This window comes from Neobacillus niacini, from assembly GCF_019749295.1.
GTDB lineage: Bacteria > Bacillota > Bacilli > Bacillales > Cytobacillaceae > Neobacillus > Neobacillus niacini_D.
Genome location: NZ_JACWFG010000003.1, coordinates 4,890 through 57,700 on the forward strand (window position 1 = coordinate 4,890; position 52,811 = coordinate 57,700).

The following is a 52,811-nucleotide window of genomic DNA, read 5'->3' on the forward strand; positions in this document are numbered from 1 at the left end:
CTCACGCCAAGCTTCGGTCACTCCAGCACCTTTCCATTGACCCAAACCTCTTCTCACGCCAAGCTTCGGTCACTCCAGCACCTCTCCATTGACCCAAACCTCTTCTCACGCCAAGCTTCGGTCACTCCAGCACCTTCGCACTGGTAAATTATGGCTGTAGGGACTTTATCGACAAACTAAAAAGCCGCGAATGCGGCTTTTTAGTTTTCGTCAAATAGTTTTTTATAAGCTCCGTATCCTTGCTCTTCTAGGTCCTCTTTCGGAATAAAGCGTAAGGCTGCAGAGTTTATACAGTAGCGTAACCCGTTTGGACCTGGTCCGTCATCGAAGACATGACCCAAATGGGAGTCAGAATTTTTACTTCTAACCTCTGTCCGAACCATAAAATGACTGTTATCTTCTTTTTCAATTACTTCTTCTTCAACAATTGGCTTAGTGAAACTCGGCCATCCGCATCCTGCATCGTATTTATCAAGAGAGCTAAATAATGGTTTGCCAGAAACGATATCTACATAAATTCCGTCTCTCGTCTCGTTCCAATATTCATTTCGAAATGGAGGCTCCGTCCCATTATTTTGGGTTACTTCATATTGCATCGGTGATAATTCTTTCTTTAATTGATCTTTATTTTTCACTTTTTCTCCCCCCAATGTTCCTTGATATAACCTGCTCTCCCTGAACCGACATGATAACCTTCATAATGTGCTTTATTTTTCTTGTAGTAATGCTGATGATACTCTTCTGCTGGATAGAAGGTTTTGGCGGGGATTATCGGTGTTACAATTGGTTTTGTGAAACGCCCGCTTTCTTGTAAGTTCTGCTTAGATTGTTCAGCAAGCTCCTTTTGTTTTTCATTATGGTAAAAAATCGCGGTTTGATAGGACTGACCACGGTCATGGAATTGACCGCCAGGATCGGTTGGATCGATTTGCTGCCAATATAGCTCAAGCAGTTTTTCATATGGAAAGATTTCAGGATTAAAGGTAATTTGAACAGCTTCATAATGACCCGTTGTCTCCGAACAAACCTGTTCATATGTAGGGTTCTCGACGTGGCCGCCAGTATAACCAGAAATGACACTAATAATCCCGGGCTGCTCATCAAACGGCTTCACCATACACCAAAAACAGCCTCCAGCAAATGTAGCCAGTTGTTTAGTTTCTTCCATGCTTCCCACCCCTTAGGTAATAATATTGCTTTGACTATGAGTATACCGAAACTTCAAGCAGAAATACAATTTGACGATTTAAGCATTTTAATATATCCGCGTTTAATTTGATATTTCCGCGACAATCCTAATATATCCGCGTTAAATCAATAATATCAGCGTTAATCTCAATATATCCGCGATGTGCACCCACTCCATTAAAAAGCCGAACCATGGATTGCGGTTCGGCAAAAATAACTATTTAATTTTCTTTTTTTGCCGCGTTTGTTTGGTAATGTTCTTCCACTTTTTCTGTTCTTCTGTTTGTGCGCGTTTGTCGGCTTTTCTCTCGATATAGGCAAGTTCTTTTTGAAGCTTATTGTAGCTGGTTAAGCGGGCTGCAGCTAATGTCCCTTCTTCAATCGCCTCTAAGACGGCGCAGCCAGGCTCATCCTTATGCTTACAATCCCGGAACCGGCACATTTCACCCAATTCATCGATATCAGAAAACGTTTCATTTAATCCATCTGCACTTTCCCAAAGCTGGATTTCGCGCATTCCTGGGGTGTCAATCAAGACACTGCCATTTGGCAATAAAACCATTTCACGGTGTGTCGTCGTGTGGCGGCCCTTATCATCCCCTTCACGAATCTCCTTCACTGCCTGCTTCTCTGCACCCAGTAACACATTCGTTAGAGTTGATTTTCCTACCCCTGATGATCCTAGTAGTGCGATCGTTTTTCCAGGCTGTAAGTAAGGCGCAAGCTTTTCAATTCCGCGATTCATTTCAGCACTAATCGCGATTACAGGTACACTGCCAAAAGCGATGGATTCAACTTCTGCAAGCTTCTCATCAACATTTTCGCATAAATCTGCCTTGCTCAAAATAATAACCGGATTCGCACCGCTTTCCCAGGTAAGCAACAAATACCGTTCAATTCTTCTTAGGTTAAGGTCGTCATTCAATGAATTTACAAGGAAAACTGTATCGACATTTGCCGCAACAATTTGCTCTTCAGCCGTTCTCCCAGCAGATTTACGAGAAAATTTACTGAACCGCGGCATCACTGAATAAATCGTACCTTTTCCTTCCTCAACACGGGCTTTGAGCATCACCCAGTCTCCAACCGCTGGGTAATCTTCACGGTTTAATGCTTCAAAGTTGAATTTTCCAGAAACCTCACAAAGTAGTTCACCATGCTCCGTCCATACACGATATAGATGCTTATGTTCTAATGCCACGCGGCCAATAATCATTTCATCGCTTTGTTTTAGCACTAGAAAATCGTTGTTTATTTTTTCAGTTAAACCAATATTTATTAAATTCATCCATATTCCTCCAAAAATTTGCATAATAAAAAACCATAGGCAACACAGCCCATGGTTTTATTCGCAAAAGGAATAATGGGTATAGATTCCCCTAACTGGTGAATCTGCGGGCTGTGCAAGTAATATTAAAATCAACGGCAATTAACGTATTTTCAATTAACATTACACTTCACCCGCCTTCCGACTTATTTGTAATAAGTATATGTTATCTTTATCCATTTGTAAACAAAAAATCCAATATTAGACACCCACCTAAACATGCTTGAATAAATTAATTTGTAAAGAAAGCAAGAAAGGAGCGAAGGGTATGTCTGGAAACAGAGATCATTCTGATTATCTTCAAAGAGCAGCGATGTATGATTTACTGGCTCATAATGTTAAATATACAAATCCAAACTTACACATGCAGTACTATCTGAAACATCTAAAATATATGAACAAAGCTATGCAGATGCGTAACATCCAACAAACCCAAGGCGAAGGAAGGGTCCGGTTCCTTCACACCTCACCTGATGCCCCCGATATTGACATATATATTAATGGGCAGATGCATGTAAAACGTCTTCCATTCAGGGTTGCAAGCAATTACCTGCCATTAAAGCCTGGAAAGTATCATATTGATATTTATCCTACGGGAAATTCGGTTGATAGTGTCCTCAATAAAAAGATTACCGTTGAACCTGGAAAATTCTATACATTTGCAGCCGTCAACCCTGTAAAAAAAATGCGGCTTCTTCCTTATCTTAATCAACCTGAAGTGCCGGCAAATGAATCAAAAATTCGTTTTCTGCATTTATCACATGACACGGGTGCATTAGATTTTGCCGTTAAGGATAGAGATGTTGTCTTCCCCAATGTTTCCTACAAGCAGGCAAGTGAATATTTAGGAATAATGCCGATGACCGTGGACTTAGAGATAAGGGAAGCGGGTACGAAAAACATTATTCTCCCCATGCCAAAAGCACAATTTCGTCCAAATGAAACCTATACCATTTTATTGATCGGGCTCTCAAAAGAAGAGCCTGCATTACAAGCAATGATTTTGAAGGATTAATAAATAAGGTGACTCACAATGTGTGAGCCACCTTATCCTTATTCAACAGGTACAACGATGGTAAAAGCAATATCATCTTTTACTAGATCAAACTTATTCGCCTTTATTTTCACATCACTCTTTAATTTTAATTGTTCCATGTGAACATGAATCATTTTATCATTTGGCAGAATGTCTACACCTTTTGGGAGCTTATAGTTATCTTTGATAAATTTCAGCACATAGGAAACGGGCAGGGGCAGACTGCCGACCGATATCGACCTCTGCTTTAAAACTAGATCACCATTATCTAATGCCTCAGGTACGAAGGTGAGTTTCAAGTCCACTTCTTGACTAAAGAATTGTAAAGTTCCATATAACTCCACTTCATCCCGAAGCTGCACACTGTAGTCAATCGGTGAATCAGCTGCTTCCTTGTGAATATACTGGTTAATTAATACATTTAAGTCAGCCTTATTCGATTTAACTTGGAAAGAAACACTCTTGTTTTCTGGTATCGTATTTTGAAGTTTTTCTTTCTTATCGGCCGGAATAAAAATTAAAAATAAAAGAAGGATGGCAATGAATAGATTTAACCCTGCTAAAAGAAAGAATCCCGTTTTCCATTTATTTTTCATAGAAAGCTAATTCTCCTCTTTACTGACCATATACGCTTTCTTAACGAGATCAGGTAATGTTCGTTCTTCTAATGTTTCATTTAATCGTTCTGCTATCAATTCATACCCCTTATTATTTGGATGAAAGTTATCTGTATGCAATAGACTCTCTGCAGGGTTTTTAAATAAATCCTCAATTCCGACAAAGTAAGCATTCTGATAGTTGGCGATCACTCTTTGACTGGCTACGTTATAATCTGAAACAATTTGGTCGAGTTCCTTAATATCAGAAAACCATTGAGAAAAAGGATTGTATACTCCAACTAACACAATATAGGCATCAGGATTTACGCGAATAATGGTATTCATGATTTGGTACAAATTATTAATATATTCTTCTCTTTCCTTGTCAAAAACGGAGAGCTGAAGATTTGAGATATTATCCTTGACCACCTTCATAATGTCATTGCCGCCAATTGTCAAAATCACTAAGTCCGCAGATGAAAGTTTGTCTTGAATCTCATCTTTTTGCAGCCTTTTTAATAATTGCGGGGTACGATTCCCTTTTACACCGAAGTTATAAAAATCAACTTCCTTAATCCCCTTTTCTTCCTCGAGCAAAGTTCTTAAGTAAGGCAGATATCCACCAGTATTGGTACTATCGCCAACACCCTCTGTTAATGAATCACCAGCAGAAATAATGCTAATTTCCTTTGGTACAAAATCGGCAGGAATCTCTTCATAAACGACAGCCGAAGCAGTTCGTTCTTTATGTAATTCCCAGCGATCGGATTGACTGCAAGAACTTAAGAAAAAAGTCGATAGAAGGAGAAGGGTGAAAACTCTCTTCATACACTTCACCACCCTCTTACTAATGATATTATAACATGACGTAAATAATTCAAAACATGCTCGTACGATATCCTATTCTTTACCAAAAAAATAGACCTGTTAGAGAGGTCTATTGTAACAATTTAATATCACTAATCATTTCATCGTAAGGTACTTCCTGATAACCATCGTAAATCTTCTTAACCTTTTGATCTGGACCCACTAAGAAAAAATATGTCTGGTGAATAACCTGATCACCTTCTTGTGGCTTCTTTACTAACGTTTTGAAGGTTTCCTTCGCATAGGTCTCTATAAATTCTTGTGAGTAGCCCGTTAAGAAGGTCCAATTCTCATCCATCAGCCCGAAGTTTTTCGCATATTCTGTTAGTTTTTCAGTTGTATCCACAGTCGGGTCGACACTAAATGAAACAAACTCAACATTTTCTAACTTTTCGTCTTCGACCATTTTCTGCAGCTTGGTCATATTAGCAGTCATTGGCGGACACACATCAGCACAATTGGTGAAAATAAAGTCAGCTACCCAAATTTTCCCGTCCAAATTTTTCTTTTCAAATGGTTGATTGTCTTGTGTCACAGCATTAAAATCTTTAACTGGATAATCGAGCGGATTCTCAATCCCCTTCTGCCCACAAGCTGATAGGAGTACAATAATAACCAAAACTAGAAACGATAACCGGTAACTCATATAAATCCTCCGTAAGCATTTTCTTTTTGTGATTAGTTTAACAAAGAATCGCAATAGAAGAAAGACAATAGCTCACTAATCCATCGTACCTGTTTTCGTTAGTGTATTTTTTACTTGAACATCAAATTTAGCATTCTTATATAATTTCTTCCAATCCTCTTGTGATATAGGCTTACCGCGGACATGTGCCATATACTCATTTCCTATTCCGACCGGATCAACCTGCTTTTTTTGGAAGAACACAAGGAGTTTTTTAATTTGACTTTCCATCTCTTTATTGATTTTTTTCTCTATGAACTTCATATTGGCCGGTTTGCCTAAGTCTAAATAATTCGTGGTTTCCAGCAATCTAGAATCCATTTTTACCTGGATGTCAAAAACTAGATTCTTTTTATCCACTAAATCAATTTTCGTATTACTGCGCAAATTATCGATACTTATAAATAACTTATTATAAATCTCACCATATGATTGACCACCTTGAACGTTGATTATATTCGCAAATTCGTCGCGATTAAATTCTAATTCCTTTGATCCGGTTCGATATTGATCTGTTAATAATTTTAAATAGAAGAGCTTATCATTACTTAGTTTTGCTACCATTTTATCATCATTGAATAAAGCAACTCCTGAAATCGCGACCTTGTCTTTTGCTACTTTTAGTATTGGCAGAACCGGATCCTGTCCGTAATCAAAAAATTGGTGATTAAATTCATGAAGTGTCGGAGAGATTAGGAGTTCCCTTTCCACATTTTGTCTGATTAAATTATATAAATAGGTGCCAATATTCACCTTTATTTTTTTCTCGTCCATATTTATAATGGACAAAGCATCTTTCTCAGCAATCGTTAAATAAACCATATTCCCAACCGCCGGATCACGATTGAGAGCATTTACAAGCTGAATAATTCCTTTTTCAGCCAACTCCTTACTATAAATGACACACCGGAGCTGGCCCATTTCCAGTCTTTGGTCGGTTGCAAGATTTTCCTCTGATCTTAATGTTTGGAGTGTATTAGCATCGGCAGAAATTAAGTTGGTCATAACTTTGGCCATTGGATCAAATTTCGATACTGCAACGGTCCCCGTAATTTCATTTTCCTTCTTTAAGTCAAATCCTATTGCCGTAATGAGCCCCAATCTTTCTAGCTGCTTCGGTTCGACTCCGCAGCTAGTAAGTAAAATGAAAGAACTCATCCCAATCACTAACTTCAGCCATTTACGAAGTTTCTGCATGCTTACTCTCCTTTCTTTTAAATCTTTTTTTTATAAGGACGATACTAGCAAGAATCACAGGATAGCAAAATGCTAAGTAAAACCCTGCTTTCGCTACCAAATCTGTCATCGTATTCATTTGGTATCTTGACTTTATAAAAAAGGAAGCTGCAAATGCGGCCATGGCAATCACCCAAATACCCCACTTTTGTTTTTTCCTTAAGATTCTAGAAAATCCCTTTGAAGCTGCCCAAAGATATAAGCACATATTGGGTAAGATAATTAGCATCCAAAAGGAAACTGCGATAAATTCAAATCTTTCTAAGTTAGGAAGTCGAACAATCTTAAACATTGATAAAACCGGCCAGATCGTTTTTTCCAGGCTATTCGACGCAAAAAATACAATGGAAATGAGGGTAGCTAGAGTAAATGTAATCGTTGTAATTAAATTCCCAATTTGCAAAAAGAACAATGCCTTTTGCTTTTCTTTCACAAATGGATAAACAAACATTATAATTTCAAAACCCAGCATAGAAAGTGTTGTACTTTGAGCGCCCTTAAATAATTGTTTCGCGTTCACATTTAAAATTGGAAACAAATGAGTAAAATCTCCGAATTGTAAAGGTACAAATAAGACCACAGCCAGCCATACTGTTCCGACAACAGAAAGAAACGCCACTCCTACAACTACCCTTATTCCACCATAAACTGCATAGATCACTAACAGAATGAGTACGAGGGAAAGCTGCCAAGTGGGCAAAGTTGGGAATATCCACACTTGAACAATTTCAACATAGTTCATTAAGATAATAAAAAAGGTGGATGCCATATAAATCATGTAGATAAAACTTAAAGAATTTCCTGCCCATTTACCAAATACATCAACATGGATTCCATATAAATCTGCACTGTCATATTGCTTGAGCATTTGTATCATAAACACTAAAACAAAAGATGTGATTACCCCTGCTAAGAAAACAGAAATCCAAGCATCATGCTTTGCTTCTAAATAAACAACTCTGGGAAGGCCCGCTAACCCAACTCCTACCTGTATCGAGTGGATGATAAAAACGAGCATAAATGCATTAAACAATAATCCTTCTTTCGGATGTAAATTCACCTTCATTTTTGTTCGCTCCTATTCATCTACATCCCTTTTTTGCTTTGCCTTCTTACTAGGAAAGCGCTCCTTATCATCTGTTCGATTTGTTAAGGGGCGGAATGAAAGATATTGAGGCGGCAGCTTGAAGAAACTATAGCCAATATCCTTTAACCTAATAGGGTAAACAGGTGTAAGATATGGGGCCCCTATTGTCTCCAATTTGAGCAGGTGGATAATGAAGTAGCAAAATGCAAGCATGATACCGATGCCCCCCCATAAGCCTGCCAAAAGGATGATTGGGAATCGGATGATACGAATCGCAGTCCCCATTAAGTAACTTGGTGTTGTAAATGATCCAAGGGCACTTAACGCGATGATGATAATCAAGATATTACTTGTAAATCCTGCCTCAACTGCCGCCTGCCCAATTACGATACCTCCTACGATACCCATTGTCTGACCCACTTTTGTCGGCAGCCTGGCCCCTGCCTCCCGTAATAATTCGATAACGAATTCGAGTAATAGTGCTTCCATGACGGGCGGGAAGGGAACTCTTGCCCTTGATTCCCCCAGTGATAGCAGCAAAGGGGAAGGAATCACTTCATAGTGATACGTTAAAACCGCCACATAGGCAGGCGTAAGTAATACAGATAAAAACGTAGCTACAAGCCGAAGCATCCGTAAAAACAAGCCCATGTTCCAGCGCATATAAACATCTTCTGTCGATTCAAAAAAGGCGAAAAAAGATGTAGGACCATAAAGGCAGTCAGGACTCCTGTCCATTAATACGGCCACTTTCCCCCTATATAACGCTATTGATACACGATCAGGAAGCTCTGTTGTCATCAACTGTGGAAAAACGGACCAGCTGTCGCTCTCAATATACTGACCAAGTACAGTCGCCCCGGGAACATAATCCAGTGTCAGATCCTGGACCCTCTGTTTAAAGGTTTTGACAATTTCTTCATCAGCAATACCTTTAATATAGACAAGCTTGGCTTTTGTTTTTGAACGATTGCCAACAGTAAGGTCCTCCGCACATAAACCTTCATCTTTGACGTTGTTTCTCAAAATATTCATGTTACCCTGCAGTGATTCCGTAAAAGAGATTTTTGGACCGTAGACGAGTGATTCTGTTTCAGCTTTTTCAAGACCTCTTTCAATGGTCTTATTGATGTCTGCTAGAATTCCACAGGGCTGGTCTTCTGCGTAAATATATACTTTTCCTTGGTTAATTCCCGCAACTACTTCATTTAATTGATTAACTGCAGTAATAGAGACCATGGGTAAGACTTTTGCAATAGATTCACAAGTCCATTCAGTTTCTTTATTGTTGAGAATGGATTTTATTACGACTTCCTCTAGTTTGGTTGAATCAATTAATGTGTTCATCAGGCAGAGAATTAGTTTCTCCCCGTCTCTTTTCATTGTCCTAAAGACAAGGTCAGAACCCACATTTAATTCTGTTTTAATCTGCTCCTTTAATTCTTCCAAGACTAAACTATGAGCTTTTGGTGGTTCTTCCGCTTTTTTCCCTGATAACCATTTGAACATAAGCAGCAGCCCTTTATTTTTCAATTTTTTTTATTATTACCAGATGAGCTATTTTTACCCAAAAAATAAGGGTGTGCTATACAAGATTCTATGTCTAGTTTACTTATAAAAGGAAAAAAGAAGGTTTATGGAATAAAGAATATATGATATTATGAATGGGCATTCATTCAACAAACAGAAAATTTCGAAAAAGAGCGCAATAAAGTAGAGGTGTGTAGGATGAGACGAATTGGTCCCATTATGATTATTGAAGGAGCGAATAATAGTAAAGTTCCTTTTTCAAGAACCTTGTATATTAATAGTAAAGATAAGGTACTCATTGATACGGGAGCAGACCCGACGGAACTGCGTGCACTGGATGATCAATATGGAGTTGAATTAGTTGTCAATACCCATTACCACCCCGATCATACCTTGCACAACCATTTGTTTGGTGACGCAGAAAAATGGATCAATCCCATCGAATTTGAAACGATCCAATCCGTCGAAGGAATAGCGAGAGGAAACGGCGTGTTCCAGGAATGGGGGCATGCGGGTGTAGAGGCAATGCGAAAGCAGTTTCCTAAGGAATGGGTGCAAAGCCTCGGTGAAATTTCCGGAACGTATCAATATGAAGAAGAATACAATTTTAGCGGTGTGAAAGTAAACTTTCTACATACACCAGGGCACACAAAAGGATACAGTAGTCCCTACTTTCCGGAGTTAGGTGTTGTCTACGTGGGAGATTTCGATATGACCTCTTTTGGACCATGGTACTTTGGAAGCGATGGGGATATTGAAGAATTTATTGCTTCTAGTAAGCTTCTATTAGAATTGGACGCTGATATCTACATTACCGGTCATCAAAAAGGTGTTTTCTCGAAACAGGAATTTGAGCTAGCAATGAATAAATTTATTGGAATTATCGATCAGCGTGACGAAACTATAGATAAGTATGTGCGTCAGGGGATGAACTTCGAAGAGTTAACAAACATCGGGATCTTTTACCCTAAAAAAATGCTTGAGGTAATGATTTTGAAGACCTGGGAACGAAGTGGGATTCGTAAGCATTTGCAGCGACTTGGGTATAGTGTAGAGGGATCTGAAATCCAATTGTTAAATAAATAAGGATGGTGCATTGGGCACCATCCCCTTACTATTCATAGTAATACATTAAGGCAATTGCACCTGGTCCTGTGTGGGTACTAATTGTTGGTCCAGTATAATCAACAGAAATATCCTGGTAACCGGTTACTGCTATACAAGAATCTTTTACTTTCATGGCTAATTCGTGTGCCTCGGCATGAACAATTCCTACACCTTTAATTGTTCTTCCTTTTACATCCTCAGCAAATTGTTTTGCCAGCCATTTAACGACTTGAGAATGACTTCGTACCTTTGCGACCGGATTATATTCGGCACCTTCTAAGGAAGCAATCGGCTTAATATTGAGCAAAGAACCAATAAATGCTTTTCCTTTCCCAATCCGTCCGCCCTTTACCATATTCTCTAATGTGTCAATCATGATATAAAGTTTGGAATTCTTGCGGACTTTATCGAGATGCTCGAGGATTTCCTCTACATTCTTACCCTGCTTCGCCATTTCAGCAGCTTCTCGAACCTGGAACTGCAGGGCAATTGAAATAAACTCCGAGTCCACCACCGATACCTTTGTTTTGGTCATTTGTGCTGCGCTTTCAGCAGAACGAACGGTTCCACTCATTTTACCTGTCATATGTATAGAGATCACTTCATAGCCTTCTTCACCAAGTGTGTCATACACTTCAAGGAAGGTTCCAGCGGAAGGCTGCGAGCTTTTCGGCAATTCTTTTAAGCCCTTCATTGTTTCCATAAATTCAGCAGGTTGAATTTCTACACGGTCTAGATACGTTTCTCCATTTATCGTTACGGATAAAGGCACGACTACAACACCTATTTGGTCAGCCTGTTCTTTTGTCATATCCATCGTCGAATCCGTGACAATTTTAATCTTGCTCATTTACTCACATCCCTAGGATTACTCCATTGTATTATACATGTTCCCTATTTCTATTGATATAAATTCCCCTATTTTCATGAAAATTATTGTGAACAAAAAAGCGGAAGCGCCTTGATAGGTGCGACAGGCATAAGGCGAGCCGGCTAGAAGGTTGTTTTTTAACCTTCTTGACGGATTGACTTATGACCCGAGCTCCTAGGCGCTGCAGCTGGATTCAAAAATAAAAGAACACCGGATATCCGATGTTCGAAAGGTATTAAGCGTTATTCTTTAATTCATCTACTTTAAACAGAGCTTCATAATCAGGCCATTTCATAACCTTTTTCAAATACTCTTTAAACGAATAGCATTTTTTCGGTTTTGTTTCCTGATAAATCGCGGAAATAAATTTTTGTAAACGGACTTGGATCATAAATTTATAAGTGCTGCCTTCCTCCAATACAGGAATATCCACGACTTTAACCTTCTGTCCAACAACATTTTTGAACTCTAGGCTTTTGAATAACAAAATATCAATCCTCTTTTTCACCCGTTTGTATATATTATACACCTATGAGAGATCGAAATGTGTCTAAATCTGCTTGTATTGAAAAATATTTATGAATAGCAAATAGTTATTCGCCTGGATAAACTAGCAGGAGTTAGTTAATAAGATTACACTCGGTTAGATGCAGCTTTCACTCTCAACTAAGCTTGTGATAAGTAACATAAATAAAAAAAGGCTTTCGGAGAAAAAATCTCTGAAAGCCTTAAGTACTATTTATTATGCTTCTGCAAATTCTTCTTCTTGTTCTTCAAGCTTTTTCAATCGTTTCTTGTAGACAACTTTCGATAAGTTAATCGAGATTTCATATAGTAATAACAATGGCAGTGTTACCACAAAATCCGACATAAAATCCGGAGGTGTAATCACTATTGCAATTAGGATTAGAACAAAATAAGCGTACTTACGTATTTTTGATAACACGAATGGATTAATAATTCCTAATGCAGTTAAGAACATAACGACTGCTGGAAGCTCGAACAAAACTCCAAACGGCAGGGTCATATTCATTAAAAAGCGGAAATATTTTTCAGCTGTAAAGTTGGTTACAAACATGTCTGCTCCCATTTTAACTAAGAACTCGAGTACCATTGGGAATATAACGAAGTAACCAAACGCAAGTCCAACGATAAATAATATAAACAATGCTGGAATATAGGATAAGGTAATTCTTTTCTCGATAGGTTTAAGTGCCGGCTTTACAAACATCCATAATTGGCTGGCCAACACAGGGATCGTACCCGCTATCGCAATAACTGTTGCAATCATAAAATAAACCCAGATAATATCACTTGGTCCGAGTACAATCAATTTGACATCAAGATCTCGAACAATCCAATCGTAGATATCAGTCACATAAATGAACCCAACAATGAAAAAAATAACAAACGCGACTGCAGAAATAATAATCCGTTTACGCAATTCATCTAAATGATCAACTAATTGTAATTCTTTATCTTCCATGTATTTCCCCTGCCAATTTCAAAGGTTAAAATGAATCCTTCTTTTTAAAACGTTATATGCACCATCTTTATAGTTTTAAAGAAAATTGAAGAAAAAAAGGTGCAAGAAAAATTCTTACACCTTATTTAGTCGATTTTTGTTTTTCCTCTTCAACATCCTTCATTACATCGTCCGTTAGTTCACGAGTTGACTTCTTGAATTCCTTCAACGTTTGTCCAAAGGCACGACCGATTTCCGGTAATTTCTTAGGTCCAAAGATGATGAGAGCTAGAGTTAAGATAAGGATTAGTCCTGGTATTCCAATATTTGAGAACATTGATTTACATCCCCTTTAGTTAATTATCTTTCTACTACGATTATAGTATTGATAGACCGTTTTGAGTTAAATATACGTAATAATTCATATTAAATTCACATTATTTATGAAGAATTACCTAGTTGTGATATTTAGCATTTAAATATGAACCTTTTCCTCTTAACAATTTACCAAGAACAACACTTGAAGTCAATGTAAAATGGTATACCGAATTGTATAAATATTTTGACAATTGTACGTTTGTTCGTTTATAATTTTATCAATAGGAACATATACTATTGGAAACATAAAAGAATGGATGTGATGAAGATGGAATTTTCACTCAGTAGTTTTGATGGAGCCCTGCCAGTAGAAGTAACCATCGATGAAGAGAATGGAAGGTATATGATTCGAAAGAGTGACTCAAGCGGGGAATACTTCAATAGCCCTACCGAATTAATTCAATGGGTGAAAGCACATTTCCATGAGGAAGACTTCTGCCATCCAGATGAATTCAAGGGAATGCTTGATAAACTAACTGATTATGAATTAAATGGCGCATATTTTTAAAGAGGAAGAAGCATCGATTGCAGATGCTTCTTTTTTATGAAGCTATTCCCCTGCCTCCCCGTATAGTAATAATAATTTGACGAACTTCTTCTGTAAGCTCCCTGTAATTCTTATGGTAATTAACTTTAGGATCTATTGGATGCCCGATTGTTACTTTGATTGCTGCTGGTTTAATGAGGCGGCCATTTCGTTCAAAAACATCCGCAGTACCTTTAATTGAAATCGGAACAATCGGTACCCCAGCATCCTGAGCAAGACGAATGCCTCCTACTTTAAAGGGTCGGACATCGCCTCCTTTGCTTCTCGTTCCCTCTGGAAAGATAACCAGTGAATGTCCTTTTTTAAGTAACTTAACGCCTTCTTGTAAGCTGTGAACTGCTTGCTTGGTATTATTACGATCTATGAGCACGCAATTTATGGCGTCCAGCCATGATGAGATAATTGGAACCTTTTTCATTTCCACTTTTGAAACAAAGCCAAATGGCTTATCTATTGCTCCCAATAATACAGGAATATCAATATCACTCTCGTGATTCGCAATAAGTACTACAGGTCCCTCTGGAATCAAGTCCAATCCGGCTACACTAATTTTTGAACCGGTCAGCTTCATAAACGTTTTTGAAAATTGCTTTGGGAATTTATGCACAATCCTATTCCGTTCTTCAACAGATAACTCCTTACTCAGCTTCTTAATTTTTGTAAGCTCGGGGATGCTGTAAATTAAAAAACCACTCATGTACAAAAAACATGTAATAAGCCTAAACATAGATGCCTCCAATTTACGTCATAAGATAGTATAAAGCAGAATAGGAAAATTGGTTATGAATTTTAATATAGAGGCCAGTTTTTACTCCCATTGAATTACAGTATTAAATTAAAAAAAGACAGCACAATTAGTGGCTGCCTTTCGTTTTACGATTATAGATTCTAAACTCGTACTTATAAGGATTTTTCTCGTCTTTAATCCCTTTTTCACTGGAGACCAGCTCCCACTCACGTTCCTTAAACTCAGGGAAGTAGGTGTCCCCTTCAAACTCTTCTTCTATATGTGTAATATAGAGACGGTCTGCGTATTCAAACGTTTCTTTGAAAATTTCAGCGCCCCCAATGACGAAGATTTCATCGTCTTGGTTTCTGCAGGATTCAACAAATTCCTCGACTGAGTAGAAAACTGTCACATCGTGGCTCTTATAGTCTTGTTGACGAGTGATCACAATGTTCTCTCTGCCTGGAAGAGCCCGTCCAATGGATTCGTGTGTTTTCCTGCCCATTGCAATAGGATGCCCCATTGTCGTTCGTTTGAAGAACTTTAAATCCTCCGGTAAATGCCAAGGCAATTGATTGTCTTTTCCAATAACTCTGTTTTCAGCCATTGCAACAATAAAGGAAATCATACGGAAACCGCTCCTTTTATATGAGGATGTGGGTCATAGCCTTCCAACACGAAATCATCAAAGGAAAAAGAGAAGATATCCTTAACGTTTGGATTTATTTTCATAGTTGGTAATGTCCGCAGTTCACGGCCCATTTGCATTTTGACTTGTTCGATATGATTTTGATAGATATGTACATCGCCAAACGAGTGAACAAATTCACCCGGCTTCAAATCACATACCTGAGCAATCATCATAGTCAGTAACGCGTAAGATGCAATATTAAATGGTACTCCAAGAAACACGTCTGCAGAGCGTTGATACAACTGACAAGATAATTTACCATCTGATACGTAAAATTGGAATAAGCAATGACATGGTGCTAACGCCATTTTATCAATTTCTGCGACATTCCACGCATTCACAATCAGTCTTCGTGAATTAGGATTATTTTTAATTTGATCAATTAGCTCACTTATTTGGTCAACTGTTGTTCCATCAGCACCAGACCAGGAACGCCATTGGTGTCCATAAACAGGACCCAGCTCCCCATTTTCATCCGCCCATTCATTCCAAATCCGCACACCATTTTCCTGCAAATAACGGACATTGGTATCACCATTTAAGAACCAAAGCAATTCATGAATAATGGACTTCAAATGAAGCTTTTTGGTTGTTAGTAAAGGAAAACCTTCCGCTAAATCAAATCTCATCTGATAGCCGAATGTACTAATCGTCCCTGTTCCCGTACGATCTCCCTTTGCCTGGCCATTTTTTAACACATGCTCACATAGCTCTAGATATTGCTTCAAAACCGACACTCCCTTGTTTTGCATATGTTTTTCATTTTACCATAAAAACCTTTCAATTTAACATGAAAGGCTAGTGAAGTTCTCTAATAAATTGATACGTAAGAGGAGCTATGGATTTTAATTGTTTATTTGTATCTTTATTTAAATGGTACATGGCAAACGTTTCAGCAAAGTATTCCTCCACATGAAGAATGAAATAAGAGTTTCCAGGAAACAAAATTCCTCTCTCCTCTTCCCAAATCAATTGAAATTCTTTATTTTTACTAATATTCTCGAAAACTAGTTTATCGACCGAATGCGCCATTTCATGTAACTCTAAATTTACAGATCCATGTCCTTTTCCTTTTTCACTGTGCCCTATTTTCACCAGAACAACCTGTGAACCGCCTATCCCCGGGACTGTATCCCACGTTGTTTGTGAGTGATAGCCTCTTGGAATCTGCCCGGCTAAATATCGTGCCGTTTTGTTATCCGTTAATTTTCCTGTAAAAAGCTTGAGAGTAATGTCATTTTGATTAATTTTTTCTAGTAATGTTTCAGGTAAATTTGCCACTCTATTAATAATAGCTGCAGCTGCTTTTTCATCAAAAAGGCTGTTTGGTAATATAATCATTTGGTTTAGATGCTGGAGGGCTGTTTCGTTATTTATGAATTGGTATAGTTCAGAGTTTCTTGGATAGTCACCAAGTGGAATACTATCAAATGAGGCTTTAGAGGTGGTAATCATCGACATAAATAATCCGGCAATGACGGAGGAAACGACCCATTTACGCATATTATGTCCTCCTAGTAGTTTGATTACATACTAGAATTATAACATGGGAGAAGAGCAGGTTGATTTGGTAATTTTTGATGCTTCAATAGTTAGTAAAAAGGGCATCGCCGATATATCCGGATTAACGCTGATATCTTCGATTTAACGCGGATATAATGAGTTTATCGTGGATATATTCTGTTTTTCGCTGATATAATTTTCATTTAGTTGAAAAGATACCTATTTTAATAGCACCAACTTAATACTTCCTCCGTTAATGTAAAAAAGCTGCCCAACTGGGCAGCTTTTTCACTAAAATCTAAACTTCTAGTCCATAGTTACGGCAAAGTGCAGCTAAGCCGCCGGAAAAACCGCTTCCGATTGCGTTGAACTTCCATTCTCCATTGTGACGATATAACTCACAGATTACAACCGCAGTTTCAACTGAAAAATCCTCCCCAAGGTCAAAACGGAGAATTTCACGATTGGTTTCTTCGTCAAACAATCTTGCAAAGGCATTGGAAACTTGTCCAAAGTTTTGGTTCCGAGCGTCCGCATCGTGAATTGTAACTGCAATTGCAATGCGGTGAACGTGTGAAGGAACCTTGCTGAAATCAATTCGAATTTGTTCGTCGTCCCCATCACCTTCACCAGTACGGTTATCACCTGTATGCTCAACCCCGCCAGAAGTGTGAACTAAGTTATTATAGAAAATAAAATCCAAGTCCTGTGTAACACGGCCGTTTGCATCTGTTAAAAACGCAGAAGCATCAAGGTCGAAGTCGTGCCCGCCGCTATACCGGTTTGTATCCCAGCCCAGGCCAATAACCGCCTTTGTTAAGCCAGGATTCGTTTTGGTAAGATCAATTCTTTGTCCTTTAGATAGATTGATGCCCAACTAAATCACCTCTTAGAACGATATATTGGAAGGAACAAGCAAGGCTTGTTCCTATAGATTAGCTGTAAGAACGAACCACTTCACTTAAGCTTGCTGCGGTTGTACCAGTTCCTACTGCAGCGAACTTCCATTCAGTGTTGTGACGATAGATTTCGCCGACTACTAATGATGTTTGACCGCTATAATCATCGGATAAGTTATAACGGATTAATTCGTTATTATTTGTAGGGTTTACTACTCGAATGAATGCATTACGGATCATGCCAAAGTGCTGCTTTCTTTTTACACAATCATAAATATTAACAACAAAAACAAGCTTCTGTACGCTTTGTGGAACGCGGCTTAAGTCAACCATAACTTGTTCATCGTCACCGTCTCCGTCACCTGTTAAGTTGTCGCCAGAGTGCTGTACGCTGCCGTCTTTACTCTTAAGGTTACCGAAGTAAATAACGTCATTGTTGTTTTGGATTTTATCGTTTGCACCAAGCATGATAACTGAAGCGTCACAGTCGACATTGGCACCGCCGCCAGCTCCGCCTCCGCCAAACAATCCGCCGAAGAGACCGCCGCCTCCGCTTTTACCGCTTTGAACTGGGTCCCAGCCTAAACCTACCATAATTTTAGATAATCCGGGATTTCCTTTTGTTAAATCTACTCTTTGACCTTTTTGTAAGCTAATAGCCAATTTCATTCACCTCATCATAAAATTTTGTTTTATATAACAATTAATATTGTTGTTTCAATTTTTTAAAGTTGTCCTGGAGCTGTTCTAAACGTTTTGTGCCTTCTACACGCAAGCGTTTGTTTTCTTCTTCAATGGCTCGTGTTTCCTGCATACCTTTTATGATAATGTTCCAGGATTCCTCAATGGTCTCGATTTTAATGCTTGGACCACCGGCGAGTCTAGCAATATCTGTGCTTTGCTTAGAAATGTTCTGCGCATTTTTCAACAGCATTTCGTTGGTACGACGGTCAAGCTCACTCATCGAATCAGCAACAAGCTTCTGTCTTTTTGCTGCAACTGCCTGAATAAGACCATTCTTAAAGATTGGAATCGTCGTTACGAAGGCGGAATTAATTTTTCCAATCAGCTTCGTATTACCTCGCTGCAGTAAGCGAATTTGTGGAGCTGTCTGTAACGAGACCATTTTTGCCATTTCAAGGTCATAAATACGCTGCTCTAGGGCCTCAATCGAATTTTTTAATGTATCCAATTGCATGGACGCTATTTGGTCACCTGCGGCAACACGTGCCTCCAGCTGTGGTAATTGATTGTTTTTAAGTTCTTCAACTTTCATTTCACCAGCAACCACGTATTTTTCCAGCGTCATATAGTATTGATAATTTTGCTCATACATTTGCTCGAGCATTTTCGTGGAATCCACCATCTCATGCTGATACTTGGAAATTTCCACATAAACTTTATCAATTTCTGAGCCCATAGTTTGGTATTTGCCAAATACCTTTTCAATCATCTTTTCGCCCTTTTTAAAGAGCTTTCCGAAAAAGCCAGTTGAGGTCTTTTGAAAGTCCTTTGGATCGAACTTATCCATGATTTTGGTTAACTGCTTTAGAAGCTCACCAGAATCTTCAACCTTTGTGGTACGCATATTACCTAGAATTTGATCAGAAAAGCGAGATATTTGAACAGCAGGCTCTTTACCAAATTCTAATATTTTTATTTGGTCTCGTTCATCAATCGACCTTGCCAGATTTTGAACCTCGGTTTCCTTCCGAAGGGCAAGCTTAATGTCTGAAATCTTCGCTTCACTAAGTGTATCATCTGTGGTTGCCGTCATTAAGTCGGCAGATTGCTTCTGTAGATTCATTCTTTAATCTCCCCTTAAATTTTTTAAGATTCCTTGAAAGAATTTACTTTTCAACTTAAAAGGTTCTTTATATTCTAAATCAAAAACAACATCCTCAAGCCAGTGAGTGTCAAATAGACTTTCCTGAAGGAAATTTTCAATATCGTTGTGTCCAGGCGGATTATATACGATAATATCAATTCCAAATTGATTTAAAAGTAAAATAAGAGCTGCATCCGATCGTGAAAGGACTCCGCGGCTTTCATTGTTATAGATAATTAACTTCGGTACATGCTGAGAGTAATCAAATTTCTCCATTAGTTGGATAATTTCTTTTGGTGTAAACATCGCCTGACTAAATAGATAAATGCTTACCTCTTCCATGTTTTCCCCTGGCAACGACTTTAAACCCGGCTTCTCACAAATTCGCCGAATCGCATTCGCGATCCCCTTTTGCAAGCCGGTTGGTAAAAAGGAATATGGCCAGTAATGCGCCTGCATCATCACGTCAGGATTTAATAATCCATCCCTGCCAAGTGCATTTCGGTAATGAAAGCGAAAATCGTTAGAGCTTGACCAAGTAAATGGCAGTTGTCGTATCAACATGCTATGTTCAAATTCAGTAAGGTTCTGAATTCGCTCCCAGTACTCTTTTCGATTTTTACTAACTCCTTGGATTTTTGCAAACAACGAAGGAATCTTCACCTGATTGTTCTCTACCTCAAAACCCGGCCGCACCATGGCTATTTCTCTTCCAAGAATAAATAATTCATCATAAGTTGTTTTTAAGGTAATAGAAGACGGCGTGTAATCACGTAACTGCCAAGGTTTATATAACCCCGAGCCTTCCTGATTGAGAATAGTCTCAATTTCCCTTGAAGCACGATAGGCGACAGTGGTTTGTCGATTTCTTCTCTCTCTTGGAAAGGGTTCAGCCTGCTGTTTATTGGGAAAATGGTGGGTAAAGATTTCATCAACGAGAAATCCTGCCATCACATCCTTGCCCTCAGGATGAAAAATAACTACATCACAGCCCAGCTTCATTAAGTAATAAATGAAATAATGCTGGCTTCTTTTCATATCTCCATACCATAAGAATTTGGGCATTTCTTTTTCCAGATCAACACTATCTAATAAAGGATTTAAATGGTTCATCGACCACTTAATGACGTCGACTAGCACCCTTCTCAGTTCATGATTTTTTAATCCTTCCTTTTCACGCTGAGTAAAAAGTTCGAGTGTTGAAATCATGGCTTCCCTTATTTTCCGATGAATTGCTGGAATCTTAGATTTATACAGCAGCTGCTCACCATCAAGAAACGCAGTGAACCGATTAATGGAGAGCTTCTGTTCTTGACTGATATTTAACACCTTTTGAATCGATTGAAAGTGCAGATTATCAATATGCTTATCTAGTGACTCCTCACTTAATAAACGCAAACAAGGTTCTGCAGATGAGACATAATCGAAAAGCTGATTATAATACTCATCACTGTCAATCGGAATTCCAAGGAATTTTCCCAGTACTTGCCCAATCTGAATAGTTCCCTTGTCTAAAAAAAATTCTGGCCGTTCTGATAGGGGCGTTTTCAGCATATCAAGCCAATTTTCATATGAAAGGGATACAGGTCGGACATTCATTTGATTGTATGGTGAATTCATTCATAATCCCTTCCCTCAAAAAAGCGAAAGATTTTTGGTTCTTTACAGTAAAATTATGTAAGGGTATTCTTTACCATCATATCACAGTTAAATACTTGGTTCATTGTTTATACGAAAGTAATCATAAAATGTTTCATCAATGACAAAAACAGTTCATTTTTGCCTATTAGGCATTCACTCATTTTTTCACCTTTTCACTTGTACCTACATATTAATGAGTACTCACATATAAGTAGGTGACTTCATGAGGTTTATCTATAAGCGGCCAAGAATGGAAGATGTCAGCGAGGAATTAAGTATCATTATGGAATTAATGGTCTCAAAAACCTTCGTTATGATCGATTTATTCTGGTTATGCTTACTATTTACCCTGTTACTTTTTCCCGTTCTTGCCACTGTTAGTATGTCAATTCTATTTTTTTGCGGGTCATTTGCTCTTTTCAATGGGATCTATTTTTATTTCTTTTATCCTTACATTAAAAAGAGTTAGACATTTAGTGATAATGCCTTAAGAAAATGCTGTAGTATTTCTTCACCTGCAGCAACACCGAGCTGGTCTGTCAGCGTAATATCAGCTGGTCCCCTCACTTTTAGCAGTTCTCCATGGCTTGGGACGAATCGATAGCGGCAGTTCTTTAGAAAATCCCAATCTAAAACAGAATCACCTGCGCCCGCCATTGCTTCCATTCCTTCTCGGTTACAAATAAATTCAAGCGCCTTCCCCTTGCTAATAGCTCTTGGAATAAAGTAAAGTTTCCGTCCTTGAAGGCTCATCTTCCATCCATATTTTTCTGCAAGCTCACGAATCTCTGTGAGCTCAGATGGGGTTGGAAGACCATTTAGCAGGTAATAAAAAAATAGCTTCTCAGCCTGTTTTCTTTCCCCATCTATTGTAATTCCAGATTTATTTAATGCAGAAAGTATCTCTTCCTCAAGAGCACATTCGCACTTTAAATTAAGGATTAATTGCTGTGACCAATCCTTTAAAACTTCCCCTTTATACAATATATGTGCCCCATTTGTTGTAATCGCATAGGTTAAAGGTATCTCTTTTTCAAAAATCACAAATCTCTTAAATTGCTCTGTCGTTCTGGTTGTTACAGGTATAAACATGCTATGATCGTTGACTTCCTTTAGCATTGAAAACGCAGCTTCTGTCATATATCCCGTCCAGTTCCCCTTATTCCATTCCACTTGCTTTAACACTTTATCCTCCGGAATACCGAATTCCTTAAGCGCTCGATCGGAATACATAAGTGTTCGATCAAGATCTGATGCTGTAATCATTTATTAGTCCCCTTAACCGATTTAATTAAGCCCATACACAAATAATTCATCTCCGAATAGTGAACCACCTCTACCCCTTTTTCTTCTGCCAGCATAAGGATATGCTTCACATAAGGACTAGATGAATCACGCATAAGGATTTTCCATGGAACTCTTCTTAGCAATACACGTGTGGTCTCGCCGACTCCTGGTTTAATATAATTGGCACTTTCAATATCAAATTGTTCTTGAATAATTTTAACATCCTGCATTCCTAGAAATTCCGTTTTAATCTCCTCGTTTGCTCTTTGTAACGTGATCTCCTCAGTCTCCTGAACAATTGCAGGAAACTCTGCACTAATTAAATCAATATATTCATTGGAGACATCACTTGGCAGAAGCTCCTTATAGTATTTAGCACCGTGAAAATCGTTTTTTCCAATATAGTGAGTATTTAATACCGTCCTGCTTACTAATCCAGATACAGTTGAATTTAAACATGCACTCGGAATCAGAAAATCTTCTCTCGTGCCAAAAAGCGTCGTGCAATAACCTGGGTCTGCTATGACTGCCAGTTTATCATCTAACTTGATTTGATACTTTTCTTCAAACTCCTGGCATGCTTTTGTAAGTTCAATCGAAATAGCACCTTTTCCTGTCCAGCCATCTACAAATTGAATACTGCCCTGAGGATGTTTAGAGAGGATATAATGAAGAGCATTTTCATCAATCCCTCGGTCACGAATAATTGAGACACTATAATGTGGTAAAGAAATGCCATAACGAAATTGAATATATCTTTTAATCAGAATTCCAACAGGTGTTCCCGCTCGGGCAAGTGATACGAGAATGGCTTGTTTCCCCTTCAACCGATAAATCTGCTCTGCAACAATCCCAACGCACAAAGCCACTTTCGTTTTATATTCATGGATGGTCGTCCAGAACAAATCTACATATTCCTTCGGTGGCTGGTATTCAATTGGAAGTGATTCACTGTAATGCTGACCAGATTGAACTCTCAATTCACGGTTAAGTGTAGAATCCTCGAGTTCAATATCACTTAAATCTTTTAATAGAAAAAGAACATCATCCTCTGAATAGCTTCCCATTTTAGCAGGCTGATTGGTTATAGTAGACATTCTTTCACCCCTTTATTAATGCGAGAAAAAGACGATTTTTATCGACTTGATCTTTAGTTTTTTTACTTGGTTTAATAATGGCTGAAGGTTTTCAACAGATACTTCTCTCTCAAAAAAAACAAAGAGTTCATCATATTCATCAGGTGGAATATTGTAAACAAAATGCGCTACATTTGGATCCTCTGGATTAGGGAAACTTAATCCATGTCTTGCACCGTAACCATCGATATCTTGAATATAAATGGGACTTCTTGTAGTTGATTGATAGAAGACATTTCCTCCCATTTCCACGGCCAATTTCATCGGGATATACATAAATTCTCCCGTCCCTAAACAAAGAGTTTTAGCACCGGTCCTATGTTGTCTTATCACTTTTGATGCTTCACTAATTTTAGTGTGAAGTTCTTTATTATTGATGCTGTCTGTTCCGAAGCGGCCGGTTTCTTTGATAAGTGGAGCTTTATTATTGATTGAGGGACAATCACCTTCAAAAAATGCAGATAATGATACTATCTCAATGGATGGGTTAATTTCTTGGTATGTATTCAGACGTTCTTGTTCTTGAAGCTTACCATTCTCGTTCACTTGGACACAGCCACTCATCAAACTGACAATATTTATCGTAATCCCAAGAGTTTTTTCTAACTCTGCAAACTGTTGCTTATTCTCCTCTGAACGCCAGTCCAAAATTGATACTACGGTGTATTCTTTCCTTGGAAACTGCGCTTGGATGGATTGAATAATGTTGACTGCAGTTTTCCCCGTGGTCATTTCATCATCTACTAAAATGATTTCACGCTCATTATCAATCATGTTTAACGGAATATAGCAGCGATGCGAGGTAGCATGAGAGTGTTCTTCTTCAAAAGTAATACTCGGTGTTAAACTAGTAATCTCTTCCCTTGTGGTGTGAAAATACTCACCACTTTCAAAGCAGTCAAAAAAAGCGTGTCCGAGAGCCGTTGCGGTCTCAGCAAAACCAATAATAACCGGGTTAATAGACTTTTGAATAAAAGCTATGCTCTTAAACTGCGGGTCTTTTTGACTAAAGGTACGAATGAATTCATTTGTAAACTGGCAGTTCGAGCCTTTTATACTTTCTGCATATCTAGCAGCAAGTAATGCTGCTGTAAGCAGACCTTTTTGTGGGTAGATGGGCAAATGCTTCCCAAGTACTTTACTAACAAATAAAAAAGACCTTTTTTTATTGATTCTTGCAGCCATTGTAAACAGTTCTTCTATAGGTAACTGATAGGGATTAGCAGTTACTTCAATGTCTACAGCAATGGTATCAAGAATTGTATACGTAAACGTCTTTTTTGATAAGGTCGATATTTGTGTATCCTTCATGCAGCACCCCGTAAAGCTGAGATTTTAATAATATCTTTTTTGCCCAAAATAAATGGGGCTTAATTTCATTCATCTTATTGGAAAAATTACTTTTCTTGACTCCATTTTCGCCGTTTTCTGCTTCAACGATTGAACAAGCATCAATGTATTCCTCATATGTGACCACGTTGAGCGCTTGAACGGCTTTAATATGAGTAGGATGGATGATAGTTTTTCCTGTTAGACCATTAGCAATATCCATTAATACTTCCCTGATCAAACCATCCATATTTTGATCGATTAATTCAGCACGCCATCGCAATCCTTCATCACCATAACGTTCGCGAAAAGGCGTTTGTCTGAGCTGTGGCTTCAACATTCTCGGTTTGGATGAAAAATACTCCCAAACCGGCCCTGAAATCACATACGGACTATCAGACCGTTGAAAAACATTGATAATATCGGCAATACAATCTTGTAAAACAGCAATCTCGTAGACACTAGTATCGACACTTCTGCGGATTCCATATAAACCACAAAAATCAGTAGCACCAATTCGAACATTCAGGATGTTCTCTTTATACCTATCAAGGAGATGTTTAATCGCCATTAGTTCTGCCATTCTGGTTTCTTTTTGTATTATTTTATCACTTTCTAGAATAGGCATGGCATAAAAAGGCTTATGTACTCTGTGAATATTCTCAACTTCAGCTAGTAAAGCCTCGCCAGTTTCAGCATTAAATTTTGGTAATACCACTCCCGTTAATAGCTCAATACCATTACCTAGCTGTTCTCTGATTCTTTTTAGCTGCTCTATATTCCGAATTCGGATAAACATAAGTGGCAGGTCGTCAATCGTTAAATATTTTTTGTTGATTTCACTATGTAGCTTGAGCAACTCCTCTACTAGAAGAACTTCCGCTTTCTCCACTTCAATATCCGAAACCGCATCCTCTAGGTCAATCACCAGTGAAGTTAATCCTTCATGCTTTTTTGAAAGGAGGTCTTGATGAATGTTTGGACGAGTTGCCGGCATATACAGCGTTGCACCTAGACCATAGGATAAAAGCTCACGATCACTGTACTTGCTAAAGTCTTTAGGCTTTTGAAAAAACAATGCCTCAAGCTCATTTTCATAAAAATAGGTAAAATACTTCATTCTCAATACTCCTTTAATAAAAAAGAATGGGGACTGACTTTCGTCTGTTCCCCATTTTATGTCGTATGTCGATAATTATGATTCTTTGCTTACTTCTTTCTTTTTGTTCCTGTAATGAACAACAAAAGTAGCTCCGAATGTTAATAAGATAATGATAAAGAATGCTGCGTGTGGAACGTGAATATCGAATACTGCTACAAACATTTTTGCTGCTATTAACAGAATCAATATATACGCGGAAGTTTCAAGCTCAGGAATACGGTCAATTAATTTTAAGAATACCCCGGCAACTCCTCGCATCATGAGTACTCCAAGCATACCGCCGACTAATAATACCCAAACCTGTTCACTAACCCCAAAAGCAGCAAGGACGCTATCAACAGAAAATGCAATGTCCATTATCTCTACCGCGACAACGGTTCCCCAGAAGGTACCAAACAGACGGATAAGCAGCCCAGTTTGGTTCATTCCATGTTCTTCTTCCTCTTCATTCTGTGCTGATTTACGTTTATCCATGAAATACTTAATTGATAACCAAGCAAGATAAGCCGCACCTAAAATCTTTACCCACCAGAGTTTAATTAAGAATACCCCTACTCCAATGGCGATAAAACGGAAAATATAAGCTCCTAATAATCCATAAAAAAGTGCCTTTTTACGTTGTTCAGGTGGTAAGTGTTTTACCATTACAGCTAGAACGAGTGCATTATCAGCAGATAGTAAACCCTCTAAGATTACAAGTGTCCCAATTAAGCCCCAAGAAACTGGGTCTGTTAAAACTTCTCCCCACATTTCCCAGTTAAAAAACTGTGCATACGTGTCTAATATCCCTTGCAAAACAGACATAAAAAAAATTCCTCCCGGATGTTCTATGATTTTTGTTAAAGACCCAGCAAAAGCCGGGTCTTTATTCTAGCTGTTATCCTACTGATAATCCAAAGTCTGTTGCAAGAGCTGCAAGGCCGCCTTGATAGCCGCTGCCAATTGCGCTAAACTTCCATTCGCCGTTATGACGGTATAATTCGCCAACTACAACAGCGGTTTCGATAGAGAAATCTTCCCCTAAATCATAGCGGATTAGTTCTTCACCGTTTGCTTCATTGAAAATACGAGCATATGCATTTGATACTTGACCAAAGTTTTGATTTCGTGCAGCTGCATCATGAATGGTAATTGTGAAAGTAACACGTTGAATGTTAGCTGGGATTGCAGTTAAATTGATATTAACTTGCTCATCATCCCCCTCACCTTCACCTGTACGGTTATCTCCATTATGTACGACTGAACCGTTGGCACCTTTTGGATTATTGTAGAACACAAAGTCTGTTTCGTTTGTAACCTTGCCATTTTCGCCTAATAAGAAAACGGATGAATCTAAGTCGAAATCATTACCGCCATCATATTTATTCGTATCCCATCCTAAACCAACTACTACATTTGTTAACCCAGGATTTGTTTTTGTTAAGTCTACTTTTTGTCCTTTTGATAAACTAATTGCCATTTTTTCATTCCTCCATTTTAGGTAATAGTCTATATACGAGATTCTCTAGGAAAGGTTTCATTAATTATAATAAAACTTTTTTCTAGTATTACGCAAATCATTAACTCATCCATTTTGGCGGTGTGTTCTTAGCCCAATAAATAGACCCAAGTTCATGGTGACTTTGGAAATCGTCATGATATGTATGATAATGAAAGTTAAACCAGAATCCAGCTTGCGGCGGATTGTCTCTTCTAACATGAAACCGAAGAACATCAGTATTCGTATCCCTGTTTTTGATGTTAAAAATCTTCTCTGATTGTCCCTTTCCAGGAGACTCAGTAATAGCTAAGTTAAGCAAATCTTCTGTTGGAAATTGTGCTGCTGTTTCTTGTAATGCTTTTTCAATATTCGGCATGATAATTTCCTTAAACTCATTTTCAATCACAGGTTTAATTCTTGTGCCAAATTTTTGATAAGACTGCTGCTCCGCTTGTTTGAGCAATTCACACAGTATTTCTTCTTTACTGAGCTGCGTTTCCACAAAATAGCTGGATTGCCTTGATGGTGCGGATTCAACCGTATCTCTTTCATTAGGTTTCTCTGCATTAATATTATTTATTAATTGAGTCGGTGATATGAGACCAAATGTTAAAATCGAAACTAATACGACGGCCGATTTACGGATCCACTTATTCATCTACATTCCCCTTTACATTGGAAGAATTCAGCAAATTTTTCCGATATTTTTTTGACTCTTACCAATTATTATACTTCTTTTTTTGAAAAAATGGAAAAATCTATTCTCACAGATTAGGGGAAATTCCTATTTATCTATAATGCCAAAGTGAAATTTAGCTGTTTTACGCCGAAAAACATGAAATCCATATTGTTCAAATCTTACACTTTTATAGTGGTCCTTTAACAAGATTCTACCTTTTGATACTCTTAATGCTTCCTCTATGGTTTCTTTCGTTAAGTCTTCATATAGTGCGAAACGACCTAAAGCCTTTATTCCATCTGACTCGAGAATAGAGTCCTCAAACATCGGGTCAAAATAAACACAATCGATAGAGTTATCAGGCAGCGTTTTTAAATAATCTATGGCACCGCTGTGAATCACCTTAATTCTATCCATCGCCTCATTCATTAATGGAAGTTCACTGTCCCAAGTTTTCAATCCTTCTCGTACGATATAAGCCAAAAACTTTTGACCCTCGGTGCCTGTCACCATCCCTTCGCCACCAACTAAATAGCTTGCGACAATGGAATCTGATGCGAGTCCAAGTGTACAATCTAGAAATGTCATTCCATTTGTTAATTGTGAGGCTTCAGCAAATGGGTCATGTTCTCCCCTTGCCAGTCGTTTGATACGGAACATCGCTGAATTGGGATGAAAGAAGAAGGGTTGTGCTGCATCCTTGTGAAATAATTCAAGTCTTTCTTTCCCTACGACAATACACTCACTGTTTGTTTCTTTTTGTAATTGATGGATTGATTTTTTTTGACGTGGTATGTACGGGACTTCTAAATGTTTTGCACTTTCGATTGCTTTTTCAATCATTTGTTGGTTGGTCCGACCTGCTGTCGTTACAAACATAACACTCAAAAACCTCCAAAAAAAAGGACGTCGTAAGACATCCTTTTAGCAATTGGCTTCGAAAGCAGCCTTTAAATTATCCATGATCGCTTCCATTGGCATTCCCTCAATGTCATGACGTGGAATGAAATGAACCACTTTATTCCCATTCAACAAAGCCATTGATGGTGAAGATGGCTCAATGCCTTCGAAGTATTCGCGCATTTTTGCAGTTGCTTCTTTATCCTGTCCCGCAAAAACTGTTACCAGATGATCAGGTTTTTTACCGCTGGTTAAAACCGCTTGAGTTGCTGCAGGTCTTGCTAGTCCAGCTGCACATCCACAAACAGAATTCACAACAACAAGTGTGGTACCACTTGCATTTTCCATATAGTTTTCAACTTCTTCTTCTGTTGTTAGTTCCTGAAACCCCGTTCTTGTTAACTCCTCACGCATTGGTAAAACCATTTGTCTCATATATTCTTCATACGCCATTGACATAATTAAAACCTCACTTTCTATATTTGCAGTGTACTATAACTACCTTGTTACGTGCAATTTAGCTGTCTGTTTTCCGTGCTTCAGTCATTTGTTTCCACACAGAACCTTTTGCTTCTTCGCCGCCTTCAATTCTTTCAATCGCCATTTTGATTTGCATGCTGACCTCAAATTCAGGATCGTTCTCAGCCGCCTTTAAAGCTGGTATAGAATCTTTGTCTCCTGCCTCATACAAAAACATTGCCGCGCGCCAACGTACTAATTTGCTTGAGTCTTGAAGTGCCTTAGTCATCTCTTCACTCGCTTCAGGGAATCCAAGATCAGATAAGCAATCACCAGCAGTCCTGCGGACCGTAACAGTTTTGTCCTTCAACGCCTTATAAAGAAGCGGTAATACACCTTGATCCTTTATCATCCCTAAGTAGACGGTTGCTAATCTGCGTATGGAAGCTTTTTCATCTGTGAGCGCCTTTTCTAAAACAGGTAAATCCTCTAATTCTGGATCATCCATTTGCTCAAGCAGCTGATAACGAACCTGCCAATCTGGATTATCTAGGGATTCTAACGTAACTTTCTTTCGTTCTCTTGCAGGTTTTTGTTTGTTTGCGTATTCCTTGGTTTGAGCTTTAGATACGAGGTCCTCGAGTCTCTCAATGGGATAAGCAGCAATTAATTCTTCAATCACTTCCTGACCGATTTGATCAAATTCACCATAGCGAACTCCTTGCTGATCCCATCGACGGAGCAGGATGTAATTTTCATCTGGCAGCTGCGCCCGTTCTCTAGCTTTGAGGAAATGCTCAGGCATGCCATATCTTTTCTCTGTTGCTCCATCCGTCAGTTTTACCTGAAGAGGAATATCTTTAAACATTTGAACTTCAACCTTGATTTCACCATAGTGTTCGTCCAGATTGTTTTGGGGCTCTGTTCCTAGTTCTGCTGTTTCGCCAAATGCTTGGCGGACTTGGGGCAATAAATTCTTCCAGTCAAATTTAGCGTTTCTTTCAACAGCTAGGAAATCAGCCACATGATAAACACCTTTTATGCCCTCTACTTGAAGTATGCTTTGGATAACTGCTGGTGCTTTTGCAGCTGTGTCTTTTTTATAATTATGGCTCTTCCCCATTGGCAGTTCTTGATCTAAGATTATTTTCATTGTATTTGGGCTTGGAGTTGGTTCAATTGCCTTGATTTTCATGAACTTCACCTAATTCTTTTAGTTTCTCTTTACAAGTTTAACATAATGGTTAAAGTTCATTCCTGAAAAATGCTCGAAATGTAAAATCTAGGTTTAATACGGAAACTAATAACAGCATCGCGGATATAATCTAAGAAACGCTGATATATTTGATTTATCGCTGATATAATTCATTTATCGCCGATATATCTCATTTAACGCTGATAAAATTTTTCGTGCTATTAATAATAAAAAAAGTGCGTCAACTGACGCACTTTTCTACTCACTTTCAGCTATTTCAGCGAGATATTCCCATCTCTCAATTAAATACTCGAGCTTTTCGTTTAATTCTGCTTCTAATTTCATTAATTCCTGCGCTTTTGTGAAGTCGCTGCCGGTATTTCCTATTTCTTCTGCAACTTCTTCAAGACGCGATTCTGTTTTGGCAATTACTTCGTCAATTTCTTCCCATTCTTTCTTTTCCTTAAAGGTCATTCTTTTCTTTTTTTCCTTTTCAGGAGACTTAGGAGGTGCCGCAGTTGTAACTGGTTTTTTCGCCGCTTCTGCAGCTGATTCTTTTTCTAGATATTCGCTGTAATTTCCATAAAAAGAATCAATCCTGCCTTCGCCGCGCAGGACAAGAAGCTGATCAACCACTTTATCTAGGAAGTATCTATCATGCGATACGGTAATGACAACGCCAGGGAAATCTTCAAGATAATCTTCAAGTACCGTCAATGTTTGTGTATCAAGGTCATTAGTCGGCTCATCCAATAAAAGTACATTTGGTGCCGTCATTAATAGCTTCAATAAATATAAACGACGTTTTTCTCCGCCGGACAATTTGCGGATTGGTGTTCCATGGGAAAATGGCGGGAACAGAAACCGTTCTAGCATCAGTGCTGCAGACAGTGTTTTTCCATCTGATGTCTCAACAACTTCTGCAGTTTCTTTAATGTATTCAATCATCCGTTTGTTTTCATCCATATCTTCATTTTCCTGTGTATAATAAGCAATTTTCACTGTCTGCCCCATGATGAATTCACCTTCATCTAACGGCAGCTTTTTCGCTAGGACATTCAAAAGTGTGGACTTTCCTGTTCCGTTCCTGCCGATAATCCCAAGGCGGTCGCCTGGTTTTACAAGTAAATTAAAGTGATTTAAAATAGTTTTCGCTCCATAAGATTTTGAGGCATCCTTGAGTTCGAAAACCTGCTTTCCAAGCCTGCTTCCATTTAATGAGATATCTACCTTTTCACCTGTTGGCTTACCGCCAGACAGCTTATCTTCTAGTTCATCGAAACGCTGTATCCGCGCTTTTTGCTTGGTTGTACGTGCCTTGGCTCCGCGTCTTATCCACTCAAGCTCACGTCTAAAAAGATTTTGCCTTTTTTCAAAGGTTGCAGCCTCATTTTCCTCACGGAGTGCTTTTGCTTCTAAAAAGGCAGCATAATTTCCTTTATAGCTGTAGAGATTACCGCCATCCAATTCAAACATTCTATTTGCAACTCGATCTAAAAAGTAACGATCATGTGTGACAAGCAGAATCGAACCGCTATATCTGCTTAAATAATCCTCCAGCCACTTAACAGAGTCAAAGTCTAAATGGTTCGTAGGCTCATCGAGAATAAGTAAATCCGGCTCAGCAATCAGCACTTGTGCTAACGCTACCCGTTTCTTCTGTCCTCCTGAGAGCTCACCAACCTTCTTAGTAAAATCTTCAATTCCTAGTTTCATTAAAATTGACTTTGCATTCGTACTTGCATCCCAGGCGTTTAAAGCATCCATTTGCTTTTGAAGCTGGAATAAATCCTCTTGTACATTCGTATCATTTGGAGCAGTATTCAATAGTAATAGCGTTTTTTCATATTCACGCATTAACCTAAGAATCGGTGCATCGCCATGAAAAACTTGCTCAAGAACAGTTTTATTTGAATCTAAATCTGGCTGTTGATCCAAAAAGGCAATACTATAATCCTTGCCCGTGATAATTTTTCCGTCATCAGGCTGATCCAAGCCAGCAATAATTTTTAACAATGAGGATTTTCCTGTCCCATTAATCCCGATTAAGCCTACTCGCTCTTTTTCGCCAATCGTAATGGAAATATTGTTAAAAAGCTGCTTTTCTCCATACGTTTTTGTAACATTTTCTACTGTGAGCATTTTCATCGGTCTTGACCATCCCATTCTAGATAAAATTGTTCCAAGAAGTACTCCATCATTCGATGACGTTTTTCTGCCATTGCCTTCGCTGTTTCTGTATTCAATAAGTCCTTCAATTTTAATAATTTTTCATAGAAATGATGAATGCTTGTCGATTTTCCTTTTCGGTATTCTTCTAGACTCATTTCTTCCCGGACATTTATGCTGGGGTCATAGATGGGTTGTCCTTTTTTACCGCCATAAGCAAATGTTCGGGCAATGCCAATCGCACCAATTGCGTCCAATCGGTCTGCATCCTGTACAATTTCAGCCTCGATGGTGGTTAGCTCAGATTTTGCTCCGCCCTTATATGAAATACTCTCTATAATTTGAACAATATCGTTCTGTACATCTTCTGGCAGGGCAATACTTTGAAAAAATAAGTTCAGTTTATTTCTCCCAGCTTCCGCACTTTCATTTAGCTTTTCATCAGGAATATCGTGTAAAAGTGCCGCCATTTCAATAATAAATGGATCTCCAGCTTGCTCTAGATTACATATATGTAAAGCAGTCCGTCTCACACGGTCAACATGATACCAATCATGTCCAGTCGCATCTTCACCTAATTCATTACGGACATAGTTTGCAGTTTGTTCAATAATTTTTTCGTTCATTTAGAAACACCTTCCTTCACCCTTGCTATTTTATCATGAAAAACAAACAAAAAATAACCCCGAAAGAATTCGGAGTTATTTTTTGTTTGCTTGACGACCGCTTTTTTTCTGGCTTTGTGATTTTGTGTTACCGATTGTGAACTCGTTTCCTAGTTCAACATCATTTTTTTGATCTTGTTTCTCAATTTGTTCACGTGTCATGTTCGAATTATGTCTTCCTTGCTTACTCATGATTGTGTCCCCCTCATCTAAAATGAACTGCCATTTTAGTATGCTCACCGGAGGATAAAGTTATTTCAAACCATTATGCCAGCTAATCCCAAGTGTATTTTCACCCGCATGAACCCCAATTACCGCACCCAACGGACAGCAAACCACGTTAAGGTCAGGATATATTTTTTTTATTTCCTCTTGCCATTCATTTGCATTTTCCGGGTGTAAGCCATAAAGAATATAAACCTCTTTAAATTTATGCTTTTCGTATGAGGATTTAAGGTAATCAAGGATCTTTTCCTTCGCCTTTTTATCACTTCTCACTTTTTCCTTTGTATTAAGAGCACCATCTTCTATGGAAATAATCGGCTTCACATTCAACATACTGCCCAAAAAGAATTGTAACCCAGACATCCTGCCGCTGCGATGGAGCTGTTCTAAGCTTCCAATTAATACATAGGTTTCGTTTGTTCTTTTAATTGATTCTAACTGATCAATTACAGATTCAATGCTGTTTCCTTCCTGAACTAAATGTATTCCTTTTTTCAATAATGCCGTCATTGGTGCTGTGAGGATATTGGAATCAAAGGTTGTAACTGGAATATCTACAAGCTTGGCTGCTTGTTCACTTGAGGAAACAGTGCCGCTTAACTTCCCGGATATTAGAACCGCAACGATCTGGTCATAATTCTTGGATAGTTCTTCGTATAATTGTTGGAAAACTCCGACCGCAGGCTGTGAAGTTTTGGGAGGAGACTTTAACTCTTTTAATCTTGAATAAAGCTCTGCTGCGCTTAGATCAATGCCATCAGCAAATTCTTCGCCATCTAGTAAAATAGTTAATGGAATTGTATACAAATCAGGATGATTTTTTAATTCTTCATCTAAGTAAGCTGTACTATCCGTAACCCATGCCGTTTTAACCAATTTAATCTCCCCTTTAATTAGTATGAGGTCTTAGTATCTAGTTAAAATAATCGTACCTTGAAATCGTTTTCTTGTAAATAATTTTAACAATAAAAAAACCAGCTCAACTTAACTGGCTGGTTTCTTCATAGTATTTATGTTGTTTCAATTTCATTCAGGTAGGATTGCAATTTTTTGATTGTCATAATCATTACATCAATCATCTCAACGAAATCGTCAATTTGGTCTTCACTTATAAGTCTGTCGAATTCAACTGTTATTACATTCGTAGTTAATGAAAGCGAGGGGCGTGTGATGATTGTTTGTCTAATTATCCTCGATTCTCCCCAGATATCGAAGAGTATGTTTTGTATATTTTTTAACTCATCTGCTTTTGTTATTCCTATGTGAAAAAACTCTAGTTTAACCTGACAGCCTGATTGGTTTTGGTTTTTAGAAACCTGCTCAGGCATGAGTTCAGCTGCCAGGTTTGTAAGGCCTGCTTCTATTTCAATTTTAGCTGTAACAGTATCTCCCATTTCTTCGGGTAAACTAAAATTGACATCAAAACTCCTCGACATTTTTGCCATGTTTACGATGTCGTTTCGGTCTGATATTACAATTTCACCCGCCAAATCTAAATCATAAAGTGCTCCTTCAATAACGACCTTCATATTATCAAATGAAGTCGGGTCAAACATTACACTCACCTCAATATGTTAAAACAAACCTAATGCCTTCCCATTATCATCCACGTCCATATTTAAGGCAGCAGGCTTCTTCGGTAATCCTGGCATGGTCATAACCTCTCCGGTTAAAGCAACAATAAAACCAGCACCAATTGAAGGCTTGAACTCTCTGACATTCACTGTAAAATCAGTGGGTCTTCCCAGTTTCGTTGGATCGTCAGACAAGGAATATTGTGATTTCGCCATACAAATCGCTAAATTAGACCAGCCGAATTTTTCATAATCCTCAAGCTGTTTTTTTGCTTTTGAAGAGAATTCTACATCTTTACCGCCATATACCTTTTGGACAATCGTTCTCACCTTTGTTTCAAGGGAATCGGATAAATCGTAAAGAGGCTGGAATTTATTTTCTTCTCTCTCCATTACAGATAAAAGCGTTTCTGCAAGCTCAACTCCACCAGCACCGCCTTTTTCCCAAACCTCAGTTAAAGCAACAGGAACTTCCTCCGTTTTACACCATTCCAAAAGGGTTTGTACCTCTAATTCCGTATCGGTAATAAATTTATTAATCGCTACGACCACAGGTAAACCAAAGCTTCTTATTGTCTCAATATGTTTTTGCAAATTAGCAAATCCTAATGTTAACGAAGCAATATTCTCCGTTGCCAAATCAGATTTTGAAACTCCGCCATGCATCTTTAATGCCCGAATGGTTGCCACAATGACGACTGCTTCAGGTTTAATACCAGCACTTCTTGCTTTAATATGTAAAAACTTTTCTGCCCCTAAATCAGCACCAAAGCCGCCTTCTGTAATCACATAATCTCCTAACTTTGCAGCGGCACGAGTAGCAATCACACTATTACAGCCATGTGCAATATTAGCGAATGGCCCGCCATGGACAAGTGCAGGAGTATGTTCAATGGTTTGTACAAGATTTGGTTTGACCGCATCCTTGAGCAATAATGTCAGCGCACCCTCAACTCCAAGGTCACCAACCGTGACTGGTTCCTTTTTGTCATTATAGGCAACAACCATTCTTGCTAATCGTAATTTAAGATCTTTCAAATCTGAAGCCAAACATAGCACTGCCATGATTTCAGATGCAACGGTAATATCAAAACCATCTTCACGTGGTACACCTTGAAGCGGTCCGCCAAGCCCGATAATGACTTTTCTAAGAGCACGATCATTTAAATCAACTGCGCGTTTCCAAACAACCCGGCGCTGATCGATGTTAAGTTCATTTCCTTGCTGTATATGATTATCTAGTAATGCGGCAAGAGCATTATTGGCTGTGGTTATGGCATGTAAGTCACCTGTAAAATGTAAATTAATATCTTCCATAGGTAATACTTGCGAATATCCTCCGCCAGTTGCCCCGCCTTTGATTCCCATTGTAGGACCTAAGGAAGGCTCTCTAATTGCAATAATGGCTTTTTTACCAATACGATGGAACGCGTCTCCAAGACCAACTGTTACCGTTGATTTCCCTTCACCAGCAGGTGTCGGATTGATGGAAGTAACCAGAATGATTTTTCCACTTTCATTTGATTCAATATTCTTAAGTGCCTCATACGAAATCTTAGCTTTATATTTTCCAAACAGTTCGAGGTCATCTTCCGTTAATCCAATTGTTTTAGCAATCTCAACAATTGGCTTCATGGTTGATTCTTGTGCAATTTCAATGTCTGACTTAACTGATGTATTCATTTGCAAAAATAATCCCCCGCATTCACATAAAATTGTATCCTCTTTTATTGTATCAAATCAGTGAATTATTTCGTGTAATATTTTTCACGATAAATAATTCTTTTCTGAACTTAAGATAATGTTTATAATGTTAATGACCGAATTTTAAAAATATACTATATACTTAGGTTAACTTGATTAGAATTAAAGGGGGAGTGCACCTTGCCTATTAACATTCCTAAACTGCTGCCTGCAAGAGAAATCCTTGAAAATGAGAATATCTTTGTCATGGACGACGAACGGGCAATCACTCAGGACATTCGGCCATTAAAACTACTAATATTAAATTTAATGCCCGAAAAAGAAAAGGCAGAGACGCAGCTCTTAAGGCTATTGGGAAACAGCCCGCTGCAAGTAAATGTAAAATTTTTAAAAACCAATTCCTATGAATCTACCCACACGAGCAAACAACATCTTGAACAGTTCTATACAACCTTTTCAGAGATTAAAAATCAAAAGTATGATGGTATGATTATTACCGGTGCACCTGTCGAACTTATGGAGTTTGAGCAAGTAAAGTATTGGCAAGAGCTTACTGAAATTATGGACTGGACAAAAACAAATGTTACCTCTACTCTGCATATTTGTTGGGGAGCACAGGCAGCATTATTTTATCATTATGGAATTGATAAATTCGAATTGTCTCGTAAATGTTCAGGAATTTATGAGCACCAGATTTTTGAGCAAAACGACTTACTCTTACGTGGTTTTGATGATCATTTTTATGCTCCTCATTCACGTTATACAGATGTTTCGATTGGGGAAATTCATGAGAATCCTGCACTTAAGCTGTTAGCCGCGTCAGAAGAGGCCGGAGCACTGCTCGTTGCCTCCAGAGACCGAAAGCATGTGATGATTACAGGTCATTTGGAATATGAGTCTGATTCCTTAGCTCAAGAATACAATCGAGATATTGAGAGAGGACTGCAAATTCATATTCCGGAAAATTACTTTCCAAACAACGATCCAACGCAGCCGCCGATTAATCGCTGGCGTTCCCATGGACACTTGTTCTTCTCAAACTGGCTTAACTATTACGTATATCAAGAAACACCATTTAATTGGGATTAAACTAGGAAGTGCCCTTGGGTACTTCCTAGTTTTTTATTTTCTCCTCTAAGTTTATATTTCGTGAATTTTAGAAAGAATATCGAGGAAAAGGGGGGAAACGTTGTGGAAACAGTCATCGCACTGCATCGGAACCATTTTGGAGAGATCATCAGCTTCGTCACATCCCAAGGTCGTGTTATATCCTATCAAAAAGCAGTGATGGAAGCTGCAAACGGCGTCATCACAGGCGTTCAGGCAACAGAGGATCTAGATGGGAATCTAATCCTCAGCCCAGTCCAAGATCAATCCTTTGACCAATATCCTAATTTATTCTAAATGGGATAGAGCACAATGAAAATAGGTTTCATGAAGACCATTTCGAAAGTGTCTTCCTTGAAAAAGGTCTCATGAACCGTTTATGAAGCTCTTTTTAGTATTATCCTTATTAAAATGGGTCTCATGATGAGGTTATGGAGACCTTTTTAGCAATTTCTTTATTGAAATTGGCCTCATAAAGTGTTCATGAATCCCGTTTTGATACATTTTTTAGTAAAATAGTTCTCATGAATCATGGATTCCGGGAACAACAGTAAAGCACCTGGCGCAAACCAGGTGCTTTAACATTAATCAGCTTCATTTTGTCGTTGAATTTCTTTTAATGCTTCTATTCTCGTTTCATCTTCTTGAAAAAATTGAACGAGGTCCACAATTCTTTCAATGGAATCCCAGCTTAGGTGGTGCTCGATTCCTTCAACATCATTATAGATATTTTCATCTTTGACACCGATGATTTTTAGAAATTGTTCAAGTAAATCATGTCTAAATACCAGGCGTTTTCCAATCTTATTACCTTTCGTGGTTAAGCTGAAGCCCCTGTATTTTTCATAGACTAAATATTCATCTTTGTCTAGCTTTTGGACCATTTTTGTTACTGAGGAGGGATGAACAGATAGTGCCTCTGCGATATCCGAAACTCGGGCATATCCTTTTTCTTCAATTAACATATATATTTGCTCTATATAATCTTCCATACTAGGTGTTGGCATCCCTTACCTCCAAAAAAATTACTCTCCTAAAAGTTTACTATAGAAAAAAATTAGTGACAAGTTGAATTATCACTTTGTCACACTTTTGGAACTTTGTTCTTCAAATAAAAACTTAATCCTATTCTCTTGATCATCTAGGAAAAGTCTGGCATTGAACGTTTTATCCTTATTCGTAAATCCTTCTATCAGCTCTGTTTTACCTTCAGTTAAAAGGAGTTTAACATTCTTTTGGGTAATGTTTTTCCCTAGAATCTTTTTGGAAATAGTAAAATTACACTGGTTTTTTTGGTAGTTCGAACAGCCGTAAAAGCTTCCCTTGTCAACAATTGAGCCATCACACTTTTTACATTTTCCAAGTTTTGTACCACCCTTCCCCTTTGTCATTCTCTTACTCGGGGTAAAGTTGTCACGGATATCCTCAGGGAATGCCCAATTGGCTGAGTTCCCAACTCCTTGTGAAATTAAATGGAAAACCATTTTATTGGTTTGCTCCATAAAGTTCTTTGGAGAAGCAGATCCTTCAGAAATCTCTTTTAATTTCTGCTCCCATTTCGCTGTCATTTCAGGAGAAGCTAGTATTTCCTGTCCAATTGCTTCTATCAATATCCTTGCTTTTGCAGTTGCATAAACTAGATTCTTTCTTACATCGATATACTTTCTATCCTTCAACATGGTAATGATTCCGGCTCTTGTCGCCTCGGTGCCAAGACCTTCTGTCTTAGATAAAATTCTCTCCATTTCCTTGTCTTCAATATGCTTGCCGGCCGTCTTCATTAACGTGATTAACTGTCCTTCAGTATAGCGTTTAGGAGGCTGCGTCTGGCTTTCCTTTACATCCACCTTCGTCGTACGACCCTGTTCGCCCTTGGTCAATTGAGGAAGTGCAGGTTCATCCTCTTTTTCTTTTTGGTTGATTACCTTCCTCCAGCCTTCTTCAATTTGAACCTTTCCCTTGGATTGAAATAATGCTCGTCCATCTACTAAAGTTGACACCGTCGTATATTCAGCTATTGCTTTTTTGTAATGCGCCGCAATTAAACTTGTGACAATGAGGTCGTAAAGTTTCTTTTCATCTGGATCAAGTCTATCAACATTTGGAATTTGTTCAGTAGGTATTATGGCGTAGTGATCTGTAACCTTTTTTTCGTTCACATAGCGCTTATTATCAACAATGGATTCAACTGGCAGCGGAAAAAATTTCTCATAACCATTAATATGACTTAACTTCGTAAGTATTTCAGGAAAGGTATTCGCCTCTTCCTTCGTTACATGCCGCGAATCCGAGCGGGGATAGGATACATTCCCTTTTTGATATAGTTTTTGCAGTACATCAAGGGTTTTCTTCGGTGGAAATTTATAGCGTTTATTCGCTTCAGCTTGAAGAGCTGAAAGATTATAGAGTAGTGGAGGTAAAAACTCTTTTCTGTCAGATTGAACATCTGAAACCTCAGCCGGCTTTTCTCGGCAGAACGCCGCAACCTTCTCCGCCATTTCTCTTGTTTTTACCCGCGTTTCTCCATCATTCTGCCATTTCCCACTATATTTCTTGCCATTTATATTAAAATGGGCGATTACCTCCCAAAATGGCTCAGACTTGAAATTTTCAATTTCTATTTCTCTTTTTACAATTAATGCTAAGGTTGGGGTCTGTACTCTTCCTACCGAAAACACATCAGAAAATCCTTGTTTTTGCAATAGCAAACTATAAAGCCGCGAGGCATTCATGCCAACAACCCAGTCAGCACATGCCCGGGTATACGCTTCGTAATATAAATTTCTAGTATGGTCTTCGTCTAATAATTTATTAAATCCTTCGCGAATGGAGTTAGCTGTTAAAGATGAGATCCAGAGGCGTTTCATAGGCTTTTTACAGCCTGTGATTCGCAGGATATTACGAATAATTAGTTCACCTTCACGCCCAGCATCACCGGCATGGATAATTTCTGTTACCGCAGGATTATTTACTAGCTTTTGAATAACGGAAAATTGTTTTACTTTATCCTTCGTTACTTCATATTGGAATTGAGTTGGAATCATTGGCAGATTATCCAAAGACCATTTCTTCCATCCCGGCTCATACGTCTCTGGATTAACAAGCTGACACAAATGCCCAATCGCCCATGTGACATAGGCACCGTTTGGAAAAGTCTCATTTGGGAATATCTCAATAAAACCATTTTGTTTTTTATTTTTAAAAATAGAAGCCAGTGTTGTACCTTGGTCTGGCTTTTCAGCAATAATTAATTTCATTATGATTGCTCCTTTTGATAAAGCATCCAGCATCCATTTTCCCACTTCATTCGTCTTTTTGTAAAGGATAAAAATATATCCATTAGTAGACCAATAGATTGATACATTATATAACTGACTCTAATTGGTAGATTTTTCATTCGATATACAGAGGTATATTATTTATGTCTCCTTTGTGACAAATAAAAAAAATGGGCAGTCAACTGTTGACCGCCCACTTGCCGTATTATTGTATTAGTTTCAAGGTTGAATCCTGCATATACCAATTTTCTTCTGGAATAATATTCGAAACTGTCAAGATAAATGATGGAATCCTTTCAACATCAAAAACGATTGCACCTATCTTCTTGGTAAACATGAGAAAGGCATCACCATGTGAATACGATGATAAATCATTTCCGATTTGAAGCAATGACATCAAGACTACTTGTTTTTCTTCGGCTTCGATGAAGACCTGCGGCGAGAATCTTAAAATCCATTCATCTCCCTCAATCGAAAATCGGTACATTATTCCTCACCCTTTATCAACCATTTTTATAAGAATATGAAGCTGATAAAATTTTATGTTCAGATAGATTATTAATTTTGAATATTGCATGATAATGCAATCTATTGGTTAAAAAAGCGCTTACTTTCCTTGACTGCCCAAAAATATTCATGTTATATTTAAAGCGTCATGTATCATTAATGAAATAGTAATTATATTATCTTTATGTACATGATAATATTTATCATTGGCACTTAAAATAAGTGTCTTGAAAGTCTTAGGAGGAAATAGTAAATGCAAAACGGTAAAGTAAAATGGTTCAACAATGAAAAAGGTTTCGGTTTTATCGAAGTTGAAGGCGGAGACGATGTATTCGTACATTTCAGCGCTATTACTGGCGAAGGCTTTAAGTCTTTAGAAGAAGGCCAAGAAGTTTCTTTCGAAATCGTTGAAGGAAACCGCGGACCTCAAGCTGCTAACGTAGTAAAACTTTAATCCCTATAACCAACCAAAGGCTGACGAATACCGTCAGCCTTTTTCTATTTTATTAGGTGCATTATTGGAATAAACTATAAGTCCGTGAATCTGTCCATCATATAAGTTTTTTTCCATATTCCTGCAGCTTTTCCCCTACAGTGCATTGTGAAATACAAAAGCGGTGTGCATACCTCCTGCCGCCCTCTTGTTTAAACTGTTGATGCACAAAACAACCATTACAGTATTCACCTAACAGGGACTCAACTTGGTTAAAAAGTTCTTTTCTGCTCGAGTTTTTCACGAGTCAAAGGCACCTCGTTTCTTAAATAATTTGTGTCTTTGCGTAGATTTCCTTCCCCTCTAACGCCTGAGTAGCCAATTTATCTGCTTCTTTATTATCATTTCTAGGTATTGGAGTGTACTTAGGTGTAAGGGAGAGCGCTTTTATTTTTTCTTCAATCCTGTCAAGCCACGCATTAAGCACATCTTCATAACACGGCCATTCGCCTTCAAGCTGCTTTAAGACGACCTGCGAGTCCCCTTTAAATTTACAAGGCAGGTGATGAACACCCAATTCTTCTAATATCGTTAAGGCATAATAAAAGGCAGCATATTCAGCTTCATTATTCGTTTCCAACTCATCAAACACTTCATTCGCCCTAATGCGGTATTTCTTTTTCCCTTGTTTAAAAAATATAACTACTCCAAGACCAGCAGTATTGGTTTCCTTTTGAAAACCACCATCAAAATATACAGTCACTTCATGAGGATCATCTTCAATTTCAGTAACCAGCTTCTTTAATTCCTTTAAAATCCATGATGTCCCTACTTCATCATAAAAATAGATGTCACTTGCTTTCCCAAGCTTTTCAAGATCTTCACCAGCTTGTATAGCCAATTCCGTAGAAATCCAATCAGAGGTAAATTGTATTTTTTCACTTTTGCCTGTTTTATAATTCCACTCAAGTCTATACTTCATGTTTTCAACCTTCCTTTAATAATTTCTGAGTTGAAAAGTAAGAATCAATGATTGGCACTTTCTTACAATATGTTTTAATATCTAATCTTAGCATACCCACTTCAACAAAGTGGAAATAGGAAAATTATTTTTCCTGCGTTTTGTGTTAGAGTATGATAAACTTTCAATTATTATGAAACTGGAGGGTCTGCTTTGATTGAAGTTTATATTGATGGGGCCAGTGCTGGTAACCCGGGACCTAGCGGTGCTGGTATTTTTATTAAAGGGAATGGGACAGCAGAAAAATTTTCAATTCCACTCGGTATCATGTCAAATCACGAAGCTGAATATCATGCCTTTATTAAAGCATTAGAGATTTGTTTAGAAAAGGGCTACTCACATAGCGTAGTATCATTTCGTACGGATTCAGAATTGGTTAATAAAGCTGTGGAAAAAGAATTTGCCAAAAATAAATTATATGCCCCACTTTTAGAAAAAGCGTTACAATTATCTAGACAATTTGACTTATTTTTTATGAAATGGATACCAAGCATTGAAAATAAATCAGCGGATGAATTAGCACGTCTTGCCATTAGAAAAAACACAACGGAGGAAGAATAACGCAACATGAAAAAGCCTATTTTTGCTGATATCAGCTTACTTTTTGTCACATTTGTTTGGGGTACAACCTTTGTTCTTGTTCAAAATGCAATTGGACTTCTCGAACCATTTTCCTTTAACGGAGTTCGTTTTTTAGCTGCGGCATTATTGCTTCTATTATGGTTAGTTATCTTTGAACGTAAGCAGCTGGCATTCCTAAATGCAAAAATAATCGCCTCAGGATTTTTTATTGGATTTTGGCTCTTCCTAGGCTATGCCACGCAAACAGTGGGCTTATTATATACGACCACTTCTAAAGCAGGTTTCATTACTGGGCTAAGTGTAGTCTTTGTTCCACTCTTTTCAATGTTTTTGTTAAAACAGTTTCCAAGTAGAAATGCAGTGGTCGGAGTATCGATTGCAACTATTGGTTTATTTTTACTAACGATGACAGATGTTTCTTCCTTAAATATTGGTGATGGTCTTGTATTTATATGTGCCATCAGCTTTGCTTTGCATATCATTTTTACTGGGAAGTTCTCAAGCAAATATCCAACCTTACTATTAACCGTGATTCAACTTTCTACAGTGGCAATATTATCCACCATTTCTGCTCTTTTCTTCGAGGATTGGAGGAAATCCTTTAACGTAGACATTCTCCTCTCACAGGATGTCATCATTGCCTTGGTAATCACGAGTGTATTTGCTACTGCTTTAGCATTTTTAATTCAAACTAATTTCCAAAAATATACTACTGCTACGAGGGTAGCGTTAATTTTTGCGATGGAACCAGTTTTTGCTGCAATAGCAGGCTATTACTGGGCAGCTGAACGCTTATCATATAGTGCTCTATTTGGGTGCTTACTAATTTTTGCAGGGATGATTTTTGCAGAGCTTCCTGCAAACAAATTCCCATTACTCAGGAAAAACAAAAGCTTTCAGGGTTAAACAAAAGTCCTCCCAACTCCGGGAGGACTTTTGCGTTTATATTGCCAATAGTTCTCTTTCTTTAACGAACTTCAGGGCTGCATTTCTTGTTTGTATCTTGCTCGAAACAAGGGTTTCTAATAATGACACATAAAAGCTGCCATCAAAGCTTTTCTGTGCTTTTAGTGTGATCTCTATTGCGGAATTAATCAATTCATCGGAAGCATTTGTATAATGTTTTCCGAAATAAATAAACCCAATTGCATCCTCTTGAAATTGAAATCCTTTTCCTTCTAGGTAGTGCAAGTACTCATCAACTGTTCGCACTGGCTTCTCCATCCCTCTCCAAGCAATCTAAAACCATCTACTATCAGATTTTAACTTAAATTTCGACAATTTTCTACTCTTTTTTGTGCATAAATGCCCAACTACTCCTACTAATGCCCCAAGAACGGCACCGCCAATTACCTCTTCTGGCTGATGTCCTAACATTTCCTTTAGCTTTTTAGGCGCTTCTTGTTCAAATTCTACACTCTCTTCTTTGTCTACTTTTTCAATTAGATCATGCATGGAATTGACTTTTAAGGTAAGTTCACCTGTTTGACGTCTAATTCCCTGTGCATCATACATAACAATTAACCCGTAAACAAGTGAGAGAGCAAAATCGAACGTTGGCAGTCCTCGTTGTAAAGCAATATAGGTGGTAAGAGTGGAGACTCCTGCTGAGTGGGAGCTTGGCATTCCGCCTGTTTGAAAAAAGAGGTCCGGGCGCCACTCTTTCTTTTTATAATAATGAATCGGGATCTTTAATCCCTGTGCTAAAGCAATACTGGACAGGGCTAAATAAACACCTTTGTTCATTTTTATCACCTCTTATCTTTATTGTTTAGAAAGTTGAGTTTTATTATTCTTGCGTGGAAATACTAAAAAAATGGGAGGTGACGAAGATGAGCAAAAATGGTCATGCTAATCGCGGTGTAAAAGCACCTGGTGTCAATAAACAAGGTTATGGACAAGACGCAGAGTTTGCTGAGGAGCCAAAAAGTAAATTAGAAAATGCACAAAAGAAAAAAAATACAAAATAACGGAATGGAAAGAGGCTGCCCTATTTAGGACAGCCTCACAGTTTAAGAAATAAATGATGCCTCAAGCGGAAGCAGACGGTGCAATCCGCGAAGTTCTAATTCATTTAATTTGTCTAAAGCTTTATCTTTTTCAATTTTGAGTCCTGCTTGCTGCAAGTCACAGCTTACTGGGACATCACACTTAATTTCCGCAAGAATGCGTGATAAGTGGAGCATCTCTAAATCCTGCTCAATTTTCGTTTTGTGTGATTTTGATAGACGATCTAAGTTAGAAATAATTCCCTCAACATGTTCAAATTCCTTTAAAAGTTTCAGTGCAGTCTTCTCACCGATCCCCTTCACTCCTGGGTAATTATCACTCGGATCGCCCATTAGTGCTTTTAAATCGATCATTTGACGAGGTTTGATGCCTTTTTCTTCAAAGAAAGTATCAGGTGTATGAACGAGATAATTCCCATAGCCTTTTTTCAATAAAATAACCGAAATACTTTCATCTAGCAGCTGCAGGATATCCTGGTCACCCGTTAGGATTGAAACATGTGCATGCTCTCTAGCTTGATATGCAATCGTTCCAATACAGTCATCTGCTTCATAGCCCGCTAACCCAATGTTAGGGATATCAAAAGCGGCAACTACTTCTTTTACTATATCAAACTGGGGTATTAACTCAACTGGTGCTTCCCCGCGATTTCCTTTATAAGCGTCAAATAACTCAGACCTGAACGTTTTACTGCCCATATCCCAGCAAACTGCAACATGGGATGGGTTAAAGGAAGAGACTGCAGTAAATAAATGTTTTATAAAGCCGTGAATTCCATTTGTCGGAATTCCTTTTGAATTTATCATAAATTGACCTGTTACAGCGGTAGCGTAAAAAGCACGAAATAACAGCGCCATTCCATCAACGAGCATAAGTGAAGGTTTTTGATTTTCCAAGGTATTGACCTCCTAAATTAAAAGCAGAAGCGCCTTAAGCAGGCGCTGGTGCTAGAAATATTGATTAAAACAACACGGCTTTTATTATAACATAAAAAACTAACCTATTTCGTTTTCATCATAGGAAATCCAATCGCTAAAACTTCCCAAGTAAAGTTTTACCTTTTCGAATCCAGCTGCCTTTAATGACAGAAAATTAGGTGCTGCTGTTACGCCTGAACCGCAATATACAATGATTTGACTCTCAGGACTGATGTCTGTAAAACGTTGTTTTTGGACATCTGCAGGCTTATAATAACCAGCACTTAATCCTTCAAACCATGGCTTATTAAGTGCCCCGGGAATTCGCCCGGCTTTTTTATCAATGGGTTCCTCTAATCCTAAATATCGTCTTTCTTCCCTTGAATCGATAAGGATGGTATGGGGGTCTTGTCCACGCGACACTTCTCTTACTTCCTCCATACTTGCTAGCACTTCATGATTCATATTTGTCTTAAAGGCAGCTCTATTGAATGTTGGTACCTCGGCGGTTATCGGATAATTTACTTCGATCCAGCCTTTAAAGCCGCCATCTAATACATATACTTTTTCATGACCAAGATATTGCAGAAGCCACCAAAATCTCGCTGCAAAAGCTCCTTCTCCTTGATCATACGCAATAACTGTTGTACGTTCATCAATACCAGCTTGTTCAAGTTTTTGGATAAAGTCGTCTATGTTAGGCAATGGGTGTCTTCCGCCATGTTTCCCCGCTGGTCCAGACAAATCCTTCTCTAAATCAAAATAAACGGCTCCAGGAATATGACTTTTCTCATATTCCTGGCGGCCTTTTTCAGGATTACCCAAAGAAAAGGAGCAATCAATAACACGTACTTGCTCATGTAAATTTTTTAAAAGCCACTCTTTGTCGATAATAAAATTCATCATAATCCCCCAGTGATATAGTTACTTTAACTCATCCAGTTTTTGATAAACTTCTTCTAATACATCGAGTGATACTCCGCCATCTAGGGCTGTAAGAAGGCTCAAATAGAAATCTTCTGTCTGCTCTTCTATCTGGGTGGTTAATTGCTCGAATTGATCACTTATAATACGAGAGTAATAAACTTTTAAGTTTTCACCTTCAGACTTAAGATAATCATCTGCAGGTCCATTTAAAACTTGATATAACTCATCGCTCATTAGCTTCTTTTCATTTTTTTCAAAGAAAGATTTTGGATTTTTAAAATAGGACAGTGCTTTCGTAAACAGCTGTTTGTTTACATTACGAAAAGCTAATGGAAATTCGATTTCCTCATCATGCTTCATTTCAAAAGGTGAAAATGACAAATCTTGATTGATTTCGCTCATATTTCGCGAAAGGGCTGTATGGTAATCGGCCATAACTTTTCCGGCAAATGCGTCCAATCTAACCGTGGTGGCTCTAAGCTCTTGGGCGAAGTCAAACCCGAGGCTTTCTAACAATTCATCCAATGATGATTGTACGGCCTTTTTCAAATTTCTCCCATCATCCCTTAAGACAGCTGGATTAAATGCCTCTTTAAAGAAATCACCAAAACGAAGGAATACCCTTTGTTTAATATAGTAAATGAGTTCCTCACCCTCTAAGGTAATTCTCTTTTGTAACGCTTCTGGTGATTGTTTATCCAGCATTTCTTTTATCATCGCTTTTTGTTTCTCTATTTCAGAGCGTTTTTTCTCTTTTACGGATTGATCCTCTTTTGAGTTCTGGATTAGTTTATATACCAATTCCTGCACACGATTTAATTCATTCCCTGCAGAGGTAATGGCCATTTCAGTCAGATCATTTGAAATAAAATGGTAGAAATCACTCTCAAAATCTCCCATCCCTGACTTGGTGTTCACGTTAGGCTCCAGCTTTTCCTTTAAAGCGAATAGACTTGACAATGGATAGAGATGTGGATTTCTGATTCCATATTTTATTAATTGCTCTGTTACATACTCTGCAACATCTTCCTTCTCTTCCTCATTTTCGGCTAAGTCAATGGCATTGATAATAAAGAACATTTTATCAAGCTGGAACGACTCCTTTACTCGTCCAAGCTGGATTAGGAATTCCCGATCAGCCTTAGAGAAAGCATGGTTATAGTACGTAACAAACAAGATAGCATCGGAATTTTTAATATAATCAAATGCTACCCCTGTATGGCGTGCATTTATCGAGTCAGCCCCTGGTGTATCAACAAGTGTAATCCCTTTGCGTGTCAATTCACAATCATAGTAAAGTTCAATCCACTCCACAAAACAGGACTTCTCTTCTAATGCAACGAAATCAGGAAAGGCAGTTAAGTCAGTTTCAAGGATTGAACCTAGTTGCTGACCATGCAGACTAAAACCTTTCTTAAATGCTTGTAAAAAAGCAAAATGTGTCTTTTCCGCTACACCTTCCTGGCCCTCTTCGAGCATGACCTTATCGATTTCTCTGGATGCCTCTCCCAAGGAAGGGCTTTGCAAATCAAATAATTTCAATGAGCGGTTAACATCCTCAAGCATTGCATTCGCTTCTTTAAATTTTACGAGTACAGTTCCGTGCTGATAGGCTTCTGTTACTGGTTTAATTTTATTTATGGCGGCCGTTGTCGGATTTGGTGATACTGGCAGCACCTTTTCACCCATCAATGCATTGGCAAAGGATGATTTACCCGCGCTAAATGCTCCAAACAAAGCCACTGTAAACCCCTTGTGTGCCAAACGGTCTGCTTTGTCCTCCAATTCTTTAGCAAGCTTTTGAAATCCTGGTAAATTGTCGATTACCTTCGTAGATTGCTCTAAGCGTGCAACCATGTTTTGTAGATGATTTCGAGCTATTTCGGTTTCATTTTGTTTTACCTTATTCTCTTTGACCTTTGTAACTGGTGGTTTTTTTTGCATAGTTTCTTTCTCTGGAAGTGACTGACCGTATACTACTTCGGCTTCTTCATCCTCTTGTTCAAAAAGCAAGTTCTCATCATTTTGAATTTCTACTGTCTCATTTAGCAGCTTCTCTACCGTTGTTTTTTTATCTGCATTTTCTTTCTCAAAATCGGTTATCTCAGAAAGGGCGCTTACGTATTGTTCAATATTTTTGAACTCTTCTTGATACATTTGTGTTACCTTTTTTGTTTTTGCTTCTAGTACTGGTATGAGGGCATGTTTAAAATCTGCAATCCCCTCTTTTGCAATTTTTTTAATTCCATTTGCCAGGTCTTCTGTGTAGTGAAGCACATATTCACCTGACAACCGTGCACCTTGTTTCACCGTTTTAACAATCAATTCAATGGGAACTTCAATTGAAAACGATTGTGCTTTATTTTGAAGCTCTGGATCATCCAGACTATTGTTCTTTAGGATACCAATTAAATATTCACGCAAATGCCATTCAAGCTGTGATTTCGTTCTCTCTTGTAAATCCTGAAATAAGCGATCAAGCCTTGCATTCTTTTCTTCGACTGTTTTTTGTTTCGAAAAAAGGAACCCTACCTTGAATTCAGGCTGTGATGCTTCAAGAAATCTTTCCGCTAATTCTCTTGTTTGAAAAGGCATTAAATAAGCATTATTTAAGATCTTTGTTATTTCTTTGTCCATCTCCTTTTCACTTTCCTCCACACCTTTTTCAAGCGTCTGAAGGTTTGATCTTAGGGTTTGGTAGGTTTGCGTAACTTGCTGTTTTTCATCCTCCGGCAGCTCATTTAACACGTCATAAATAGGCTGAAGCTCCTCTTCCCGTTTATTCCGATCTTGGTCAAGATAATCTTGAGCTATTTTTTTCAACGAATGAAAAATAGACTGGTTTAAAAGTTGGTCCTTGTTCTTCAATTTCTTGGTGATAAAATCTTTTAACTCATTAAATTCATTTAATTTATGGTCTTGGAACTTTAAAGAAGTATAAAAGATTCGTGCCGGTTTTACGCCCCATGCAGAAAAGGAATCCTGGACACTTTCTTGAAATTGCCGGAATGACAGTTCCTCTTCTTTGTGCTTATCCACCTGATTAATAACAAGATAAACTTCTTTACCTGCTTCTGTTAACTCTTTTGTAAATAAAAAGTTCAGCTCTGCTTGGACATGATTATAATCCATCACATATAAAACGAGGTCAGCAAGGTGAATTGCTGATTCCGTTGCTACTCGATGGGCGTCATCCGCAGAGTCAATTCCTGGTGTATCCATAATGACAGTATTAGCTGGAAGCTGGGAGTCAGCATGACTAATTTCGATTTCTTCGATACTGTCGCCATCCTTACAATATTTCTTCACCAATTCGTAATCGTATGGTGCCAGGTACACACGCGGTTTCTCATTTTTGAAAAAAACCTTAGCGTATTCTTCTCCAGATTTCACCTTTACTAGGTTCGCACTGGTGGGAATGGGACTTGAAGGCAGCAAATTCTCACCGACCACTTTGTTGATCATTGTTGATTTTCCAGCTGAGAAATGACCACAAAAAGCAATCATAAATTCCCTATTTTGAAGCTTTTTTGCCAGTTGCTTTATTTTTTCTGCATTTTCGGTATCACCTTGCTTTGAAAGATATTCATATAAAGCAAGTATCTTATTTTTAAGTGACGATATGGTTTCTTGCTTGTTAGCCGTTTGCACCATGATTTCTTCCCCTTGTTCACAACTTTGTAATATTTTATATTTTATACGATAATTCGAACTTTTCCTATCGTGAATATTCAAATTGTTAACATAATATTCATACATGATCTTTTCTTCTTAAGGTACTATTGTAGTATTACATGTTAAGGATGTGGAAAATGGCCTATAAAGAGCGTATCGAGTCAGATGAATTTAAATAGTATAAATCCTTGAACAATCGTAAGGTTTTATCCTTCAAGGAGAAAATAAACTATTTAAATCTTGAAAAAGGTTTTAAAGGGGAGGTTATGTTTGATCAAATAATTGAAAAAAATCTGGACTCAAGAAAATTTTTAGTGTTGAATGATTTACTGCTAGAAACAAACTCTACAAATTTTCAAATAGACTCCTTTATCATTAGCGAAAGTACCAATTTTCCATGTGAAGTGAAAAATTTCGAAGGTGATTATTACTTTGAATCTGATCAGTTTTTTGCAATAAATGAAACTGAAATTCAGAATCCGCTAGACCAAATAAAAAGAAGTGATACTTTGCTCAGGCAAATGTTTCAAAAGAAAAAATACTCTACCTCCCTAAAATCAAACGTTTTCTTTGTCAATCCTGCATTTACCCTCTATCAGGCACCAATGCACAAGCCAATTATTTATCCAACACAACTTACTAAATACTTTGAGGAATTAAATGCGATGCCCTCCGTACTAAACGAAAATCACTATAAACTTGCAGACTATCTAGTAAAGGAACATAAAATAACTTCTCCCTACACTCGATTACCCCTTATACATATGAGCAATTGAATAAAGGCTTGACCTGCTTCTCATGTCATTCCTTTTCAGTTAAAGCTGGAGAAACTAAAATTTTGTGCAGTTTATGCGGTTGTATAGAATTGGTCGAGGATGGGATACTGCGTTCAATAAGAGAACTACAGCTACTCTTTCCCGAAATAAAAATCACCACCAATTTGGTATTTGAATGGTGTAAGGTAATTGAATCTAAAAAACAGATTAGGCGAATTTTGAAAAAGAACTTCACAATAGTGGGAACGCGGCATTCTACGTACTATATGTAATAATTTATCTGAATTGGTGGTGGAGTGACCGAATACTCTTTTCCATTTGGTCTTCGGTCACTCCAGACCACTTGCATTTACCCAAACGCTTTTTCCGTATGCTCTTCGGTCACTCCAGACACCCTGCATT

Annotated in this window: 58 protein-coding genes; 11 read left to right on the top strand and 47 right to left on the bottom strand. The window is 38.1% G+C overall.

Going from position 1 to position 52,811, the window contains the following annotated elements:
• Positions 1 to 200: 200 nt before the first annotated feature.
• From msrB to rsgA, 3 genes are all read right to left on the bottom strand, one after another.
• Positions 201 to 596, bottom strand: a complete 396-nt coding sequence (gene msrB, locus H0184_RS05705; RefSeq protein ID WP_221823094.1) for a peptide-methionine (R)-S-oxide reductase MsrB — start codon at positions 594 to 596, stop codon at positions 201 to 203.
• A 35-nt stretch (positions 597 to 631) separates the two neighbouring features.
• Positions 632 to 1,168 carry a peptide-methionine (S)-S-oxide reductase MsrA gene (gene msrA, locus H0184_RS05710; RefSeq protein WP_221822485.1) on the bottom strand — a complete coding sequence of 179 codons (537 nt, stop codon included), beginning with the start codon at positions 1,166 to 1,168 and terminating at the stop codon, positions 632 to 634.
• Between the two features lie 237 nt (positions 1,169 to 1,405).
• Positions 1,406 to 2,476, bottom strand: coding sequence for a ribosome small subunit-dependent GTPase A (gene rsgA / locus H0184_RS05715; protein WP_221822488.1), 1,071 nt, complete (start codon positions 2,474 to 2,476; stop codon positions 1,406 to 1,408).
• Between the two features lie 307 nt (positions 2,477 to 2,783).
• Here rsgA and H0184_RS05720 point away from each other — a divergent pair, with 307 nt between their 5' ends.
• Positions 2,784 to 3,530 carry a DUF4397 domain-containing protein gene (locus H0184_RS05720; protein ID WP_221822489.1) on the top strand — a complete coding sequence of 249 codons (747 nt, stop codon included), beginning with the start codon at positions 2,784 to 2,786 and terminating at the stop codon, positions 3,528 to 3,530.
• 38 nt (positions 3,531 to 3,568) lie between these two features.
• On the opposite strand, the gene H0184_RS05725 is transcribed toward H0184_RS05720, so the two are convergent.
• The 6 genes from H0184_RS05725 to H0184_RS05750 all read right to left on the bottom strand — a co-directional run bounded on the left by H0184_RS05725 (position 3,569) and on the right by H0184_RS05750 (position 9,534).
• Entirely contained in the window at positions 3,569 to 4,147 is a 579-nt protein-coding gene (locus H0184_RS05725; protein ID WP_221822490.1) for a YpmS family protein, read from the bottom strand.
• 6 nt (positions 4,148 to 4,153) lie between these two features.
• Positions 4,154 to 4,978 carry an SGNH/GDSL hydrolase family protein gene (locus H0184_RS05730; protein WP_221822491.1) on the bottom strand — a complete coding sequence of 275 codons (825 nt, stop codon included), beginning with the start codon at positions 4,976 to 4,978 and terminating at the stop codon, positions 4,154 to 4,156.
• A gap of 109 nt (positions 4,979 to 5,087) precedes the next feature.
• Positions 5,088 to 5,663: an SCO family protein gene (locus tag H0184_RS05735; RefSeq protein WP_221822492.1), complete on the bottom strand. Its 576-nt coding sequence runs from the start codon at positions 5,661 to 5,663 to the stop codon at positions 5,088 to 5,090.
• A gap of 75 nt (positions 5,664 to 5,738) precedes the next feature.
• Entirely contained in the window at positions 5,739 to 6,899 is a 1,161-nt protein-coding gene (locus H0184_RS05740; protein ID WP_221822495.1) for a Ger(x)C family spore germination protein, read from the bottom strand.
• Entirely contained in the window at positions 6,883 to 8,004 is a 1,122-nt protein-coding gene (locus H0184_RS05745; protein ID WP_221822497.1) for a GerAB/ArcD/ProY family transporter, read from the bottom strand. Before H0184_RS05745 ends, H0184_RS05740 begins: the two co-directional genes overlap by 17 nt.
• A gap of 12 nt (positions 8,005 to 8,016) precedes the next feature.
• A complete protein-coding gene (locus tag H0184_RS05750; RefSeq protein WP_221822501.1) occupies positions 8,017 to 9,534 on the bottom strand; it encodes a spore germination protein in 1,518 nt (505 codons plus the stop codon).
• A 219-nt stretch (positions 9,535 to 9,753) separates the two neighbouring features.
• On the opposite strand from H0184_RS05750, the gene H0184_RS05755 reads away from it, so the two are divergent.
• Entirely contained in the window at positions 9,754 to 10,641 is an 888-nt protein-coding gene (locus H0184_RS05755; protein ID WP_221822503.1) for an MBL fold metallo-hydrolase, read from the top strand.
• 28 nt (positions 10,642 to 10,669) lie between these two features.
• On the opposite strand, the gene H0184_RS05760 is transcribed toward H0184_RS05755, so the two are convergent.
• The 4 genes from H0184_RS05760 to H0184_RS05775 form a co-directional block, all read right to left on the bottom strand.
• Positions 10,670 to 11,512, bottom strand: coding sequence for a DegV family protein (locus H0184_RS05760; protein WP_221822506.1), 843 nt, complete (start codon positions 11,510 to 11,512; stop codon positions 10,670 to 10,672).
• A gap of 256 nt (positions 11,513 to 11,768) precedes the next feature.
• Positions 11,769 to 12,020 (bottom strand): DUF2535 family protein, encoded by a 252-nt coding sequence (locus H0184_RS05765; protein WP_221822507.1) that lies wholly within the window; start codon positions 12,018 to 12,020, stop codon positions 11,769 to 11,771.
• A gap of 255 nt (positions 12,021 to 12,275) precedes the next feature.
• Complete coding sequence (tatC, locus tag H0184_RS05770; protein WP_221822511.1) at positions 12,276 to 13,019, bottom strand: twin-arginine translocase subunit TatC; 744 nt, start codon at positions 13,017 to 13,019, stop codon at positions 12,276 to 12,278.
• Between the two features lie 121 nt (positions 13,020 to 13,140).
• On the bottom strand, positions 13,141 to 13,335 hold the full coding sequence (locus H0184_RS05775) for a twin-arginine translocase TatA/TatE family subunit (RefSeq protein WP_221822512.1): 195 nt from the start codon (positions 13,333 to 13,335) through the stop codon (positions 13,141 to 13,143).
• Positions 13,336 to 13,644: 309 nt separating this feature from the next.
• Between H0184_RS05775 and H0184_RS05780 the strand changes: the two genes are divergently transcribed.
• Positions 13,645 to 13,884, top strand: coding sequence for a hypothetical protein (locus H0184_RS05780; RefSeq protein ID WP_221822513.1), 240 nt, complete (start codon positions 13,645 to 13,647; stop codon positions 13,882 to 13,884).
• Positions 13,885 to 13,918: 34 nt separating this feature from the next.
• Here H0184_RS05780 and H0184_RS05785 read toward each other — a convergent pair whose 3' ends face one another.
• The 8 genes from H0184_RS05785 to H0184_RS05820 all read right to left on the bottom strand — a co-directional run bounded on the left by H0184_RS05785 (position 13,919) and on the right by H0184_RS05820 (position 21,191).
• Entirely contained in the window at positions 13,919 to 14,650 is a 732-nt protein-coding gene (locus tag H0184_RS05785) for a lysophospholipid acyltransferase family protein (RefSeq protein WP_221822514.1), read from the bottom strand.
• A gap of 127 nt (positions 14,651 to 14,777) precedes the next feature.
• On the bottom strand, positions 14,778 to 15,278 hold the full coding sequence (locus H0184_RS05790; RefSeq protein ID WP_221822515.1) for a dihydrofolate reductase: 501 nt from the start codon (positions 15,276 to 15,278) through the stop codon (positions 14,778 to 14,780).
• Complete coding sequence (locus H0184_RS05795) at positions 15,275 to 16,069, bottom strand: thymidylate synthase (RefSeq protein ID WP_260631461.1); 795 nt, start codon at positions 16,067 to 16,069, stop codon at positions 15,275 to 15,277. Before H0184_RS05795 ends, H0184_RS05790 begins: the two co-directional genes overlap by 4 nt.
• A 70-nt stretch (positions 16,070 to 16,139) precedes the next feature.
• Positions 16,140 to 16,844 carry an anthrax toxin lethal factor-related metalloendopeptidase gene (locus H0184_RS05800; RefSeq protein ID WP_221822519.1) on the bottom strand — a complete coding sequence of 235 codons (705 nt, stop codon included), beginning with the start codon at positions 16,842 to 16,844 and terminating at the stop codon, positions 16,140 to 16,142.
• Positions 16,845 to 17,142: 298 nt separating this feature from the next.
• Positions 17,143 to 17,721, bottom strand: a complete 579-nt coding sequence (locus H0184_RS05805; RefSeq protein WP_221822522.1) for a TerD family protein — start codon at positions 17,719 to 17,721, stop codon at positions 17,143 to 17,145.
• A gap of 58 nt (positions 17,722 to 17,779) precedes the next feature.
• The gene (locus H0184_RS05810; protein WP_221822524.1) at positions 17,780 to 18,406 is read right to left on the bottom strand and encodes a TerD family protein; all 627 of its coding nucleotides are present in this window, start codon (positions 18,404 to 18,406) and stop codon (positions 17,780 to 17,782) included.
• Between the two features lie 40 nt (positions 18,407 to 18,446).
• On the bottom strand, positions 18,447 to 19,520 hold the full coding sequence (locus tag H0184_RS05815) for a toxic anion resistance protein (protein WP_260631481.1): 1,074 nt from the start codon (positions 19,518 to 19,520) through the stop codon (positions 18,447 to 18,449).
• Positions 19,521 to 19,553: 33 nt separating this feature from the next.
• Positions 19,554 to 21,191 carry a YceG family protein gene (locus H0184_RS05820; RefSeq protein ID WP_221822528.1) on the bottom strand — a complete coding sequence of 546 codons (1,638 nt, stop codon included), beginning with the start codon at positions 21,189 to 21,191 and terminating at the stop codon, positions 19,554 to 19,556.
• Positions 21,192 to 21,435: 244 nt separating this feature from the next.
• On the opposite strand from H0184_RS05820, the gene H0184_RS05825 reads away from it, so the two are divergent.
• Positions 21,436 to 21,681, top strand: coding sequence for a hypothetical protein (locus H0184_RS05825; RefSeq protein ID WP_221822529.1), 246 nt, complete (start codon positions 21,436 to 21,438; stop codon positions 21,679 to 21,681).
• Here H0184_RS05825 and H0184_RS05830 read toward each other — a convergent pair.
• The 16 genes from H0184_RS05830 to H0184_RS05905 all read right to left on the bottom strand — a co-directional run bounded on the left by H0184_RS05830 (position 21,678) and on the right by H0184_RS05905 (position 37,155).
• Positions 21,678 to 22,478, bottom strand: a complete 801-nt coding sequence (locus tag H0184_RS05830) for an HAD family hydrolase (RefSeq protein ID WP_221822531.1) — start codon at positions 22,476 to 22,478, stop codon at positions 21,678 to 21,680. The two genes, H0184_RS05825 and H0184_RS05830, sit on opposite strands and share 4 nt — an antisense overlap.
• Positions 22,475 to 23,596, bottom strand: a complete 1,122-nt coding sequence (locus H0184_RS05835) for a cysteine protease StiP family protein (RefSeq protein WP_221822533.1) — start codon at positions 23,594 to 23,596, stop codon at positions 22,475 to 22,477. The genes H0184_RS05830 and H0184_RS05835 overlap by 4 nt, the downstream gene beginning before the upstream one ends.
• Positions 23,597 to 23,611: 15 nt before the next feature.
• On the bottom strand, positions 23,612 to 24,946 hold the full coding sequence (locus H0184_RS05840) for a phosphoribosyltransferase family protein (protein WP_221822535.1): 1,335 nt from the start codon (positions 24,944 to 24,946) through the stop codon (positions 23,612 to 23,614).
• The gene (locus tag H0184_RS05845; RefSeq protein ID WP_221822537.1) at positions 24,888 to 26,084 is read right to left on the bottom strand and encodes an HpcH/HpaI aldolase/citrate lyase family protein; all 1,197 of its coding nucleotides are present in this window, start codon (positions 26,082 to 26,084) and stop codon (positions 24,888 to 24,890) included. The genes H0184_RS05840 and H0184_RS05845 overlap by 59 nt, the downstream gene beginning before the upstream one ends.
• A 75-nt stretch (positions 26,085 to 26,159) precedes the next feature.
• Positions 26,160 to 26,930: a TerC family protein gene (locus tag H0184_RS05850; RefSeq protein WP_221822538.1), complete on the bottom strand. Its 771-nt coding sequence runs from the start codon at positions 26,928 to 26,930 to the stop codon at positions 26,160 to 26,162.
• A gap of 73 nt (positions 26,931 to 27,003) precedes the next feature.
• Entirely contained in the window at positions 27,004 to 27,585 is a 582-nt protein-coding gene (locus tag H0184_RS05855; RefSeq protein WP_221822540.1) for a TerD family protein, read from the bottom strand.
• Between the two features lie 100 nt (positions 27,586 to 27,685).
• Positions 27,686 to 28,264: a YpjP family protein gene (locus tag H0184_RS05860; RefSeq protein ID WP_221822541.1), complete on the bottom strand. Its 579-nt coding sequence runs from the start codon at positions 28,262 to 28,264 to the stop codon at positions 27,686 to 27,688.
• A gap of 126 nt (positions 28,265 to 28,390) precedes the next feature.
• Positions 28,391 to 29,164: a class I SAM-dependent methyltransferase gene (locus H0184_RS05865; RefSeq protein ID WP_221822542.1), complete on the bottom strand. Its 774-nt coding sequence runs from the start codon at positions 29,162 to 29,164 to the stop codon at positions 28,391 to 28,393.
• Positions 29,165 to 29,209: 45 nt separating this feature from the next.
• A complete protein-coding gene (locus H0184_RS05870) occupies positions 29,210 to 29,644 on the bottom strand; it encodes a BrxA/BrxB family bacilliredoxin (RefSeq protein WP_221822543.1) in 435 nt (144 codons plus the stop codon).
• 58 nt (positions 29,645 to 29,702) lie between these two features.
• Complete coding sequence (locus tag H0184_RS05875; protein WP_221822544.1) at positions 29,703 to 30,839, bottom strand: conserved virulence factor C family protein; 1,137 nt, start codon at positions 30,837 to 30,839, stop codon at positions 29,703 to 29,705.
• 258 nt (positions 30,840 to 31,097) lie between these two features.
• Positions 31,098 to 32,987 carry an ABC-F family ATP-binding cassette domain-containing protein gene (locus H0184_RS05880; protein WP_221822545.1) on the bottom strand — a complete coding sequence of 630 codons (1,890 nt, stop codon included), beginning with the start codon at positions 32,985 to 32,987 and terminating at the stop codon, positions 31,098 to 31,100.
• On the bottom strand, positions 32,984 to 33,634 hold the full coding sequence (locus H0184_RS05885; RefSeq protein WP_221822546.1) for an HD domain-containing protein: 651 nt from the start codon (positions 33,632 to 33,634) through the stop codon (positions 32,984 to 32,986). Before H0184_RS05885 ends, H0184_RS05880 begins: the two co-directional genes overlap by 4 nt.
• Before the next feature lie 75 nt (positions 33,635 to 33,709).
• Complete coding sequence (locus tag H0184_RS05890) at positions 33,710 to 33,865, bottom strand: hypothetical protein (RefSeq protein ID WP_221822547.1); 156 nt, start codon at positions 33,863 to 33,865, stop codon at positions 33,710 to 33,712.
• Between the two features lie 60 nt (positions 33,866 to 33,925).
• Positions 33,926 to 34,774, bottom strand: coding sequence for a DegV family protein (locus tag H0184_RS05895; RefSeq protein WP_221822548.1), 849 nt, complete (start codon positions 34,772 to 34,774; stop codon positions 33,926 to 33,928).
• A 134-nt stretch (positions 34,775 to 34,908) separates the two neighbouring features.
• A complete protein-coding gene (locus tag H0184_RS05900; RefSeq protein ID WP_221822549.1) occupies positions 34,909 to 35,454 on the bottom strand; it encodes a hypothetical protein in 546 nt (181 codons plus the stop codon).
• A gap of 18 nt (positions 35,455 to 35,472) precedes the next feature.
• The gene (locus tag H0184_RS05905; RefSeq protein WP_221822552.1) at positions 35,473 to 37,155 is read right to left on the bottom strand and encodes a formate--tetrahydrofolate ligase; all 1,683 of its coding nucleotides are present in this window, start codon (positions 37,153 to 37,155) and stop codon (positions 35,473 to 35,475) included.
• Between the two features lie 201 nt (positions 37,156 to 37,356).
• Here H0184_RS05905 and metA point away from each other — a divergent pair, with 201 nt between their 5' ends.
• Both metA and H0184_RS05915 read left to right on the top strand, forming a co-directional pair.
• On the top strand, positions 37,357 to 38,265 hold the full coding sequence (gene metA / locus H0184_RS05910; protein WP_221822554.1) for a homoserine O-acetyltransferase MetA: 909 nt from the start codon (positions 37,357 to 37,359) through the stop codon (positions 38,263 to 38,265).
• A gap of 102 nt (positions 38,266 to 38,367) precedes the next feature.
• A complete protein-coding gene (locus tag H0184_RS05915) occupies positions 38,368 to 38,580 on the top strand; it encodes a DUF3892 domain-containing protein (protein ID WP_221822556.1) in 213 nt (70 codons plus the stop codon).
• 287 nt (positions 38,581 to 38,867) lie between these two features.
• Here H0184_RS05915 and mntR read toward each other — a convergent pair whose 3' ends face one another.
• The 3 genes from mntR to H0184_RS05930 form a co-directional block, all read right to left on the bottom strand.
• On the bottom strand, positions 38,868 to 39,290 hold the full coding sequence (gene mntR, locus H0184_RS05920) for a transcriptional regulator MntR (RefSeq protein ID WP_221822559.1): 423 nt from the start codon (positions 39,288 to 39,290) through the stop codon (positions 38,868 to 38,870).
• 69 nt (positions 39,291 to 39,359) lie between these two features.
• A complete protein-coding gene (locus H0184_RS05925; protein WP_221822561.1) occupies positions 39,360 to 41,540 on the bottom strand; it encodes a DNA topoisomerase III in 2,181 nt (726 codons plus the stop codon).
• 226 nt (positions 41,541 to 41,766) lie between these two features.
• Positions 41,767 to 42,048, bottom strand: coding sequence for a hypothetical protein (locus H0184_RS05930; protein ID WP_095251973.1), 282 nt, complete (start codon positions 42,046 to 42,048; stop codon positions 41,767 to 41,769).
• A gap of 273 nt (positions 42,049 to 42,321) precedes the next feature.
• Here H0184_RS05930 and cspD point away from each other — a divergent pair, with 273 nt between their 5' ends.
• A complete protein-coding gene (gene cspD, locus H0184_RS05935; RefSeq protein WP_026563856.1) occupies positions 42,322 to 42,522 on the top strand; it encodes a cold-shock protein CspD in 201 nt (66 codons plus the stop codon).
• A gap of 97 nt (positions 42,523 to 42,619) precedes the next feature.
• On the opposite strand, the gene H0184_RS05940 is transcribed toward cspD, so the two are convergent.
• Entirely contained in the window at positions 42,620 to 42,805 is a 186-nt protein-coding gene (locus H0184_RS05940; RefSeq protein WP_221822562.1) for a zinc-finger domain-containing protein, read from the bottom strand.
• A gap of 21 nt (positions 42,806 to 42,826) precedes the next feature.
• Positions 42,827 to 43,483 carry a ribonuclease H family protein gene (locus tag H0184_RS05945; RefSeq protein WP_221822564.1) on the bottom strand — a complete coding sequence of 219 codons (657 nt, stop codon included), beginning with the start codon at positions 43,481 to 43,483 and terminating at the stop codon, positions 42,827 to 42,829.
• 192 nt (positions 43,484 to 43,675) lie between these two features.
• Between H0184_RS05945 and H0184_RS05950 the strand changes: the two genes are divergently transcribed.
• Complete coding sequence (locus H0184_RS05950) at positions 43,676 to 44,083, top strand: reverse transcriptase-like protein (RefSeq protein WP_221822566.1); 408 nt, start codon at positions 43,676 to 43,678, stop codon at positions 44,081 to 44,083.
• Positions 44,084 to 44,089: 6 nt separating this feature from the next.
• On the top strand, positions 44,090 to 45,010 hold the full coding sequence (locus H0184_RS05955; RefSeq protein WP_221822568.1) for a DMT family transporter: 921 nt from the start codon (positions 44,090 to 44,092) through the stop codon (positions 45,008 to 45,010).
• A gap of 36 nt (positions 45,011 to 45,046) precedes the next feature.
• Here the strand turns inward: H0184_RS05955 and H0184_RS05960 are convergent, their stop codons facing one another.
• Both H0184_RS05960 and H0184_RS05965 read right to left on the bottom strand, forming a co-directional pair.
• A complete protein-coding gene (locus H0184_RS05960; protein WP_221822570.1) occupies positions 45,047 to 45,316 on the bottom strand; it encodes a DUF6123 family protein in 270 nt (89 codons plus the stop codon).
• Between the two features lie 27 nt (positions 45,317 to 45,343).
• Entirely contained in the window at positions 45,344 to 45,850 is a 507-nt protein-coding gene (locus H0184_RS05965) for a divergent PAP2 family protein (protein WP_221822572.1), read from the bottom strand.
• Between the two features lie 86 nt (positions 45,851 to 45,936).
• Here H0184_RS05965 and H0184_RS05970 point away from each other — a divergent pair, with 86 nt between their 5' ends.
• On the top strand, positions 45,937 to 46,074 hold the full coding sequence (locus tag H0184_RS05970) for a small, acid-soluble spore protein L (RefSeq protein ID WP_221822574.1): 138 nt from the start codon (positions 45,937 to 45,939) through the stop codon (positions 46,072 to 46,074).
• A gap of 42 nt (positions 46,075 to 46,116) precedes the next feature.
• Here the strand turns inward: H0184_RS05970 and H0184_RS05975 are convergent, their stop codons facing one another.
• The 3 genes from H0184_RS05975 to H0184_RS05985 form a co-directional block, all read right to left on the bottom strand.
• Positions 46,117 to 47,010 carry a 5'-3' exonuclease gene (locus tag H0184_RS05975; protein ID WP_313771724.1) on the bottom strand — a complete coding sequence of 298 codons (894 nt, stop codon included), beginning with the start codon at positions 47,008 to 47,010 and terminating at the stop codon, positions 46,117 to 46,119.
• A 99-nt stretch (positions 47,011 to 47,109) separates the two neighbouring features.
• A complete protein-coding gene (locus H0184_RS05980; protein ID WP_221822575.1) occupies positions 47,110 to 47,934 on the bottom strand; it encodes a sulfurtransferase in 825 nt (274 codons plus the stop codon).
• A 21-nt stretch (positions 47,935 to 47,955) separates the two neighbouring features.
• Complete coding sequence (locus H0184_RS05985) at positions 47,956 to 51,612, bottom strand: dynamin family protein (protein ID WP_221822576.1); 3,657 nt, start codon at positions 51,610 to 51,612, stop codon at positions 47,956 to 47,958.
• 287 nt (positions 51,613 to 51,899) lie between these two features.
• On the opposite strand from H0184_RS05985, the gene H0184_RS05990 reads away from it, so the two are divergent.
• Complete coding sequence (locus H0184_RS05990) at positions 51,900 to 52,409, top strand: nuclease-related domain-containing protein (RefSeq protein ID WP_221822577.1); 510 nt, start codon at positions 51,900 to 51,902, stop codon at positions 52,407 to 52,409.
• Positions 52,410 to 52,811: the final 402 nt, after the last annotated feature.

Coding starts and splice junctions, on each gene's coding strand:
- msrB (WP_221823094.1), bottom strand. CDS start 596: ATGCAATATGAAGTAACCCAAAATAATGGGACGGAGCCTCCATTTCGA.
- msrA (WP_221822485.1), bottom strand. CDS start 1,168: ATGGAAGAAACTAAACAACTGGCTACATTTGCTGGAGGCTGTTTTTGG.
- rsgA (WP_221822488.1), bottom strand. CDS start 2,476: ATGAATTTAATAAATATTGGTTTAACTGAAAAAATAAACAACGATTTT.
- H0184_RS05720 (WP_221822489.1), top strand. CDS start 2,784: ATGTCTGGAAACAGAGATCATTCTGATTATCTTCAAAGAGCAGCGATG.
- H0184_RS05725 (WP_221822490.1), bottom strand. CDS start 4,147: ATGAAAAATAAATGGAAAACGGGATTCTTTCTTTTAGCAGGGTTAAAT.
- H0184_RS05730 (WP_221822491.1), bottom strand. CDS start 4,978: ATGAAGAGAGTTTTCACCCTTCTCCTTCTATCGACTTTTTTCTTAAGT.
- H0184_RS05735 (WP_221822492.1), bottom strand. CDS start 5,663: ATGAGTTACCGGTTATCGTTTCTAGTTTTGGTTATTATTGTACTCCTA.
- H0184_RS05740 (WP_221822495.1), bottom strand. CDS start 6,899: ATGCAGAAACTTCGTAAATGGCTGAAGTTAGTGATTGGGATGAGTTCT.
- H0184_RS05745 (WP_221822497.1), bottom strand. CDS start 8,004: ATGAAGGTGAATTTACATCCGAAAGAAGGATTATTGTTTAATGCATTT.
- H0184_RS05750 (WP_221822501.1), bottom strand. CDS start 9,534: ATGTTCAAATGGTTATCAGGGAAAAAAGCGGAAGAACCACCAAAAGCT.
- H0184_RS05755 (WP_221822503.1), top strand. CDS start 9,754: ATGAGACGAATTGGTCCCATTATGATTATTGAAGGAGCGAATAATAGT.
- H0184_RS05760 (WP_221822506.1), bottom strand. CDS start 11,512: ATGAGCAAGATTAAAATTGTCACGGATTCGACGATGGATATGACAAAA.
- tatC (WP_221822511.1), bottom strand. CDS start 13,019: ATGGAAGATAAAGAATTACAATTAGTTGATCATTTAGATGAATTGCGT.
- H0184_RS05775 (WP_221822512.1), bottom strand. CDS start 13,335: ATGTTCTCAAATATTGGAATACCAGGACTAATCCTTATCTTAACTCTA.
- H0184_RS05780 (WP_221822513.1), top strand. CDS start 13,645: ATGGAATTTTCACTCAGTAGTTTTGATGGAGCCCTGCCAGTAGAAGTA.
- H0184_RS05785 (WP_221822514.1), bottom strand. CDS start 14,650: ATGTTTAGGCTTATTACATGTTTTTTGTACATGAGTGGTTTTTTAATT.
- H0184_RS05790 (WP_221822515.1), bottom strand. CDS start 15,278: ATGATTTCCTTTATTGTTGCAATGGCTGAAAACAGAGTTATTGGAAAA.
- H0184_RS05800 (WP_221822519.1), bottom strand. CDS start 16,844: ATGCGTAAATGGGTCGTTTCCTCCGTCATTGCCGGATTATTTATGTCG.
- H0184_RS05815 (WP_260631481.1), bottom strand. CDS start 19,520: ATGACGGCAACCACAGATGATACACTTAGTGAAGCGAAGATTTCAGAC.
- H0184_RS05820 (WP_221822528.1), bottom strand. CDS start 21,191: ATGAATTCACCATACAATCAAATGAATGTCCGACCTGTATCCCTTTCA.
- H0184_RS05825 (WP_221822529.1), top strand. CDS start 21,436: ATGAGGTTTATCTATAAGCGGCCAAGAATGGAAGATGTCAGCGAGGAA.
- H0184_RS05830 (WP_221822531.1), bottom strand. CDS start 22,478: ATGATTACAGCATCAGATCTTGATCGAACACTTATGTATTCCGATCGA.
- H0184_RS05835 (WP_221822533.1), bottom strand. CDS start 23,596: ATGTCTACTATAACCAATCAGCCTGCTAAAATGGGAAGCTATTCAGAG.
- H0184_RS05840 (WP_221822535.1), bottom strand. CDS start 24,946: ATGAAGGATACACAAATATCGACCTTATCAAAAAAGACGTTTACGTAT.
- H0184_RS05845 (WP_221822537.1), bottom strand. CDS start 26,084: ATGAAGTATTTTACCTATTTTTATGAAAATGAGCTTGAGGCATTGTTT.
- H0184_RS05850 (WP_221822538.1), bottom strand. CDS start 26,930: ATGTCTGTTTTGCAAGGGATATTAGACACGTATGCACAGTTTTTTAAC.
- H0184_RS05855 (WP_221822540.1), bottom strand. CDS start 27,585: ATGGCAATTAGTTTATCAAAAGGACAAAAAGTAGACTTAACAAAAACA.
- H0184_RS05860 (WP_221822541.1), bottom strand. CDS start 28,264: ATGAATAAGTGGATCCGTAAATCGGCCGTCGTATTAGTTTCGATTTTA.
- H0184_RS05865 (WP_221822542.1), bottom strand. CDS start 29,164: ATGTTTGTAACGACAGCAGGTCGGACCAACCAACAAATGATTGAAAAA.
- H0184_RS05870 (WP_221822543.1), bottom strand. CDS start 29,644: ATGTCAATGGCGTATGAAGAATATATGAGACAAATGGTTTTACCAATG.
- H0184_RS05875 (WP_221822544.1), bottom strand. CDS start 30,839: ATGAAAATCAAGGCAATTGAACCAACTCCAAGCCCAAATACAATGAAA.
- H0184_RS05880 (WP_221822545.1), bottom strand. CDS start 32,987: ATGAAAATGCTCACAGTAGAAAATGTTACAAAAACGTATGGAGAAAAG.
- H0184_RS05885 (WP_221822546.1), bottom strand. CDS start 33,634: ATGAACGAAAAAATTATTGAACAAACTGCAAACTATGTCCGTAATGAA.
- H0184_RS05890 (WP_221822547.1), bottom strand. CDS start 33,865: ATGAGTAAGCAAGGAAGACATAATTCGAACATGACACGTGAACAAATT.
- H0184_RS05900 (WP_221822549.1), bottom strand. CDS start 35,454: ATGTTTGACCCGACTTCATTTGATAATATGAAGGTCGTTATTGAAGGA.
- H0184_RS05905 (WP_221822552.1), bottom strand. CDS start 37,155: ATGAATACATCAGTTAAGTCAGACATTGAAATTGCACAAGAATCAACC.
- mntR (WP_221822559.1), bottom strand. CDS start 39,290: ATGCCAACACCTAGTATGGAAGATTATATAGAGCAAATATATATGTTA.
- H0184_RS05925 (WP_221822561.1), bottom strand. CDS start 41,540: ATGAAATTAATTATTGCTGAAAAGCCAGACCAAGGTACAACACTGGCT.
- H0184_RS05930 (WP_095251973.1), bottom strand. CDS start 42,048: ATGTACCGATTTTCGATTGAGGGAGATGAATGGATTTTAAGATTCTCG.
- cspD (WP_026563856.1), top strand. CDS start 42,322: ATGCAAAACGGTAAAGTAAAATGGTTCAACAATGAAAAAGGTTTCGGT.
- H0184_RS05945 (WP_221822564.1), bottom strand. CDS start 43,483: ATGAAGTATAGACTTGAGTGGAATTATAAAACAGGCAAAAGTGAAAAA.
- H0184_RS05955 (WP_221822568.1), top strand. CDS start 44,090: ATGAAAAAGCCTATTTTTGCTGATATCAGCTTACTTTTTGTCACATTT.
- H0184_RS05965 (WP_221822572.1), bottom strand. CDS start 45,850: ATGAACAAAGGTGTTTATTTAGCCCTGTCCAGTATTGCTTTAGCACAG.
- H0184_RS05970 (WP_221822574.1), top strand. CDS start 45,937: ATGAGCAAAAATGGTCATGCTAATCGCGGTGTAAAAGCACCTGGTGTC.
- H0184_RS05980 (WP_221822575.1), bottom strand. CDS start 47,934: ATGAATTTTATTATCGACAAAGAGTGGCTTTTAAAAAATTTACATGAG.
- H0184_RS05985 (WP_221822576.1), bottom strand. CDS start 51,612: ATGGTGCAAACGGCTAACAAGCAAGAAACCATATCGTCACTTAAAAAT.
- H0184_RS05990 (WP_221822577.1), top strand. CDS start 51,900: ATGTTTGATCAAATAATTGAAAAAAATCTGGACTCAAGAAAATTTTTA.